This window comes from Sulfitobacter sp. HGT1 (assembly GCF_013282155.1).
GTDB lineage: Bacteria > Pseudomonadota > Alphaproteobacteria > Rhodobacterales > Rhodobacteraceae > Sulfitobacter.
The window spans coordinates 1-57,028 of the sequence record NZ_BLWI01000004.1 but is presented as its reverse complement, the minus strand read 5'-3'; the positions used below and the strand labels follow the sequence as shown (position 1 = coordinate 57,028).

Below are 57,028 nucleotides of genomic sequence, written 5' to 3'. Positions count from 1 at the left end.
AAGATCGCGGTCAAAATCGGTGGACCATCCAGCGACATACCAGGCATTTCTGACAAAGGACACGGGCGACTCCTTGCGTTAACTATCCTCATGAAGGACCAAAAACTTGTTAGCTGTCAAACAATACTTCTGATCCGTTCTGTTGTGGACCCCAGTTAAAATCCATGGAATGATAATGCACAAGAAATATGCAGTTGCAGCAAAATACTGGACGGTACATTGAACGAAGCGGCGGATTCACAAAACCAGACGGCCTCCTACGAGCTGGAAGATCAGGTGGGTTTCAAGCTGCGTCTGGCCAACCAGCGACATCTTGAGATTTTCAATCGCCGGATGCCCGACATCACGCCGACGCAATTTGCAGTATTGGCGAAACTGCGCAACGAGGTCAAAATCAGCCAGAACCAGTTGGGCCGTTTGGTGGGCATGGATGCGGCAACGACCAAAGGCGTGGTCGACCGTCTGCGCAAAAAGGGGCTGGTGAAAAGCTGCCCGTCCGAGACCGACATGCGCCGGCTTGAGATTTCATTGACCGAAGCGGGCATCGCCTTTGCCGCAGATGCTGTGACCACCGCCCACGAGATTTCTGCCGAAACCGTCGGCAACCTGACCCCCCGCGAGGTTGACCGGTTGCTGACGTTGCTCGACAAACTTTAGGGGTTAGCGCAGGCCGTCTTTGCCTTCCGCATCCGAATGGGTCAGCCCGCCCACCCGTGGCAACGGGCGCCCGCTGTCAGTCACCGCAACCGCGACCATGATTTCACCGGCGCGTGGCGCATCGTTCAGGCGGACTTCGATCCCGTCGAAATGGCTGCGCACGTAAGCGGCATCCTTGTGCCCCAAAGGCACGTCCAGCACCTGCCCCGGCCCGCCCATTTTTTTCGACGATGGCACCAGTGCCGCACCTTTTTCCACCGCGACACGCAGCGGCGCACCCAGTTTCGGGTGCAGGATGGCGGCGGCATGTTCCAGCTCTCCGCCCTCCCCGACCATGGCCGCTTTGCCATAGCTTTCGGCCTGCGCGGGTGTGATCCCAAGTGCGGCGATGCATTTGTCGCCCAGCAAACCGCCCAGCTCTGCGCCAATGTCCATTAGGGGCGTTAGATCCTCGGTATAAGAGCCTGCAAAAGGGTTCTTGATCACGGCCACGGCAACGGCCTTGCGTGTGGGCGGCGAAATGGTTTGACCAATCTCGCGGTGGGTTTCTTCGACCCAAACGGCGATTTTACGGATTTCAGCGCTCATCTCAGGCCATCCTCCCCTTTGATGTCCTTGGCATCCAGGCCCCCTGCCCGGTTGTGCACCCGCGATCCTGTGGTCATCACAAGGATCACCGCCATTTCATTGGCACGGGGGCTGTCGTTCAGCCCCACTTCGATTGAATCGAAATGGCTGCGCACATAGGACGCGTCGACATGGGTGACAGGCACATCAAGGCGCACGCCAGCCGCCCCGACCTTTTTCGTAGAGGGCACGATTGCCTTGGCCCCGCCCAATACACCCCGCATCGCATAGCCGCCCGGCGCATGCCACAGCGCGCCATGTTCCAACTCTCCGCCCACGCCGACGATTGACCCTTTGCCGTAGCCTTCGATCTGGTCCGCCTCAACGCCGAGAGCAGCCAGCAGCTTTTGCGCCATCTCAAGCCCCAGCGGTTTGAGGTCTTCCATAAAGGGCTGGATGTCTTCGACATAAGACCCTGCATAGGGGTTTTCGATCACGGCCATCACATAGCCGCGTTTCAGCGGCGTGTTGGCGCGGGGGCCGCCTTCGTGAAAGATTTCCTCGATACTGGTGACCATCTTGCGGATTATGACGTCAGGCATTTTGCGGGTCTTTCGTTAGGTGTTTCATTTGTTCGGGCAGTCCGGTGGTTCGGCTTTGACCTTGTAAGAACATCGCCGCCCCGTCGATCAGCCGTGCATCGCGCATCATGTTGGCCGCAGTTTCACCGCGTTGCAGGGCGCGCGCAACATCTGATTGCGACAGGCGTCCAACATGGGTGACAACGGGGGTGTTTCCCAGATCGCTATCGTCTTGCAGGCTGAAGGCGGGGGCGCGTTTTATGGCGGGGTGATCGGGCAGATCAACGGCATTGCCGAGCTTGGTGGCGGCCGCATCGGCACCACAGGCAGAGCGCGCCAGGACGGTCACGGCATCGGCAATCCCTAGGCTAAGGCTGCGACCGCGTTGCCCGCTGGTGGCGATCCCGCGCATGGGATCGGTGCTGGCAATCGTGACCGTGCCAAGGTTCTGGCCGTCGGGCGATGCAATGGCAATCTTGAACGTGGCCTCATCGGTTAGATGCAGTGCAATGTCGCCACCGTTGTTCACATAAGCGCGTGTCAGGTCCGCGGCGTTGACCATGGCTGCCAGCACCTCTTGGGCGACGGCACCGGCGACGCAGATCATTGGCGTGGTCAGCCCGTCGGCATGGGGCAGTGCTGCGCGGTACATGCGGCGGGCGATCTTGCCTTCGGGCTTGGTACTGACAGGTTGGCGCAGCAGCGGCAGTTCGGCCGTCAATTCGCTCAAAACAGTCTCGAACCTGGCAAAAGCCGCACGAAAGGCCGTATCGCGCGCACCATCCGCCCCGATGATCAGGTCGATCGGCCCGTGTGACAAATGCAACCTGTTGCCGGGCAAAAGGGCGGCTTGGGCGTTCATTTATCGCCTTTCGCCCAGCCATAGTTTTCGCGATCATTCGGGTCGGATTGCAGGGCCAGTTGCGCGACACGGCGGACGTCACGGGTGACGACTTCCGCGACTGGCTGGATATGCTCCATATGCCCGCCAAGGGTGCCGTAATCTTCGCGGCGCAGGGTGAATTCGATGGGGGCGACCAGCGCGGGCGTTGGCACATATCCGAATGAATTCGTCGGCATGTCCATCACGTCAACCATCACCGTGATCCCACCGCCGGGCCAGACGTATGCCTCGGCCCCGCCACAAGACACATGGGTCAGGGATTCCTTGACCGACCGGGTCAGGCGCACGGGGTTTTCGGTAACACCGGCCCGCAAAGACCCGCCAGCACCGCCCATGAACAGCACCGAACACAGCGACGGTTCGCAGTTTTCCGCGATCCGTTCTGCGACGACCAGCAGTTCCGGCGTGATCTCGGCGGGTTGCGGAACCAGATCGTCGTCAAGGATGAAATACGCCCATTGTTCGCCTGTGGTCGAGATCATCAACAGCCGCAGTCCGGGCCACGCGCGCTTGGGGTCCGCGGGGCGCAGGATGGTCAGCGGGTCTTCGACATCGGTGCCGCCCCAACCGGTGCCGGGGTCAGCGACCTGAAAATACCGTCCGGGGGTCGAGCGGCGCCCGTTGATGCGGATGCCCGACGGGGTCATGTCCAGCCCCTTGCCCGCCTCGTGTTCGCTAAGGACTCCGGTAATGTGGTCGTCAACAACAACGACTTCGTCCACATGGCCATGCCATTGTTTGGCGAACATGCCGATGGTGGCAGACCCGCAGCCGACGCGCATAAGTTTCTCGGGGGTACCGTTGATGACGGGGGCCTTGCCTGCCTCGACGATCATGTGCACGCCGCCGTCAATCGTCATCTCGACGGCCTCGCGATTGCACAGACGCAACAGCGCATCGCAGGTCACGCGGCCTTCTTTCTTGGAGCCCCCCGTAAGATGTTCAACACCGCCTAGGGACAGCATTTTCGACCCGTATTCAGAGGTCATCACATGGCCGATTGCCTCGCCATCCACCCGCACCACGGCACGTTCGTCGCCGATATGGCGGTCGGTGTCGATTTTCACTTTGACGCCGCAGTACGAAAATATGCCCTCGGTCACGACGGTGACCATATCGACGCCTTCGACCTCTTGGCTGACGATAAAGGGGGCTGGTTTATAGTCGGGGTATGTCGTGCCGGCCCCAACGGCAGTCACGAAATCGCGCCCGCCCTGAATGACGTCGCCATCCCAATCCTGTGCATTGTTGCCTTGGTCAAGGAAAGCCACAGCCTTGGCCCCGGACTGGATGACAGTCAGCGGGTCAAGCCGGACCAGTTCGCCCGCATGATTGGCATAGCGGTCACAGGCACCGGATTTACCTTCGGCAATAAAGCACATGACGGGGCATGCATCGCAGCGGATTTTTTCGGGCTTTTGGTCGCGCAGGTCATCAGGCATGTCCGGCCTCCTTTAGGGCGGCGCGCAGGCGCGTGGGGGTTGCGGGGGCGTGGGTCACTTTTGCGCCTGTCGCGTGATAGATCGCGTTGAATATCGCAGGTGCGGTGGGGATCAACACATGTTCGCCCAGACCCTTGGCACCATAAGGGCCGTGGGCATCTGCGATTTCCAATATCAGGGTCTGTATCGGGGGAATATCGCCAATCGTGGGGATCAGATAGTCGTGCAGGTTCTCGGTCCGGCCGGGGATATATTCTTCCATCAGCGCCATGCCCAGACCTTGGGCGATGCCGCCTTGCACTTGCCCTTCAACCAGCAGCGGGTTGATCGCGCGGCCCACGTCATGGGCGGCAACAAAACGCAGGGGTTTGCACAGGCCAAGGACGATATCGACCTCGACCACTACCAGATGTGCGGCGTATCCGAATTGCGCATAGGGGACGCCCTGCCCGTTTTCATCCAGCGGTTTGATCGGCGGATCATAGGTTTCCTGCGCCATCAACACATAGCCTTCGGCGTTCGGATCAAGCCGCGACAGATCAAGGGTTTGCGTGCGGCCTGCTTCGGTCACGATCACCTGCCCAGTTTCCAAGGTGATCGTGGCGTCCGGGCCTGCATTGGCCTGCCGCAAAATCTCGCTGCGCAGGGTTTCGCCCGCTTTCAGGGCGGCATTGCCCGACACAAACGTCTGGCGCGAGGCCGATGTTTTGCCCGCGTCTGGCGTGATGTCGGTGTCGGCACCCAGCAGGGTCACCCCGTCAATCGACACGCCAAGCGCCTTGGCAAAAATCTGTGGAATGACCGTGTTAGAGCCTTGTCCGATGTCCAACGCCCCTTGATGCAACACCACCGCGCCATCGGCACGCAAGCCCGCCTTGATCGTAGAGGGGTTGGGCAAAGATGTATTTCCGCAACCATACCAAGCGCTGGCAATGCCAACCCCGCGTTTATGCGTGGTGTTGGTTGCGTTGAATGCAGCACATTCGGATTTGGCATCTTCCCAGGCGGGGCGCAGCGCCTCAAGGCAGGCTTTGATGCCGACGCCTTGGTCAAACACCTGGCCGCAGACGGTCGGAACATGATCTTCCAGCGCGTTCTTCAGGCGGAAATCCAGCGGGTCTATCCCCAGCTTTTCAGCCAGCAGATCAAAAACGGTTTCCTGCGCGATAGCGGACTGCGGCACGCCAAAGCCGCGAAATGCACCCGAAGGGGGGCAATGGGTATGCACCGCACGGCTGCGCGCGCGGTAATCGTCGATCCGGTAGGGACCAGAGGCATGGACCGGCACGCGGTTCGCCACGGTCGGCCCCCAACTGGCATAGGCACCGGTGTTGAAATCACCGTCAAAACGCAACCCGGACAAGGTGCCATCGGCCTTTGCACCGACCTTGATCTTGATCTGGGCGGGGTGGCGTTTGGTGGTCGATTGCATGGTTTCATTGCGTGAATAGGTCATGCGCACGGGTTTGCCGGTTTTCATCGCAGCAAGTGCAATAAAGGGCTGCAAGGAAACGTCGATTTTCGACCCGAACCCGCCGCCGACCGCTGTCGGGACAATACGGATATCGGCCATCGGCATGTTCATGATGGCGGCCAGAGTTTCGCGGTCCATCCCCGGTGCTTGGGTGCAGGCATGGACATGCAGGCGGCCATCCACCATCTCGGCAAAGCCTGCCTCCGGCTCGATATAGCCATGTTCGACAAAGCTGGTTTTATAGTTTGCCTCGACCGTAACATCCGCAGCCTCAAGCGCCGCATCTGCATCGCCGCATTGCACAAAACCGCCGCACATGATGTTGCCTTTGCGGTCGTCAAACAGCAGCGGGGCATCGGGGGCGATGGCGTCATCAATGTCGGACAAGGTGGTTTGCGGGGTCCACTCCACCGGAAAGCTTGCCAGATCCAGCGCGGCGATGGTGCCTGCGTCGCCCACCACGCATGCAACCGCTTCGCCACGGAAACGGATATGGCTGACAGCAAAGACGGGCTGGTCAATGAAGCTGGGGATAACGCCGAAAGCATTCAGGCCGGGCACGTCCTTGGCTGTCAAAACAGTCTCTATTCCACTGTATTTAGCCTGCCATGCCTCAAGATCGCCAAAGGTGAAACTGGCCGAGGGATAGGGCGAACGGATCACGCGGGCGACCAGCGCACCGGCAGGGGCAACATCATCGCCAAATTTCTCGGACCCGTCCACCTTGGCCAGCCCGTCGAACCGGCGGGCGTTATGGCCAAGTTCGGTCGGGGCTTTGATCAGTTGATCGGCGGCATGAGCACCCACGACGGCGTCGATAATTTTGCGATAGCCGGTACAGCGACACAAAACACCGCCAAGCGCGTCTTGAACCTGCGCATCGGTCGGTTGTGGCTCCGCACGCAGCAGGGCGACGGCTGACACCATCATGCCGGGCGTGCAAATTCCGCATTGGGCGGCTTGGTGGTGCTGAAAGCTTTCCATTAACGCCTGCGCGTCTGGGTCGGCTTTGACCAGTCCGGCAAGCGTCTCGACCTTGCGGCCCGTTGCCTGTTGCGTGGCCATCAGACAGGCGCAAACGGGCGCGCCGTCGACCAACACTGTGCACGCGCCGCAATCGCCCGCGTTGCAGCCGATCTTGACGTCTTTGCGGTCCAGACGTTCGCGCAGGGAATGGGATAGACGTTCGCCCGGTGTCGGTTCAACCTGCACGATTTCCCCGTTCAGCGTGAATGACGTGATGCGTGTGGCGGCAGATTTGTCCATCAGGCGGTTCCTTCCAAGGCAAGGGCGATGGCGCGGCGGATCACCTGCGTTGCTGCGGTCTGGCGATAATCGGCGCTGGCGCGGACGTCTGTGATGGGGGTCAGCCCGCGGATCAGATCACCCGTCACGGCGTTTTGCAGATCACCGGGCGGTAGGCCGCGCAATGCATCCTCAAGCGTGGTCAACCGCTGCGCAACAGGGGAGGCCGCACCGATGGCGATGCGGATATCAGAGACTAATCCGCGCTCAACCCGCAAAACCACGGCAACCATGCAGATCGAGATGACCAGATATTTGCGGGCCCCAAGTTTCACAAAGCTGCCCATGGACCCGTTAGGCAGGTCTGGAATGTGGATCGCTGTCAGAATTTCATCGGCGGCACGGTCAGTCTTGCGCACACCTTGCAAGAACGCGTGCAAAGGCATCTGGCGCGTGCCGTGGGGCGAGGTCAGTTCGACCCCGGCATCCAGCGTCAACAACGGCGGCACCCCGTCAGCGGCGGGGGAGGCGTTGCACAAGTTGCCCGCGATTGTACCGGTGTTCTGGATTTGCACCGACCCGACTTCGCGGGCGGCCAGTTTCAGCCCGTTAAAGGCAGGCGGCAGATCGGCCTTGATGATGTCCGTCCAGGTTGTTGCGGCCCCGATCCGCCAGCCTGTGTCTGTGCGCGAGACGCCGCGCAAGTCAGTCAGTCGTGAGATATCAATCAGCGTTCCGTCGAAATGACGATCACCTTGCGCAGGAAACCAGTCTGTCCCCCCGGCGATGATCGACGCGGGCCCCGCGGTCAAAGCCGTCAGCGCATCCTCAAGCGTGGTCGCGGTGATATAGCTCATGGGGTGTGTGCTCCTGACTGGCGGAAATATTGTTGGTGTACGAATAAGAATTCGATGTGGCGGTTTCTGTCAAATCAATTCGCGGCCGCGCTATCCGACAAAAGCCTTTTCGACCACAAAAGTGGCGGGGCGGTTGTTGGCCCCTTCCTCAAGGCCGAACCCTTCAAGCGCTGCTTTAGTGTCGGCCAGCATTTCCATCGACCCACAGATCATCCCCCGATCGGTTTCGGGATTGATCGCAGGCACGCCCAGATCGGCAAAGATTTTGCCCGACGCCATCAGATCGGTCTGCCGGCCCATGCGCGGCCAATCCTCTCGGGTCAGTGTGTCGTACAGGGTTAAACGCTGTGCAAACTCTCCGATCAGCGGGTCCGCCTTAAGGCTTTCAACCAACTCGCGTGAATAGGTCAACTCCCCTGCGGTGCGGCAGGTGTGGCACAGGATCAGGTCGTCGAATTTTTCGTAGGTTTCCGGATCGCGGATGATCGACGCAAAAGGCGCAACCCCGGTGCCGGTGGCGAACATCCACAACCGTTTGCCGGGCAGCAGCGCGTCATTCACCAATGTGCCCGTGGGCTTGCGCCGCATCAACACCGTATCGCCCGCCTGAAGCTTTTGCAGATGTTCGGTAAGCGGGCCGTCGGGCACCTTGATCGAATAAAATTCAACTTCTTCGTCCCAGGATGGCGATGCGACGGAATAGGCCCTGAACACGGGCTTTTCGGCATTCGGCAGGCCGATCATCACAAACTCACCTGACCGGAAACGAAAGCTGTCAGGCCGTGTGATGCGAAAACGGAACAGGCTGTCAGTGTAATGCTGCACCTGCGTCACGGTTTGGGCAAAGACCCCTGCGGGGATCGGAAACGGAGTGTCGATTGGTGCTGCGCTGTCCATGCGGAATCCTTTTCAACGGTTGGATATATTGTTTGTATACATATGAAAAACTGTCAAGCGTTTCATCTTGATCCGTTTGAATTTTCTGTTAGCGTTCAAATGAAACCAGATGCTTGAAAGGCGAACCCATGTCTGACACCCCCGCAAAGCTTGTGATCCGAAATATTGGCATGATCCTGTCTGGCAAGATGGAGGAACCCATTTTTGACGGGGATTGCCTGATCGCGATTGATGGCAAGATCTCCGAATGGGGCGCGGAAAAGGACATGGATTGCGAAGGGGCGACAACCTTGATCGACGCCCATGGCGCAACCCTTGCGCCCGGATTGATCGACAGCCACGTGCATCCGGTGGTGGGCGATTACACCCCGCGCCAACAGCAGTTGGGCTGGATCGATTCGACCCTGCATGGCGGTGTAACCACGCTGATTTCGGCGGGCGAGGTGCATATGCCGGGGCGGCCCAACGATCCGGTTGGCACCGTCGCGATGGCGATTGCGGCGCAGCGCTGGTACGAAAACTTCCGGCCTTCGGGCGTCAAGGTGCACGCGGGCGCGCCCCTGCTGCAACAAGGGCTGGAGGAACATCATTTCCGCCAGATGGGCGAAGCCGGTGTCACGCTGATCGGCGAGGTCGGCCTTGGCACGGTCAAGGACGGCAAGACCGCGAACGAGATGGTCGGCTGGGCGCGTAAATACGGTATGCAAAGCACGATCCACACCGGCGGCCCGTCGATCCCCGGATCGGGGTTGATCGACGCGGATATGGTGCTGGAAACCGGCACCGATGTGGTGGGCCACATCAACGGCGGGCATACTGCCCTGCCCGACGATCAGATCATTTGCATCTGCGAAGGCTGCAAGGCCGCCCTTGAGATTGTGCATAACGGCAATGAACGCGCCGCTTTGCTGACGCTGAACACCGCGCGTGAATTGGGCAAGCTGGACCAGCTGATCTTGGGCACTGATGGGCCTGCGGGGTCTGGTGTGCAGCCGCTTGGGATTATGCGAATGGTGGCGCTGCTGTCGTCGCTGGGCGATATCCCGGCCGAGATTGCGTTCTGCTTTGCCAATGGCAACACGGCGCGGCAGCGCAAGCTGGACACCGGATTGATCGAGGCAGGCAAAGCCGCTGATTTTGTGATTATGGATCAGGCGCAACATGCGCCGGGCAAGAACCTGCTGGAATCGGTGCAACAGGGCAACCTGCCCGGTGTCGGCATGATGGTGATTGATGGCATCGTGCGCAGCCAGCGCAGCCGGAATACGCCGCCGGCCACGCGTCTGCCCGAGCTGGTGACAGGAACGGTAGGGGCGTAAGCGCCCCTAGCTTGCCCCCAGCAACCGCATCGCGTTTTCCTTGAGAATTAGCGGGCGGACTTCATCTTTGATCGCGATTTTCTCGAAATCGGCCAACCAGCGTTCGGGCGAGATCATAGGCCAGTCCGATCCGAACAGCATCTTTTTCTTGAGGATCGAATTGGCGTAGCGCACCAGAATGTCAGGGAAGTATTTCGGCGACCAACCGGACATGTCGATATAAACGTTGGGCTTGTGCTGCGCGACCGACAGCGCCTCTTCCTGCCAGGGAAAGCTGGGATGCGCGAGGATGATTTTCAGATCTGGGAAATCAACGGCGACATCATCCATATACATCGGGTTCGAATATTTCAGCCGCATGCCGTTGCCGCCGGGCATCCCTGATCCGACACCGGTTTGCCCTGTGTGAAACAGCGCAATGCCACCTTCTTCGGCGATGGCTTCGTACAGGGGATAGGCGATGCGGTCATTGGGGAAGAAACCCTGCATCGTGGGGTGAAACTTGAACCCCTTGATGCCGAAATCCTTGATCAGGCGCCGCGCCTCGCGCACGCCCATCTTGCCCTTCCAGGGGTCGATTGACGCAAAGGGGATCAGCACATCGTCATTTTCTGCGGCGATGGCGGCGACTTCCTCGTTCTTATAGCGGCGGTATCCGGTCTCGCGTTCGGCATCGACGGGAAAGATCACGGCGGCGATGTTTTGTTCGCGGTAATGTGCGGCGGTTTCCTGCACCGTCGGGGGGTGCTTCCAAGGGGCACCGAAATAGCTGGCCATGGTGGATTGCAGATCATCGTATCCGTCATCCGAATGACAGCCACAGGGTTCTTCGGCATGGGTGTGAAAATCAATGGCGCGAATTTTATCAAAGTCGATCATTGCAGCCCCTCTTGGGTTTAAACTTTGCGCAAGTTTGGTACAAAATATATTGCTATTCAATAGAACAATTGTTCTATTCACCTAAATCGCACCCTCAAGGATGATGCCGCCATGACCAAAGCCGTTGCCAACCCCGATGTTCTGAATGTTGACCTGCAAGGGAACATCGCGGTCCTGACCATGACGCGCCCCGATAAACGCAATGCGATGAATGATGATTTGCTGGGCGCGCTCAAGGCATTTTTCATGGACCCGCCGAAAGAGGCCCGCGCCGTGGTGCTGACCGGAACCGCCGGGCACTATTGCTCGGGGCTGGATCTTAGCGAACATGTCAAACGCTCGACCGAAGAAACTTTGTACCATTCGCGCAACTGGCATGGTGTGATGGATATGATCCAGTTTGGCGGCTTGCCTGTGGTGTCCGCGATATTTGGCGCGGCGATTGGTGGCGGGCTTGAACTGGCAACATCGACCCATGTGCGGATTGCCGAACCGTCCACGATCTTTCAACTGCCCGAAGGGCGGCGCGGCATCTTTGTGGGAGGCGGTGCGACCGTGCGTGTGGGCCGTATTCTTGGTGCCGACCGGATGACCGAAATGATGCTGACAGGCCGCAAGTTCAATTCCGAGGAAGGCGTTCAACTGGGTCTGGCGCATTATGCCGTGGGCGAAGGGGAATCGCTGGCGATGGCAATGGATCTGGCGGGCAAGATTGCGCGCAATGCGCCGATGTCGAATTACATGATGATCAACTCGATCAGCCGGATCGACGATATGTCAAAAGCCGACGGGCTTTATGTCGAAAGCCTGAGCGCGGCAGTCTCGCAATCGGGGCCGGACGCTGACGAAGGATTGCGTGCATTTCTGGAAAAACGTGCGCCTAAATTCCGCTAGCAAATTACCAAAATGTCGCGCAACCTGCGGCATCATATAAGCAGCACAAAGCTGCATCATCAACTCTGGGAGGAAACGATGAATAGACGTTCTTTGATTAAAACCGTGGCAGCGGGTGTTTTCGCAAGCGGCATGTTTGCAGGCACGACAGCATCTGCCGAAACAACCACATTGCGGTTGCACCAGTTCTTGCCACCCGTGGCAACAGTGCCAAAGCACATCCTGAAACCATGGGGCGAACGTGTTGAAGCGGCTTCAAACGGCAGCCTGAAAATCGAACATTTCGATGGCATGGCCCTTGGTGGCCGTCCGCCCGAATTGATGGATCAGGCGATTGACGGCGTTGTTGATATGTCGATGACCGTTGTGGGTTATACCCCGGGCCGCTATCCCAAGACCGAAGTGTTCGAACTGCCCTTTATGATGACCGATCCGGTCGCCACATCGAAAGCGTTCTGGCAGCTGGTCGAAGATGATTTGCAGGCTGGTGAATACAAGGACCTGAAGGTTCTGGGCGCATGGGTGCACGGCCCCGGTGTGATCCACACCAAGGAACCCGTCACCAAGCTGGAAGACCTTGCTGGCAAAAAACTGCGCGGCCCGACACGGGTGATCAACGACATGCTGTCCGAACTGGGTGCAACCCCTGTTGGTCTGCCCCTGCCCGGTATCCCCGAAGCGCTGTCCAAAGGCGTGGTCGAAGGCACCGTGATCCCGTGGGAAGTGACCCCGTCGATCCGTCTGGCCGAGCTGGTGAACAACCACACCGAATTTACCGGACCTGAATCGCTTTATACCGCGACGATCGTGCTGGTGATGAACAAGGACAAGTACGAGTCCCTGAGCGCCGAGCAAAAAGCAGCGATCGACCAAGAATCCGGTGCTGCGCTCAGCGAATTCGCAGCGCAGGTCATGCTTGATTATGATGCCCCCGGTCGTCAGATCGCGGTCGACAACGGCAACAACATCATCGAACTGGATGCCGCAGAAGTGGCGCGCTTTAAGGAAGCAGCACAGCCTGTGATCCAGCGTTGGGTGGCCGAGGCCGAAGGCAAAGGCTTTGACGGTCAGGCATTGATTGATCAAGCCAAGGCGTTGATCGAAGAAAAATCAAAAATGTAATACTGTCGGGGCGGCTTGCAAACGGTCGCCCCGAACCTCACGGCTTGGTTATTTCCGCACTCAATTGCCGACGAGTTTCAGCAAAATCGCATGAAGGCTTTCGCGTTCCGCGCTGCTGAGATTGGCAAATATACGATCCTCGTGCGCGATGATCGCCGCATGTACCTTTTCCAAAACCTGCTGGCCCTTCAGCGTTGCACGCAGGGCGTAGGCGCGCCTGTCTGTTAAGGCGCGTTCCCGGCGGATCAGATCCAGACCTTCCAATTCGTCCACGATAACAACCATCCCGGACCGTTCAATGGACAGTGCGGCAGCCACATCGCTTTGATTGATGTCAGGGTTGGCAATGACCACCGAAAGCACCGACATGCTGCGCTGGCTGAGGTCGAACCCCAACAGCAGTTCGCGCAGATCGCGCTGAATGGTGACCCAGCTGCGCTTGATCAGATATCCGGTGAAATCGGGCAAAATACTGTTGCAGATCGCAGCCGACAAATCGTCAGTTTGGGCGATGGCCGTCGAAGAGTCTGCTTGTTTTGTCATTATTTGCCCCGTTATGTTCTGACACCGAACAGTATTCCGAACCTATGATTTTTAGCAAGTCCTATGGTGGGGCTTGTTTGTAGCGCCCCTGCCATTGCATGATCCGATTGCACCGACATTACCCAAGGATATTTATGTCAAGATTGCCGCCCCCTGCCCTGCGTCACGTCACCGACCTAACCGTGACGCTTGACTCGATCCGTCACATGAACCACGGGCGTGCCGGGCTTCGGCGGATTATCCCGATTGTTGGGGGCACTGCGAAAGGGCCTGCGATAAACGGTAAAATCCTGAACGTTGGGGCCGATTGGCAAACCCAATTTGCCAGCGGATTGACCGAACTTGATACCCGCTATGCGATTGAAACCGATGACGGGGCGACCATCGAGATCAAGAACTACGGCTACCGCCACGGGCCTGCCGAGGTGCTGGATGCGCTGGTGCGCGGCGAAGAAGTGTCGCCGGACGCCTATTACATGCGCACCCATGCGCGGCTCGAGACCGGCGATGACCGCTATGGCTGGGTGAACCACACATTGTTTGTCGGAAATGGCGCGCGTCTGAACGGGCTGGTACAAATGTCGCTCTTTGCGATTGACTGAAATTCGCGGCCGAATCCCGGAATGACGTAAAGAAGTGCTTTCATTCCGGGGGCAAGCATGTTCAATTTTCCCTCGTATTGCGCAAATGCAAGGCATGGGGCGGGGCTGAACCGCGTCAAATCCTGCCAAATGTCAGTTTGCGGAACTTCGTTCCGTTATGCGGTATTGGCAGATTGGATTTTAACGCTTAGGCTACGCAAATCAGAGTCGCGGACAATCGTGGAGGAGTGTCCGCACAGGCTCGTTTAGGGAGGGGTTCATATGTCCGGGAAATCGGAAGCACTGCCAATGTCGGGTGGCCGTTCATGACGGCGATGACCATGGAAGAGGCCATTCGCCACACAGTTCAGACCAATCCGGTTTTCGAAGTCGTCGAGGCAGATGTACGCGGCGTCACATACCGTACGTTCAAGAATATTCCCGGCACAGTCGCCGCATTGATGCTGGCCAGTCGCGAACAGCACGACAATGGTGCCGCCGAATTCCTGGTCTATCAGGACGAACGCTGGACCTATGATGAATTCTGCGCGCAGGTGCATCGCCTGTCCCACGCCCTACGCGATACGTTGGGCATCCAAAAAGGGGATCGCGTTGGTATTGCCATGCGCAACTATCCCGAACTGTTGATGCTGACGCTGGCCATTGCATCCGCTGGTGCGGTGGTGGTGTTCGTGAACGCGTGGTGGACCACAGAAGAACTGGATTATGCCCTGCAAGACAGTGGCGCGAAGACGATCTTTGCCGATGGTCCACGACTTGAACGGCTTTTGCCGCTCCAAGGCAGCCTTGGCCTGCGTTTGATCGGTGTGCGTGACGGCGAGGGGATGACCGATCATTCCCTGACCGCGCTGGCCGCCGAAATGCCCGATACGCCCATCGACGGGATCACAATTGATACCGATGATGATTTCGCCGTGATGTATTCGTCTGGCAGCACCGGCAAACCCAAAGGCGTGGTGCAGACCCACCGCAGCGCCGTCAGTGCGGTGTTCAGCTGGCTTATTCAGGCGGTCGCTGCCCCCTTGGTCAACCCGCCACAACCCGGCGATCCCGAACCGCCGCGCCCTTCCGGTTTGGTCGTCACACCTTTGTTCCATGTGACAGCAACCCATCCTTTGTTCCTGCTCAGCCTGCCCGCCGGGGCCAAAATATCTTTGCTGCATAAATGGGATGCCGAGGAAGCGGTGCGCGTGATCAACCGTGAAAAAGTCACGCGTTTTCTGGGTGTTCCGACCCAATCAGCTGATCTGCTGGAGGCCGCAAAACGGATGGGGGAGACCCTGCCGACGCTGACATGGTTGGGGGCTGGTGGTGCCAAACGCCCCGCCGCGCAAGTTGCGCAGTTGCAAGGGCAGTTTCCTGCCGCTGAAATTGCAACAGGCTGGGGCATGACCGAAACCAACGCCCTTGGGATCGGCATGGTCGGCGAGGAATATAACAAACGTCCCAATGCCGCCGGCAAACTGCACCCGCCGCTGCAAGATGTGCGGTTTCTGGATGATAACGGCAATGATGTACCCGTTGGCCAGCTGGGTGAAATTACCGTCAAAAGCCCCGCCAATATGCGCTGTTATCTGAACAAGCCCGAAGCAACTGCCGAAACCATGCAAGACGGCTGGCTGCGCACCGGTGATCTGGGCGTAATCGACGAAGAAGGGTTCATTACCATTCTGGACCGCAAGAAAAACATCATCATCCGCGGCGGCGAAAACATTGCCTGTCTGGATGTCGAAGGGGCGCTGCACACGCATCCCGACGTGATCGAGGCTTGTGCCTTTTCCGTGCCAGACGAACGGCTGGGCGAAGTCGTGGGTGCCGCGATCCAGATGCGCGACGGCAAAAAGATGAGCTGTGAAGACATGGCCGACCATCTGGACGGCCACCTCGCGAAATTCAAAATACCGCAACATTTGTGGTGCCAGGACGGGCCTTTGATCCGTGGTGCCACTGACAAGATTGACCGCCGTGCGATCCGCGCCGCGTGTCTGAACCTATAGGCCCCATGGGTCTTTGCTGAAAGGAAGACAGATGAACCACCCCACAGACGAAGAAATCGGTGCCTATATTGGTGCGGCTGGCAAAGCAGCTTGGGAGGTTCCTGACCTGCCAGCGGATACGAAACTGCGCGAGATCAAATCCGTTGGCATCATCGGTGCCGGCACGATGGGCGGCGGCATCGCGATGAACTTTGCCACGGCGGGCATTCCTGTGACCATCGTTGAAACCACCCAAGAGGCGCTGGATCGCGGGCTGAAAGTCGTGCGCGGCAACTATCAGCGCAGCAGCGACAAGGGCCGTTTCCCGCAAGACGAAGTCGAAGCGCGCATGGACCGTTTCAACGGCCAGCTCGAAATCTCTGCCCTTGCCGATTGCGATCTGGTGATCGAAGCCGTGTTCGAAAACATGGAGCTGAAGCGCAAGATTTTCACCGAACTTGACCGCGTGATGAAGCCGGGTGCCATTCTGGCAACCAATACATCCGCGCTGAACATCGACGAAATCGCCGCGATGACCAAGCGGCCCGAAGATGTGATCGGGTTGCACTTCTTCTCGCCCGCCAACGTGATGAAACTGCTGGAAATCGTGCGCGCGAAACATACGGCTGATGATGTCGTCGCGACGTCGATGGATCTGGCGAAAAAGATTAACAAGATCGCGGCACTGGTTGGTGTGTGCCCTGGTTTTGTGGGCAACCGCATTCTGTTCGCGCGCCAAATTCAGGCGAATAAACTGCTGGCCAAGGGTTTGATGCCTTGGGATGTGGATGCCGCGTTGAATGCCTTTGGCTTTAAAATGGGGCCGTTCCAGATGTCAGACCTTGCCGGTCTGGATATCGGTTGGTCCAAAGGGGCCAAGACCGACAACCCGATTCGCGATGCGCTGTGCGAAATGGACCGTCGCGGCCAGAAGACCAAAGCCGGTTTCTACGACTATGACGAAACCCGCCGCCCGATCCCGTCGGACGTGGTGGCTCGCGTGATCAAGGACATTACCGGTGCTGAAGCATCGTCAATGTCAGCGGATGAAATCATCGAAAGCTGCATCTATCCAATGATCAACGAGGCCGTCAAAATTCTCGAGGAAAACAAGGCGCAGCGCCCGTCCGACATCGATGTGGTCTGGCTGAACGGCTATGGCTGGCCCGCCGACAAGGGTGGTCCGATGTTCTATGGTGACATGGTCGGTGCGCAGGCCGTGCTGGACGTGATGGAACGTCTGGGTGCCGAAGACCCCGCCTTTGCCCCCGCGCGACTGCTGCGTGATCTGGCGAAAAGCGGCGGCAAATTCACCGAGATTGATACCGGAGGGCTGAAAACATGAGCTATGAATTCATCAAGACCGAGAAAAAGGGTCATATCCTGATCGTCACCATGAACCGGCCCGAAGTGTACAACGCCGTTCATGCCGAAATGCATCAGGAAATGAGCGATTGCTGGGATGCTTTTGCCGCAGACCAGGATCTGTGGGTCGCGGTGCTGACCGGTGCGGGCGACAAGGCGTTTACCGCAGGCAATGACCTCAAGGCCACGGCATCGGGCGGGTCCAAGAAAACACTGGCCTCGACGGGTTTTGCCGGTTTGTCCTCGCGGTTTGATCTGGAAAAGCCGATCATCGCTGCTGTGAACGGGTTCGCCATGGGTGGCGGGTTTGAAACCGCGCTGTCTTGCGACATTATCCTTGCCGCCGATACGGCCAAGTTTGCCTTGCCCGAAGTCAAAGTGGGCTTTTTCGCATCTGCCTCGGGTGTGCAGCGTTTGTCGCGCTACATCGGGCGCCTTGCCGCGCAAGAACTGATGCTGACGGGCCGCACCATCGACGCTGCCGAAGCGCTGAAACTGGGGTGTTGTAACGAAGTGGTGCCCGCCGACCAGTTGATGACCCGTGCGATGGAACTGGCGGAACAGCTTTGCTCTGTCTCGCCGTCGTCGGTCAAAGCGACCAAGCGGATTTTGAACAGCATGAACGTGGCCGAAGGCCTGCCTGAAAGCCTTGAGTACAGCCGTGTCGTCCAAGGCGAACTGGCACAGACCGAAGATTTCAAAGAAGGCGTTCAAGCCTTTGTCGAGAAGCGTAAGCCCAACTGGGTCAATAAATAATAACCGAAATTAACAGCCGGGAGGCACCGAATGTCACATAACGAAGCAATGGCCGGAATGAACAATCTGGAAATGTCTGAAAAGGCCAAGCCGCTTTTGGCAGCCGTGATCAAACATATCCGCGAAAACGTCGATCCGATTACAGATGAATATTTCCGCCTTGGCGAAGGCCGTGCCGATCGCTGGTCCTATGGGCCAGGTCAGCTTGAACTGCTGGAAACCGCCAAGAAAAAAGCGCGCGAAAGCGGGCTGTGGAACTTCTTTTTGCCCAATGCCGAAACCGGCGAAGGTTTGTCGAACCTCGACTACGCCTATATCGCGGCCGAGCTTGGCAAAAGCCCGCTGGCAGCTGAATCGCTGAACTGCTCTGCGCCCGACACCGGCAACATGGAAGTGTTGGAACGCATCGGTACGCAAGAACAGAAAGACATGTGGCTCAAGCCGCTTCTGGCAGGCGAAATCCGGTCGGCCTTTGCGATGACCGAACCCGATATGGCGTCCTCGGATGCCAAGAATATCTCCACCTCGGCTGTTCTTGAGAATGGCGAGTGGGTGATCAACGGCGAGAAGTATTACATCTCCGGTGCCGGTGATCCGCGTTGTAAGATCATGATTACAATGGTGAAAACATCGCCTAACGCCGAACCCTTCCGCCAGCAGTCGCAGATCCTTGTGCCTGTCGACACACCCGGTGTTGAAATCGTAGGCCCGATGCATGTTTTCGGCCATGATGATGCGCCACACGGGCATATGCACATCAAATTCACCAATGTCCGCGTCCCCGAAGCGAATATTCTATGGGGCGAAGGCAAGGGTTTTGAAATCTCTCAAGTGCGTCTTGGACCTGGCCGTATCCACCACTGTATGCGGTCCATCGGTGCGGCAGAAAAGGCGTTGGATCTGATGATCGAACGCGGTCTGAGCCGTGAGGCATTTGGCAAAAAGATCATCGACCTTGGCAAGAACATGGAAACCATTTCCCGCGCCAAGATTGAAATCGAAGCCATGCGTTTGATGGTTCTCAAAGCGGCCAAGGCGATGGACGTGCTGGGCAACAAAGAAGCCCGCATCTGGGTCAGCATGATCAAAGCGATGGTGCCAGAAAAAGTATGCGACATCATCGATCAGGCCATGCAGGTTCACGGCGCCACAGGTATTTCGCAATGGTCCCCACTGTCTGGCATGTACACCGCGCAGCGCACCCTGCGCTATGCAGATGGCCCTGATGAAGTGCACCACCACGTGATCGCGCGCGCAGAGGTCAAGGATTACAAAGAATCCAACCTGCGCACATCCCGCGCCCGCGAAGAAATCGCAACAGGTCGGACACGGGGCGGCGTATGAGCCTGTTTGACCTGACCGGAAAGGTGGCGCTGTTAACCGGTGCCTCCAAAGGCATGGGGCTGGCGATGGCCAAGGCCCTTGCCGAACAAGGGGCGACTGTTGTCATTTCGGCGCGCAAGCAGGATCAGCTTGATGCTGCTGCCGCTGAAATCAACGCGCTTGGCAAAGGCCAAGCATTCGGCGTGGCCTGCAACGTGGGCTACAAGGATCAGCTGCAAGCCTTGGTCGATGAAACCCACAAAGTTGCGGGCAAGATCGACATCGTGATCGGCAATGCCGGCGTGAACCCCTATTACGGGCCAACGTCGGAAATCCCTGACGATGCCTATCAGAAAACCATGAACGCCAATGTGCAGTCCAACCTGTGGCTGGCGCAGATGGTTGCCCCTGACATGGTCGAAAAAGGCGCGGGATCGATGGCGTTTACGTCCTCCATCGGGGCGTTCAAACCGTCCGTGATGCTGGGCACCTATGGCATGTCCAAGCTGGCCTTGATCGGGCTGGTGCGCAACCTTGCGGCTGAGTTCGGTCCGAAAGGCATCCGCTTTAATGCTATTTGTCCCGGCCTTGTTCGCACCGAATTTGCGCGCGAACTGTGGGACAATCCCGAAGTCGAAGAGCGCATCAAAAACGACATCCCGCTGCGCCGTTTGGGTGAGCCTGATGATTTCGCGGGCCTTGCCGTATTCCTGGCCTCTGATGCCAGCCGCTACATGACCGGTCAGGCGCTGACCGTGTGTGGCGGATCGAACATGTGGACGTGAGGGGCTGATATGGAACTCAAAGACAAGATTATCGTCGTCACCGGTGCGGCAAGTGGTATCGGCAAGGCGATGGCCATTCGGTTTGCTGCCGAAGGCGCCAAGAAAGTCGTTTGCGTCGATCTGAACAAGGACGGCGCGCAAGAGGTTGCTGATGGCATCGGCGGCGTCGCGTTTGGCGTTAATGTTGGCGTCGAGCAAGAGATCGCGGATATGATTGAAGCGGTCGAAGCTGATATTGGCCCGATTGATTTGTTCTGCTCTAACGCGGGGATTTTGACGGCTGGCGGCATGGAAGTATCCAACGACGATTGGCAGCGGATTTGGGATATCAACGTGATGTCTCATGTCTGGGCCGCACGTCATCTGGTGCCCCGCATGACCGAACGCGGGGGCGGCTATCTGTTGAACACCGCGTCGGCGGCAGGCTTGCTGAACCAGGTCGGCTGCGCGCCTTATGGCGTGACCAAGCATGCGGCGGTTGCCTTGGCCGAATGGCTGGCGATGACCCATGGTGATGACGGGATCAAGGTTTCGGTGCTGTGCCCACAAGCGGTGCGCAGCGAAATGACCCGTGGCCACGAGGAATCTGTTGCGGCTCTGGATGGCATGCTAGAGCCTGAACCCGTCGCAGAAGCCTGTGTAGAAACCATCCGGAACGAGACGTTCCTTGTGCTCCCTCACCCGCAGGTGTTGGACTATATGCGCAAGAAAACCGACAATTATGATCGTTGGATTGGCGGGATGCGCAAGCTGAACCGTCAGTTTGGTGACATCCGCAACCCCAAGAAAGCATCCTCATGATCGGGTACACAACAGTTGGCACTGCCGACATGGAACGCGCCAAAAAATTCTATTGCGATCTGTTCGAAAGCAAAGGTGCCAAAGTGCTGGTGGATGCAGGGCGCATCGCCATGATCGGCACAGGCCGTGGCACACCGATGATTGCGGTTTGCGAGCCTTACAACAAAGAGGCCCCCACCCCCGGCAACGGTGTGATGGTGGCCTTCACGGCCGAGACGAAGCCCGAAGTGGATGAAATCTATGCCCGCGCGATTGAACTGGGGGCGACCTGTGACGGCGCTCCGGGTCAGCGCGTGCCCGACCGTTTCTACGGCGCATATGTCCGCGACCATGATGGCAACAAGCTGTGCTTTTTCAAGTTCGCTTAACCTAAAACGCTGCCGTCCGCTTTATGCGGGCGGCAGATCATAGACGCGGCGCGCTGTGCCGGAAAACAGCGCCGTCTTTTCGCCTTCCGTCTGATTGGCTGACATCTTCTTGAACGCGTTCCAGATCACCGGATAGCTGACAGCGGTGCGGTCCACCGGAAAGTTGCTTTCAAACATGCAACGGCTTGGCCCGAATACTTCCAACATATGCGCATACCATTTGCCCTGCACCTCGACGATTTCATCCGAGGAAGGCGGCGTATCGCGGTGCATATAGCCATAACCATTGTCCGGCATGCACAGCCCGCCCAGCTTGGCCATCACGTTGGGGCATTCAGCCAGTTCGGCCATGTGATCCTTCCACACCTTGAAAATCTCGTCACGCTTGCCCTCGAACCGGCCAACACCCAGCGGAGTACCAAAGTGGTCAAGGATCAGCGTCGTGCCAGGAACCGCGCGGGCCAGATCAAGAAATTCCTGATGCTGATGGTGGTAATGCCAACTGTCCAGCGTTAGCCCGCGTTCGCCCAGTATCGCCGCCCCGCGTCTGAAGTCCGGGTCACCATATTGGTTCGGCACCCCGCGCCCCGGAATGGCAAGGGTTGCGGGTTCGGGATCGCGGGCACCGGAATTGCGGATGCCTTTGAACAAGCCCTGTCCCGCTTCGGCGTGCGCATCCAGCGCTTCGTGCAGCAGCGCGGGGTCCAGCACCAGTTCGGTTTGCCCGATGATCCCGGCGATCTTGGCTTGCCCGTCTCCAGCAGTCGCTGCCATCCGCGTGACTTCGCGTGTTTCAGCAACCGATTGCAGATGTGCCGGTGCCTCCAGATCCCAGTAGGACCGGCATTCGATGTACATTGTCTGCACAACATTATGCCCCGATCCGGTATCCCGCCACAGCGCGTCCATCTCGTAAACTGCCGGGTTTTCATCGGTGCCGTGCCGCCACAGGTGATGATGCGGATCGACGATTTCGCGGTCAGGGTCGATGATGGGTTCATCCACCAACCCCAGCCAATCGTCACGCAGTTCAATGCCCGGGTGCCACCCCGGATAGCGGCCACCGGACTGGGTCATCAGGTCTCTTTCTTCTTGTAGGGACGCATCAGGCCTTCCTGGGCCGTACTTGCCGCCAGTTGGCCATTTTGGTTGTAAATCAGCCCGCGGTTAAACCCACGTGCCCCGCCCGTGAACGGCGCATCAAGTTCGTAAAGATGCCAGTCTGAAAAATCGATGGGCGCATGAAACCACATGGCATGGTCAAGGCTGGCGGTCATCACCTTGCCCTGAAACCACGTCAGCCCGTGCGGGCGCAGCGACGACCCCAGCAGGTTCATATCGGACGCATAGGCCAGCAGACATTGCTGCATGATCGGCGATTGCCCCTTGGCTGCTTCCATCCGGAACCAAAGATAGTTCTTGTCGGTGGTTTTTTCAGGCTCGAACAGATCGCGCGGATCGACTTCGCGGATTTCGATCGGGCGTTCGCGCAGGAAATCATCGCGGTATTCTTCGGGGATCTTGTTGATATACGGCTCGCGCAGGTCGGGGCGGTCCAGCCAATGTTCGGGGCCTTTCACATCCGGCATTGCGTGTTGGTAATCCCAGCCCTCTTCTTGCACATGAAAAGAGGCGGACAGGTTGAAAATCTGCTTCCCGTGCTGGATCGCGACAACCCGTCGGGTGGTGAAACTGCCGCCGTCGCGGGCGCGGTCGACCTGATAGATCACCGGAATGGACGGATCACCGGGGCGGATGAAATAGGCGTGCAGCGAATGGCACATCCGGTCGGGTACGGTGCGATAGGCGGCCATCAACGCCTGTGCGATGACATGGCCGCCAAAGATGCGTGTCGTGGTTTCGCCGCCCGACCCGATGCCGCGAAACAGGTCGACCTCAAGCTGTTCGATGTCGAGAAGTTCAAGCAATTGGTGGGCGGCATCTGTCATGGATTAGTCCTTTTGGGCCGCCCGCTTTGCGGCATAGGCGATGTAGAAATCAAAGCTGTCCGGATTGGCCATTGAATCGCGGTTCACGACCTTTTCGGGATCTTGGCCAAGCAACAGCTTTTTCACCGGAACCTCAAGCTTTTTGCCCGAAAGGGTGCGCGGTATTTCCGCGACCTCGATGATTTCGTTGGGGATAAAGCGGGCCGACACGTTCTTGCGGATAGCTGCGTTGATCTTGTCTTTGAGCGCATCATCCACCGCCACGCCCTTTGCGGGAACCACAAACAACGGCATGAAGCTTTCGCGCCCGAGAAATTCGAGGTCAACGACAAGGCTGTCCATCACATCGTCAAGACCTTCGACCGCTTGATAGATTTCAGCACTGCCAAGACGCAGGCCCTTGCGGTTGATCGTGGCGTCCGACCGGCCATAGATGACGGATCCGCCTTCTTCGTTAATCTCGATCCAGTCGCCGTGACGCCAGACACCGGGATAGGTGTCGAAATAGCTGTCGTGCAACCGGCTGCCATCGTCATCGCCCCAGAAAAACAGCGGCATCGACGGCAGCGGTTCGGTGCAGACCAATTCGCCGACAACGCCGGTCAATTCAGTGCCGTCTTCGTCAAAGGCGCGCACGGCATTGCCAAGCGCGCGGCACTGCATTTCCCCTGCGCGCACGGGCATGCCGGGGTGCCCCAACACGAAAGCCCCGGCCAGATCGGTGCCGCCGGAAATCGGGGCAAGCCACACATCGGCTTTGACGTCGCGGTAAATCCAGTCATAGGCGTCAGAGCTAAGCGGCGATCCTGTCGACCCCAGCGATTTCAGCGCGCTTAGGTCGACTTCCTCTCGCGGTTTGATGCCTGCCTTCATGCAGCCGCTGAAAAACGCGGCACCTGCGCCAAAGAAATCCAGCTTTTCATCCGCAACAAATCGCCAGATCACCCCCATGTCGGGATGGTTCGGTGCCCCGTCGAACATCGCGACAGTGGTACCCTGGCCAAGGGCGGTGAACTGCGAATTCCACATGATCCAGCCCGAAGACGTCAGCCAGCAATAGCGCCCGCCGCGTTTGAAATCATGGTGCAGCGATTGCTTGGACGATTCCAGAATGATGCCGCCATGCCCATGCACGATGGGTTTTGGGTTGCCCGTGGTCCCCGACGAATAAACGATCCAAAGCGGATGATCGAAGGGCACTTGGGTCGAGGAATATTCCGCCTTGTCATGCAACAACTCATCCCACGCGATATGGCCTGCGGGCAGGTCACCGACAAAAGGCACGGTGATACATTGAACAAGGCTCGGCAGTTCTGCCTCGATGCCTGCCAGAATTTCGCGGCGGTCGATGGTTTTGCCCGCGTGAATATAACCGTCTTGAGCGATCAGCACTTTGGGTTCGATCTGTTTGAACCGGTCCAGAATGGCGACGTGGCCCATATCAGGCGCGCACAGAGACCAGATTGCGCCAATACTGGCCGTTGCCAGAAAGGCGATCATCGCGGTTTCGGTATTGGGCAGCACAGCAACCACGCGGTCGCCTTTTTCGACGCCCATGCCGCGCAAACGCGCAGCAACACTGGCGACTTGCGCGCGCAGGTCCGACCATGACAGCACCTTGCGACCAAAGGTTTCGGATTGCACGATCAGCGCGTCCCCGTCGGGTTGGCTGTCCACGTGCTTCATAATCTGATCGGTGAAGTTCAACATGGCACCGGGGCACCATTCGGCACCGGGCATCTGGCGTTTTGCCAATACTTTGGTGCATGGCACGCTGGCCTTTACGTCGAAAAATTCCCAGATCGCGCCCCAGAAAGCATCCAGATCATCCACACTCCACCGCCACATGGCGTTGTAATCCGCAAAGGTCAGGTTGTGTTTTTCCTTCAGGAAACGCTCGAACGCGGCCATCGTCGATGCGGCATAGCGTTCTGGCGTTGGGGTCCAAAGGATATCGTTCATGTCATCGCTCCGTGAATAAGGGCCTTGAGCTGTGGCCGCGCAGGATAGGAACTGGACGGGGCAAGCTGGGTAAAGAATACAACGGATAGATCCAGCACCGGATCAACCCAAAAGAAGGTGGAAGCCATGCCGCCCCAGCTGAAGTCACCCACGCTTGACGGGACACGCACGCGGCCGGGGTTCATCACAACAGCGCCGCCAAGGCCAAAGCCCATGCCTTCCATCGGTTGTTCGGCAAAGCTGGCCGGACCCATCGACGCGATGTCGCCGGGCAGGTGGTTGCGCATCATGAAATCCAGCGTTTTTGGCGAAATCAGCCCAGCCCCGCCGGTGCGCAGCATTTCGGTAAACTTGAGGTAATCATCAATGGTGCCGACCAAACCGCCCCCGCCCGAATGCATTTCGGCATTCAGGAAAGGCGATTTTTCGGGCCGGTCCACACAGCGCAACGTGGGTTCAGACGGTTTCGCCTCGTTCAGCGCATAGGCACTGCCTGCCAGCGGGGTATAAAGCGCGGCAAAGCGATCTTGGGCACCTTTGGGAACGGAAAATCGGGTTTCGTCCATGCCCAATGGCCCAAGGATTTCGTCGACAAAAAACTGCTCAAGCGTTTTGCCTGAAACAACCTCGACCACACGGCCCAGCACATCGATGCTGACCGAATATTCCCAACGGCTGCCGGGCTGGAAGGCAAGCGGCAGGGCGGCAACACGGTCGGTCATTTCCGCCAGTGACCCCTGATCAGCGCGAAACAGGATGTCGTGTTCATCCATCGCCTTGGCCAGCACACCGGGGTTGAACGGATAGCTAAGCCCCGACGTATGGGTCAGCAGGTGGTGCAAGGTCGGCGTCTGGCAGGGTTCGGTCTGGCCAATGCGCGTGGCGCGGGGGATCAGGCATTCCATCTTGGCAAAGGCGGGAATGAAATCCGACACAGGGGCATCCAGATGGAAAAGCCCGCGTTCTGCCAGCATCATGATCGCGACCGACGTGATGGGTTTGGTCATCGAATAGATGCGCGCAATCGTGTCGCGCTCAAAGGGTTTGCCGGCTTCCACGTCGCGCTGGCCGGTCGCGTTGAAATACACTTCGCGGCCCGCTTGCGCCACCAATACAGAACACCCCGCAAAACGGTTGTGATCCACATAGCTTTGCATCCAGTCGCCGATACGGCCCAGCCGATTGCTATCGAAACCCATAAAAAATCCCCCTAAGACGCATCAGCGCCTCAGGAGGATGAGGCCGCCAGAAGCGACGTTTTTCTAACCGGCAGAAGCGATCCGAAGATCAGACTTCGAGCCATTCCTTGCGCACATCATCACGTGCTTTCAATTCGGCAGGCGTGCCTTCGAACACAACCTGACCGTGGCCCATGACATAAACACGATCCGCAATATCCATCGCGATGGACAGCTTTTGTTCGACCAGCAATGTTGAAATACCGCGGTTTGCGATTTCTTTCAGCACTTCGGCGACCTTTTGAACCATCTGCGGGGAAAGCCCCTCGGTTGGTTCGTCAATCATCACCAGATCGGGGTCGCCCATCAGCGTGCGGCACATGGTCAGCATCTGCTGTTCGCCACCCGACAGAACCGACGCTTCGACATCGGCGCGGCGGTCAAGGTTTTCAAACATTTCGAACATGGCCTGCATCGACCAACGGCCCGCGCCATCCTTTTGGCCCGGTTTGAGGCCCAGCGTCAGGTTCTGCCGCGTGGTCAGACCGGGAAAGATATCGCGGTTCTCAGGCACATATCCGATGCCCATGTTGGCAATTTGAAACGCCTTCTTGCCGGCGATTTCCTGACCCTGAAACTTGACCGATCCGTGCGGTTCGACTTCGCCCATGATGGCCTTGCAAGTGGTGGAACGCCCCACCCCGTTGCGGCCCAAAAGGGCGACGATCTCGCCCTCGTTTACATTCAGATTCACACCCTGAAGGATGTGAGATTTGCCATAATAGGCATGCATATCGGTGACTTCGAGCATCATTAGTGTTCTGCCTCCAATGCAGCGCCAAGGTAGGCTTCTTGAACGCGTGCGTCGGCGCGCACGTCTGCGGGTTTTCCTGTGGCGATGATTTCGCCATAGACCAGCACCGAAATGCGGTCGGCCAGACCAAAGACCACGCCCATGTCATGTTCAACCATGATCAGGGTTTTACCAGCCGTCACCTTGAGGATCAGGTCGGTGATGTAATCGGTCTCGGTGTTGCTCATCCCTGCTGTGGGTTCATCCAGCATGATGACATCAGCGCCACCGGCAATGGTAATCCCGATTTCAAGCGCGCGCTGTTCGGCATAGGACAACGTGCCAGCCGGAAGATTGCGCCGCTCCAGCAGGTTGATCTGGTCCAAAATGGCCTCGGCACCTTCGGTCAGATCGCGCTTGCTGTTGACCAGATGCCAAAAGCTGTACTTGTACCCCTGCGACCAAAGCAAGGCACAGCGCACGTTTTCAAACACGGTCATCGCCGGAAAGATGTTGGTGATCTGGAAAGACCGGCTCAGGCCTTTGCGGTTGATCTGGAAGGGTTCCAGCCCTGCCAGATTTTCACCATGCAGCTTTACCGTACCTGCCGTCGGCGCAAACCGTGCGGTGATCAGGTTGAACAGTGTCGATTTACCGGCCCCGTTCGGGCCGATGATGGCGTGGCGTTCGGCTTTTCCGATGCTCAGGTCAATGCCGCGAATGATCTCGGCCTTGCCAAAGCTTTTCTTGAGGCCGATTAGTTCAAGGGCTGGTGTGCTCATGACGCGCCTCCTGCTGTGTTTGCTTCGTTCCACGCTTCTTTCAGGCTAGGTGCTGTGACCTTGGCGATGCCAAGACCGATCACCGTGATCGCAATCGCAATGACCCAAGGTAGGACATCGTGGCTGTTGAAGGTTGTCCAAAAGAGCGTCATTTCATCGTCACCTGTTGCGGCATGGCGGAAATGGAATGTCATTTCGACCAAAGCTGCCAGACCCAACACGCCAATTGCACCGGGCAACAACGTCTTGAGGTAGGGCATGACAAGACCGCTGGACTTGCCCAGTTTGAAGGCAGGGACGTGCATCATGATCAATCCGGCCAGGCCACCCGGAAAGAACATCACTGTCGCAACAAACAAGACACCCGCATAAAACGCCCATAGCTCAGTCGAAAGGCTAAGAACCGTCTGCAGAAGGGTAAAGGCAATCGCTCCAATGATCGGCCCAAAGAAGAAGCCAACGCCGCCCAAGAAAGTCACCAGAAGGATCACGCCGGAAGACGTGGTGTTCAGGTTTTCTTCGGTCAGGATTTCATAGTTGATCGCGAAAAGCCCGCCCGCTATGCCGCAGAAAAAGCCCGATGCGATAAAGCTGTAGTAGCGGACCCACCGCGAGGAATAGCCAAGGAATTCAGCGCGCTCGGGGTTGTCGCGCACCGCGTTCGCCATGCGGCCAACCGGCGTGCGGCTCCAAAGATACATAAGCACGGCGGAGATCACGAGCCATGCGATGGTGAGGTAATACACTTCGATCTGCTGCAGGAATTCAACGCCAAAGAAGGGCTGCGCATAGGTTCGGTCGCCGCTGATCCCTTCTTCGCCACCGAAAAAGGCAACGATGATAACGGAACAAGCCGCGATCAGTTCACCGACCCCCAGAGAGATCATGGCGAATACCGTACCGGCAGACCGCGTCGAGAACGAGCCGACGATCATCGCCAGGCCCATGCCGAACAAGCCGCCAAAGATTGGCAGGATGACCAATGGAATGGATTCAAAGAAATCCGACATGTTCATGATGTGCATACAGGCGAAGCCGCCCACACCCGCATAAACCGCATGACCAAAGGACAGCATGCCCCCCTGCCCCAACAGCATGTTATAGGCCAGCGCGAACACGATTGTGATCGACATCTGGTTCATAATTGTGAGCGCGGAATTGTTGGTGAAAACCGCCGGCAGGAACACCAGAACCAAAATGGCAATCAGCCAGGGGGCCAACGTCATTGTCATGGAACCAGCGCGCATTCTTTGCGCCGGTTTCGATGGATCAGTGGTAATCTGCTCTTTATAGCGCGCGCCTTCTGGAACGTCGTGTTTAGGGTCTGATACTGTCATGACTGGCGCTTTCCGAAAAGACCTGCTGGGCGGAAGATAAGGATCAGCACCATCAGGATATAGGGTAGAATATCAGCGATCTGCGGGCTTGTGAGGCTCCAGAAATCGCGAAAGACGCTGTCGCTCAGGTTTTCAGGTGTTGAAATCCCGATGGCGTTCAGCACGTCTTCCATTTCGATGTTATAGGATTTGGCAAAGGTCGTGATCCAACCGATCAGCAGGGATGCAACCAAAGCGCCCCAAAGGGACCCAAGTCCGCCGATCACAATTGTCACAAACACGATAGACCCAAGCACAAAAGCCATGCCGGGGAAGGTGCCAAGGACAGGGCCGGCAATAACGCCAGCCAATCCGGCAAGTGCCGTCCCGACGCCAAACACACCCATAAAGATCAATGGAACGTTATGGCCCAATGCCTCGACTGTGCGAGGATAGCTTAGCGCGGCCTGAATGATCATACCAACGCGGGTCTTGGTCAGAATATACAGCAGACCAATAAAGATCGCGACCGAGATGAAGATCATAAAGATTTTATACGCAGGGATGGAGTTGCCAGAGATGGCGAAGGCGGTGAAGTTCAACACTTCGGGTACCGAATAAGCCATCTGGTTCTTGCCCCAGATGAATTGCACCATTTCTTCGATCAGCAAAGCCAGACCAAAGGTGAAGATCAGTTCGGGTACGTGGCCATATTGGTGAACGCGGCGCAGGCCATAGCGTTCAACACCGGCACCCAGCACACCCACCACAATTGGCGCTATCAAAAGCCCCATCCAGAAACCAAGCGCTAGGCTGATCTGGTAAGCGAAGTATGCGCCCAGCATGTAAAAGCTGGCATGGGCAAAGTTCAAAACACCCATCATCGAGAAAATTAGGGTCAGACCGGCGGAGAGCATGAACAACAGCAATCCAGTTACCAGCCCGTCGATCAGATTGACGAGAATGAGGTCCATTAGGCCCCTCCAGTAGAGTGGTGGTGAATATCAGAGAAAATCGGCCCGCCAGGGTCTTCCCGACGGGCCGTCAAAACGCGGGTTAAGGGCGCTTCATTTCGCAGGTTGTTGGGCTGTCCATCGATGCCATTTCAACTGTCGATTCTGTCAGAACACCGAAGCCGGAGTTGTCATAATCAAAGTCGAGGCCTTCGTTCGTGTGAACACCAACATGCATGTCCTGGATCGCTTGGTGATCCTGTGGGCGCATAAAGATCTTGCCGCCCCACATGCTGTCATACTCCATACCTTCCAGCTTGCTCGCAACCGCTACAACGTCAGTTGCGGTGCCCGCTTCGGTGATCGCTTCGGCCAGCATGCCGATAACGTTGAAGATACGGCTTTGGTCGATGTTGCCTTCAGGGTATTTCGCCTCGAACGCTTCATATGTCGCACGTGCTTCATCGGTTGCGATCGGGTTGATCCCACCTTGGGAAATCAAACGGATGCGACCCTTGCCGCTTTCGCCGAATGCACCCGTGATACCGGAACCAGCTGCGTAGTAGGTGTAGATCGGGCCGGTAAAGCCGTTTTCGATGACTGACTTACCCAGACCCAGCATGTCTGCGCCCCAGTTACCGGTGATAACCGCATCGGCACCCGAGGATACGATTTTGCGGGCGTAAGGCGTGAAGTCCTTAACCTTGCCGATTGGGTGCAGTTCGTCGCCAACGATTTCGATGTCGGGGCGCTTTTCACCGAGCATCTTGTTTGCAGCAGCGGCAACGGCCTTACCAAAGGAATAGTCCTGACCGATCAGGTATACTTTTTTGATGCCTTCGTCTTGCGCGATAACATCGGTCAATGCGTCCATTTTGATGTCGGCGTTGGCGTCAAAACGGAAATGCCAGAAGTTACACTTTTCGTTTGTCAGGGCCGGGTCAACAGCGGCGTAGTTCAGGAACAGAACACGGCTGTCGGGGTTGCGTTTGTTGTGCTTGTCGACGGCTTCGGTCAGCGCGTTCGCAACACCCGAGGAGTTACCCTGTGCAATATAGCGAATGCCCTGGTCGATCGCGACCTGAAGCTGGATCAGCGATTCTTTCGGGCTGATTTTGTTATCAAATGCAACGATTTCCATTTGGTCGCCGCCGAGCAGACCGCCTTTCGCGTTGACCATATAGTCAGCAGCGAATTCGAACTGGTGCAGACCATTTGTGCCGGTGCTTGCAAACGGGCCGGACAGTGGGTCGATAAATGCAATTTTGATGTTTTCGGCAAAGGCTGCGCTTGCGCCCAAGACCAAAGAAAGCGCAGAAACCGCGCCCAGTTTAGTGATATTTTTCATTTTAATCCTCCCAAGGACGGCCCGGCGCTTTGATGCGATTTTTTTGAATGCCAAGCCTTGGCCGAAGCCTTGCATAATGGCCTCCATTGTCAAGCGCCTCTGTTCAAAAGTTGCGGCAAACGGGGCCAAGTTATGTCATATGTTGCGCTGCCTTTCTCGTGCCCAAGATCTGCGCAATTTTGGACGCTCCGCCCAATTTCAAAGCAATATACCCGCTAACATCTTGTAACTTATGTGATTTTCAGAAAGTCCAAAATTTGCATATTTGCATCCAAAATAGACGGCATCCTGACAATTGTCCGGCAGGATTGATCCAGCAATTTTTTTTGCCCTTACGTCACTTTTTTGCAGGTGTGCAGATTGATTGTCGTGGAATCCGGTATGTGGTTCGCAATGCGACACAAAACCCGCCGCAAGAGAGGCCCCGACGCGTTGTAAATTGATTCTGAACAGTAATTGTTCTGCAAAGGTCCGGGGGTCAGTACCGGATGCTGATGGCTTCCGCCGCTTTGATCAGACGTTTCGCATAGACTGTCTCAAGCTGCTTTTTCTTGACGTGAAATGCCGGGCCGCCAATGTTCAGGCCGTAAACAATCGATCCGTTTGGCGAAAACACGGGCACCGCGATGCCATTCACATCAGGCCGCCAGTCCCCATAGCTGGAACAGAACCCTTTTTCCGCAAACTCCGTCACAGCAGCGGCATAGCTTGCCCGCCCGCGCGCCTCTAATTCGGGATCAGTCTGCGCAGCGATCGCAAAGGACCGCTCGCGCATGACGTCGTCCATGCCGACCATGATGGCCCGCCCGATGGCGGAATCAAACAATGGCAAACGGGACCCGACCCGCATTTGCAGCGCCACGTCCTCGCGGGACCGCTTGGTACAGACATAGACCACATCCAGCCGGTACGGCTCTCCTATGGCGACGGTGATATAGGAATTCGGGCCGTCGCGCAGCGCCTTCATTTCTTCGCCAGCACGGTCGCCGATTTCCATGCTGGTCAACACACCAAAACCTAATTGCAGGACCCCCGCGCCCAAACGGTAGGTGCCCGTACGCGGATCAACGACAAGATAGTCAAGCTCGCACAGCGTATGGGTCAGCCGTGATACCGTCGCCTTTGGCAGCCCCGTTCGTTCTGAGAAATCGGTGTTCGTCAGGGCCGATTCATTGGCACGAAAACACCGCAAAACGTCAAGCCCACGCGCCAAAGCCGTGACAAAGTTTCTATCCTTTGCCTCTGACGGGTCGGTCGCGAACTCGTGGTTTGCCATCTTATTTGCTATCCAATGCTTTCAAACCGTTGGCCGCAAAGACCGGCACATAGGCCCCGACCTTCATCGCGCGTTCGGGGTTCGACGCGTTACCATCCAGCGCGCGCTTTAGCACACCCTGAATGATCGCCGCCATGCGGAAGAAACAAAACGCCAGATAGAAGCCAAAGTTATCAATGTCTTTCAGGCCACGGCGCTCGCAATATTTTGCGATAAACTCTTCATCCGTCGGCACGCCAAGCGTTTTGCGATCCGCGCCGCCGAAACCGCGGCCTTCGGGGCCTGCGGGCATCTGCCATTGCATGATAACGGCGGCCAGATCGGCGTAAGGGTGGCCGATCGTCGACAGCTCCCAATCCAGCACGGCCAGACATTTCGTGCCGTTCTTTTCAAACATCATGTTGTCGATACGGTAATCGCCATGCACCAGCGTGCGCTGGCCGTCATCCGCCGGAATGCTGGCGGTCAGACGCTCAATCAGCTCGTTCATTGCGGGCTGGTCTTCGGTTTCGGACGCGCGGTACTGTTTGGTCCAGCGCCCGACCTGACGTTCGTAATAATTGCCGGGAGGGCCGTAATCCGCCAGCCCGACTGCATTGATATCGACCTCGTGCAGGGCCGCCAGCACGCGGTTCATTTCATCCATGATCCCGGCGCGGGTTTCGTTGGTTTCGCCCGGCATCCGCGGGTCCATGAAATTTCGCCCGTCAACATGGTCCATGATATAAAACGCCGACCCGATCACATCGTCGTCTTCGCACAGCAAATGCATCTTTGACACCGGCACATCTGTGTCTTGCAAGGCCTTTTGCACACGGAATTCACGGTCGACCGCATGGGCGGATTTCAGCAAAACCCCTGGCGGTTTGCGGCGCAGCACAAAGTTGCGGCTGGGTGTTTTCAAAAGGAAAGTCGGGTTCGACTGGCCGGCCTGAAATTTGCTCACCTCAAGCGGGCCTTCAAACCCGTCCAGGTGTTTTTCCAGATAGGCAGTGACCTTTGGAATATCGAGCGTTTGCGTGTCCGTACTCATGAGTTCATCCCTTAACTATAGGTCAACATGCCAGCGGCGTCGCCGGACATCATATGCGGTGTTGCGTTGAATTCATGCAGAAAAAACGCGGTGTTGGTGAAAACAAATTTGGTGATCGACGTGTTCTTGATCTGGAGGTTCAGGGTCATCATCATCTTGTCCGGCGCGCTCAGTGATGCCGCTGTCAATTGCCCGATCACCCCGCCAGAGCTAACAGCCAGCACGCGGTCGGCCCCAACGGCACAAGCGGCAAGACGCGCAGCCTCGACACGGCCGGTAAAGGTGCCCCAGCTTTCCGACGGGTTTTCGATCTCATCGGCCTGCCATTGAAAAACCGTCTCGCGCAGGGTGCGAAAATGAACCTTGCGGTCGCCTTTAACCAGCTCAGGTACATCGCCTTTGTAGCGGGCATTCAGCAAGTCCTGAAAGTCGTATTCATTGAACCCTGCGTGTTCTTCGCCCGCCTCGAAACCCATCGAGGCAAGCGTTTCTTTTTGGCGGGTCAGGGTGCCGGTGATCGTACGATCCGGCACCCATCCCATGTCACGAAGGGCCTGACCAACCGCCGCAGATTGCCGGTGCCCGAGATCCGACAACTTGTCATAGTTGTCAGCCCCGAAAGACGCCTGCCCGTGGCGGATGACCAAAAGCTCTCCCATGATTGCTTACAGAACCTCGAACAGGCCAGCAGCACCCATGCCGCCGCCGACACACATGGTGCAGACAACGTATTTGGCACCGCGACGCTTGCCTTCGATCAGCGCGTGGCCAACCATGCGTGCGCCCGACATGCCGTAAGGGTGACCGATGGAAATCGCGCCGCCGTTCACGTTCAGCAATTCGTCAGGAATGCCCAACACGTCACGCGACTGGATCACCTGAACCGCGAAGGCTTCGTTCAATTCCCACAGACCGATGTCTTCGATCTTGAGGCCATGGGCTTTCAACAGCGGTGGCACGGCATAGATCGGGCCGATACCCATTTCGTCGGGCTCACAGCCGGCGGCCATCACACCCATGTAACGGCCCAAAGGCTGCAGGCCCATTTTCTCGGCCTTTTTGGCTTCCATGATCACGGTCGCCGATGCGCCATCGCTCAACTGGGATGCGTTACCAGCGGTGATGAACTTGCCTTCTTTGATGTGAATACCGTCGGAATGCACGGGCTTGAGGCCGGCAAGGCTTTCAGCGGATGTGCCGGGGCGGTTGCCCTCGTCTTTTTCCAGCGTGACTTCGTGCTCGGAAATCTCTTTGGTTTCTTTGTTCTGAACCAGCATCTTGGAGGTCAGAGGCACGATCTCGTCGTCGAACTTGCCTGCTTCCTGGGCCAGGTGGGTCAGTTCTTGCGAACGGGCTGCATATTCGTCCTGACGCTCGCGGCTGACGTTGTACCGTTCGGCCACGGTCTCGGCTGTTTCGAGCATGGTCATGTACAGTTCGGGCTTGTGCTCTTTGATCCAGCTGTCGGCTTTCACGCGCATTTCAGGTGTTTGCACCATCGAAATGCTTTCGACACCGCCGCCAATGACAACATCCATGCCGTCGGTGATAACCTGCTTGGCCGCCGTCGCAATCGCCATCATGCCAGAGGCACATTGACGGTCCAGCGACATGCCCGCAACGGTCACGGGCAGACCCGCACGGATCGCCGCCTGACGCGCGATGTTACCACCGGAGTGGCCTTGCTGAAGCGCGGCACCGATGATGCAATCCTGAATTTCAGACATGTCTACGCCAGCACGTTTCACCGCGTGGGCGATGGCATGACCTGCCAGTTCCTGAGGTGTCGTGTTGTTGAACGCACCGCGATAGGCTTTGCCAATCGGGGTACGGGCCGTTGATACGATTACTGCGTCACGCATGGTGATCTCCCTTTAAAATTTAGTTTCTTAGCCCCAATCCAGATCAAGACCTTGAGCCTTGGCTGCATTCAGAGCGTATTTCTTGGTTTGGCTAAAGGCATCGGTCAGCTCTTGCTGGCCTGCCGCGTCGGTAATTTTGTCAAAAGCTGCGGCAACACCTTCGGGGGTATTGTCATCGCCGGTCAAGGTCACGCCTTCGGTTTCATAGACACGCGTTTGGGCAAAGCTGCCCGCACCCGCACCCAGGATCACCCGGCTGGGGCCGTCTTCGCTGACCAGATACAGCAAGCCGGGTGTGATGGTTTCGGGGGCCAGCAACTCCTGCGCCTGTTCGGGCAGCAGATCGGCGGTCATCCGTGTTGCAGCCGTGGGGGCCAGCGTGTTGACGCGGATGTTGTCGCGCGCGCCTTCCAGATGCAGCACGTTCATCAACCCCATCATCGCCGCCTTGGCCGCGCCATAGTTGGACTGGCCAAAGTTGCCATAAAGGCCCGACGCCGACGAGGTCAGCACGATGCGACCGTATTTCTGTTGGCGCATGATCGGCCAGCACGCGTGGGTGACATTGGCAGAACCGATCAGGTGCACATCGACGACCTTACGGAAATCCGACATCTCCATCTTGGAGAACGTCTTGTCGCGCAAGATACCGGCGTTGTTGACCACGATATCAATGCGGCCCCATGCCTCCATGACCTTTGCGACCATATCGGCGACGCCTGCCTCGTCCGACACATCGCAACCGTGTGCCATCGCCTCGCCACCCGCATCGCGGATTTCCTGCGCAACGGCTTCGGCGGCGGTGGATGATGCCCCCTGCCCGTCTGTTGTTACGCCAAGGTCGTTAACCATAACGCGGGCACCACGCGCGGCCAGCCCCAAGGCGTGGCTGCGGCCAAGACCGGTACCAGCGCCTGTTACAATCGCCACGCGGTTATCAAATCGGATGTCCATCATAGCCCCTTAATGCAATGCTTGTTCAAAGATGTTCGGCCCGCTCATCACATTGATGCCGCCGCTCACCGGAATGACAGCGCCCGTAACATAGGCCCCGCCGATCCCACAAAGAAACAGCATACAGCCCGCGATGTCAGTATCCGTACCCACGCGACGCAGCGGCACATCTTCGCCGACCTTGCTGCGCATGTCTTCGTCATGGGTGGCAAAGGCGGTCATGCGCGACACAAACGGACCCGGTGCCAAGGCGTTGACGGTGATCGCATCACCCGCCAGTTCCTTTGCCAAAATCTTGCTCAGGTGGATCACGGCGGCCTTGGACGCGGAATAGCTATAGGCCCCATCGCCCATCTCGCGTTCACCCATGACCGAGCCCACATTCACAACCCGTGCAGGGTCTTCGATGGTCGCGTGTTTCTTGAGCATGGGCAGCAGTTTTTGCGTCAGGTCGAACAGACCCGCGACATTCACCGCCATCACCTTTTCCCATGCCTTGAACGGGAAATCCCCCAAGGGCGCACCCCATGTAATGCCCGCGTTATTCATCAGGATATCAAGGCGATCCGTGCGCGCCTTTACCGCCTCGACCATGGCATCGACCCCCGCTTCGGTGCCGACATCGCCGGCAAAACCGATGGCTTTACCGCTGGCACCCATCGCGTTCAGCTCTGCGGCGACGGCCTCGCAGGCGTCCCCCTTGCGGCTGGCGATCAAGACAGTCGCACCCGCACGGATCAGCGCTTCGGCAGCCATGCGGCCAATACCTGTGGCCCCGCCGGTAATAAGGGCGGTTTTGCCTTCAAGGCCGAAAAGTGTATTGATATCCATAGTTTAAAATCCTCTGTGCTTGGCGACTTGGGCCGCGTGATAGCCGTAATCGCCGAGCCATTCGGCACCCACACGGGCGCGTTTCATGTAAAATCCGATGTCATAGGCGTCGGTCATGCCGATACCGCCATGCATCTGGACACCTTCCTGAACCGCCAGCTGCGCTGTCGAAGTCGCCCGCGCCTTGGCCAGTGAAACGGCCATCGTCGCGTTATCAGGGTCTTCGTCCAGCATGCGACCTGCGTTCAGGATCGCCGATGCCGTCACCTCGATCTCGCACCACAGATGGGCGGCGCGGTGCTGCAAGGCCTGAAAATTGCCAATGACAGTGCCAAATTGCTTGCGCTCTTTCAGGTAAGCGACCGTCATCCCGAAGGCACCGGCAGACAGGCCCGCCATTTCAGCAGCAAGTGCTGCCTGACCTGCTTCAAGCGCAGGCTTCAACACGCTCATCGCGCTATCGACCTGACCTAGCACATCCTCGCCCGTGGCTTCGACGTTATCAAAATCAATGCGCGCGGAATCCCGTGCGTCGATCATGTTTTGCGCGGTGCGATTGATGCCTGCGCGGTCGGCGGGGATATCGAACAGGGTCAAACCATCATCGGTTTTAGCCAGCACCAGCAAACGATCTGCCAGCGCCCCATCCACGACAAATGTTTTCTTACCACTCAGCCGGAAGCCGTTGCCCTCGCGCGTGGCCACCATCGACGCAGCTTCGGGGTTGAACTTGGGCGTCTCGTCAACGGCAAGCGCATAGGTCACGTCACCCGTCGCAATCGCAGCCAAAGCTTTCTCCGCCCGTGCATCGCTGACATTGCGCAGCGCAGTCGCGGCGATCACGGCGGTCGACAGAAACGGGCTGACGACCAGGGTCTTGCCCATTTCATGTGCCAGCACACCCGCAGCGGCATGGCCCATATCGGAACCGCCAGCAGATTCAGGCACCAATACGCCGGCCCAGCCCATATCGGCCATTTCTTTCCACATCTTCGCATCGTGGGTTTTGCCCGCATCGCGCAGGTCACGGAACGCTTTGACGGGGGCGGATTTGTCCAGAAAACCCCGCGCGGCATCCGCCAGCATGGTTTCGTCTTCGGTCATTACCAGATTTGCCATAATTTATGCCCCCAGCCCAAGTACGCGACGCGACACGATGCTCAGCATCACCTCGGATGTGCCGCCTTCGATAGAATTCGCTTTGGTGCGCAGCCAATCGGCTGGCCGATTGCCCAAAGGCCCGTCCCATTCCAACGCGTCGGACCCGCCCGCAGCCATCAGCAATTCGTGGCGCTGTTTGTTCAGCTCGGTGCCCATGTATTTCAGCATCGCAGATGCATCACCCGCACCGGTTCCTGCTTCGGCCTGATCCTTATAGCGCTCGAGTGTCAGCCCAATCGCCAGCGCATCCACCTCGCAGCGCATCGCGTCGGCGCGCAGGGTGGTCTCCATTTCCTGACCTTCGCCAAGGGATTCGTTCAAAACCGCCCCCAAAGCACGCCCGCCAGACAGGCCTTGGCCGCCGCCGGAAATCATCTCGCGTTCATGGGTCAGCAGGTATTTCGCCACGTCCCAACCGCGGTTTTCGGTGCCGACAATCTGGTGTTTCGGCACCTTCACATCGGTAAAGAATGTTTCGCAGAACACGGACGCGCCCGAGATCAGCTTGATCGGGCGTGTTTCAACGCCCGCCTCTTCCATATTGATCAACAGGAACGAAATGCCCTTGTGCTTGGGCGCTTCGCGGTCGGTGCGGATCAGCGCGAAAATCCAGTCTGCCTTGTCCGCGTATGAAGTCCAGATTTTCTGGCCGTTCACCAACCAGTGGTCGCCCTTGTCTTCGCCGCGGGTCTGGACGCTGGCCAGATCGGACCCTGCACCCGGCTCGGAATAGCCTTGGCACCAGCGGATTTCACCGCGTGCAATCGGGGGCAGATAATGCAGTTTTTGTTCGTGCGATCCGAAATGCAACAAGGCTGGCCCAAGCATCCAGATGCCAAAGCTGTCCAAAGGACTGCGGGCACCGATGCGGTTCATTTCCTCTTTGAAAATCTTTTCCTGCGGACGCGTCAGCCCGGCACCGCCATATTCAACCGGCCACGTGGGCACGGTGTAACCTTTGGATGCAGCGCGTTCCATCCAGTCGCGTTGTGCGTCGGATTCGAACTCGAAATTCTTGCCACCCCAACAAATGGATGCTTCACTGGCTTCGCCACCGCGCATTTCGGCCGGGCAATTTGCCTCGAGCCAATCGCGTAGTTCAATGCGGAAACCCTCCAGTTCCTGATTGGACTGCATCGTCTTCTCCCCCCTCGTTTTTGCGGATAACAATTCCGCACTGCAAAATTGCATTTCGAAATTCGATTGACAAGACAGTTTCTGAACGCGCCTATTGTTTGCAAATTCTTGAGGAGGAATGTCGAAATGAAAGCCATGCTAAGCACCGCACCAGGCGGCCCCGAAACCCTTGAACTGACCGAGCTGCCACAGCCCGAACCGAAGAAAGGCGAGGTCCGTATTCGTGTGCGCGCTGCCGGCCTGAATTTCCCTGACACGTTGATAATTCAGGATCTTTACCAGATGAAACCGCCGCGCCCCTTTGCCCCCGGTGGCGAAGTTGCAGGTGATGTTGACGCCATCGGCGAAGGTGTCAAAAACCTTGCTGTCGGCGACCGTGTGCTGGCGATGAGCGGCTTTGGCGGCTTTGCCACCGAGATGTGTATCGACGCCGGACGGGTCATGAAAATCCCTGATGCGATGCCATATGACGAAGCGTCATGTTTGGTGCTGACCTATGGTACCTCGCATCACGCGTTGAAAAACCGCGCTGAAATCAAGGCTGGCGAATCCCTGCTGATCCTTGGTGCGGCGGGTGGCGTGGGTGCTGCTGCGATCGAGTTGGGCAAAGCTGCCGGTGCAAAAGTCATCGCCGCCGTATCGTCCGAGGAAAAGGCGCAGTTCTGTCGCGATCTGGGTGCGGATGAAACAATCGTCTACAGCCGCGATATGGACGACCGTGCCGCGCAAAAAGAGTTCTCGAACCAGATCAAACAGCTTGCGGGCGGTGACGGTGTTGATGTCGTCTATGATGCCGTCGGTGGTGCCTACGCCGAACCAGCCGTGCGTGCGCTTGCATGGAAAGGCCGCTATCTGGTCGTTGGCTTCCCGGCAGGCATCCCGAAGATTCCGCTGAACCTGACCTTGCTGAAAGGCTGCCAGATCGTTGGCGTGTTCTGGGGTGCGCATACCCTGCGTGAACCAAAGGCCCATGCGGAAAACATGGCTGATCTGTACCGGATGTATGCCGAGGGTAAGATCAAGCCACGTATCTCAGCCCGTTTCCCGCTGGAAAAGGCTGCTGACGCGTTGACCCTCATGCAGGATCGCAAGGTTCTTGGCAAAGTCGTGCTCGACGTTGCTTGAGCCCAGAAGGACCCTGAAATGACAAACAAACAAATCGTAATTGCCGAGCTGCCAACCGACGCGTTGACGCTTGCGCATTTCAAAGAAGCCACAGCCGATATGCCCACCGCTGGCGACGGTCAGGTTGTGCTGAAAGTCATCCTGATGTCCATCGACGCGGCCAACCGATCGTGGATGAAGGGGGCCACGTACCGTGCAGCCGTGAATGCAGGGGACGCCATGCCCACCTACGCGATCTGCGAAGTGACCGAGACCAAGTCGGACCGTCTGGCGGTTGGCGATATCGTCGCAGCCGAAGCAACCTGGTCGAACTACGTCGTGGCTGACGCGCGCAGCTGCGAAAAGCTGCCCAAGGTGCCGGAACTGTCCAACCTGATGTCCGTCTATGGCATCGCGGGCAAGACGGCGTTTCACGGGTTGATTTCAGTGGGCCAGCCGATTGCAGGGGAAACCGTGCTGGTATCGGCAGCGGCAGGGTCGGTCGGCGGCTATGTCGGGCAAATCGCGAAGGCGCTTGGCTGTCGCGTGGTCGGCATCGCGGGCGGAGCGGATAAATGCGCATGGGTCAAAGATGAATTGGGCTTTGACGACTGCATTGATTACCGCGCGCCGGGCATGTCCAAAGCGTTGCGGGCTGCCTGCCCTGATGGCGTCGATGTGTATTTCGACAACGTCGGCGGCAAAGTGTTGGAAGCCGCATTGTTCAGCATGAACGAAAAAGGCCGCATCGTTTGCTGTGGCGCCATCAGCCAGTACGACACCGAAACCCCCACCGGCCCGCGCAATCTGCCCGGCCTTGTGGTGGTAAAACGTCTGCGCATGGAAGGCTTTATCGTCATGGATTGGGCTCACAATGATGCAAAGGCGCTGCGCGCACTGCAAACATGGGTGGCGAATGGCCAGATCAAAGTGACCGAAGACATCGTTGAGGGGCTTGAGAATGCCCCCCAAGCATTGATCGGGCTGTTGGCCGGCGACAACAAAGGCAAGCGCATGGTGCGCGTTGCCGCAGATCCATCCTGAAGGAGCATGTAAGATGTCAGCACTCAAAGACGCCGTGGCGCATAGTGAATCCCTGATCGGAACCGAAGTCGGCGTATCCAACTGGATCACCGTTGATCAGGAGATGATCGACCAGTTCGCCAAAACGACACACGATCTGCAATGGATTCACATTGATCCGGAACGCGCCGCCGCCGAAACGCCTTTTGGCGGGACGATCGCCCACGGTTTTCTGACGCTGTCACTGGCAAGCCGCTTTGCCTATGACTGTTTTGACATGATGCCGGGTCAGGTCATGGGCATTAACTATGGCATGAACAAACTGCGGTTCTTGAAACCTGTCGTCGCGGGTTCACGGCTTCGCGGGCGGTTCACCTTGCAAAAGGTCACGGCCCGGAATGCGACGGATCTTCTGCGCGAAAACCTATTAACGGTCGAGATTGAAGGCGAAAAAACCCCTGCCTTGATCGCTGAATGGCTTGGGCTTGCCGTCTTTAAAGACTAAATCCTATCGCGTTTTCAATCAAAGGCCGTCCGGTGCCGGGCGGCCTTTGATTTCAAGGGCATGCAGGTCTGCGCGCCTATTTGTCCGGGGCCGCGCAAGGTGCGGCTTTGGTAACCATCGGGCCACATTGACCGCGTGTTTCAGCAGGTACCGGCGTGGCCGCAACGGGGCCTAATCTGCGATACACCGCAAACGCAATACAGGCCATGATACCCATGATCGGGATCAAAACCCCCATTGCCACAACAGCATTTCCCATCAACGCGCCCAATGTCCCCATCAGCAGCCCTGACCCCATCTGGATAAAGCCCAGCATCGATGCCGCCGCCCCCGCAGTACGACCAAAAGGTGCCAGCGCGGCTGTGGACATGGCTGGCATCACAAAGGCAATCCCAAAGGAATAAATCCCGACCGGAATCATCACATGCAGGAAGCTGGCCGGCCAGATCAGCAGCGTCGAAGACCCGATACTGCCCACCGCAACAAAGAAAAGACCCGGCCCGACCAAGCGATTTGCGCCGTGCTTGACCATCAGCTTGCGACACAAAAGCGAGGCGGCAAAAAAACTGCCCGATTGCGCCAGCATCGCCACACCGAACTGCGAAGAGGATAGCCCGACTTCGTTCATCAAGATAAACGGCAGGAACGTCGCCTGGGCATAAACGGCACCCAATGCACCTCCCATGACCAGTGCTGCGGTCAGAAAATGCCGGTTGGTCAGTAGCATTGTATAGGTCCGCCCAAGCACCGCGAAATTAAGTCTGCTCCGGTCAGCGACGACAGTTTCCTTCAATCCAAAAATGACGACAGCAATCAACCCGACACCGAATAGCGTCATCAGCAAAAAGATCGACCGCCAGCCGAACAGCGGCAACATCAGCCCGCCAATCGTGGGTGCCAAAGCCGGGCCTATCGCCAGAATGATGCCGATCAGGTTCATGATCCGCGACGACTGGTCATCAGTGAACAGGTCGCGCACTAAGGCCCGCGAAATGGCAACGCCAACCGATGCCCCGATCCCCTGAACGAAACGCGCGCCCATCAACACCTCTACCGACGGGGACAGCATCGCGACGAGACTTGCAATACAATATAGCGACATGAAAGCGATTGTTACGGGCCGCCTGCCCAAGGCGTCAGAAAGCGGCCCCGCGACCAGTTGCGCACAGGCAAAACCACCAAAATACAAGGTCAGCGTCAGCTTTATAACCGATTCAGTAGACCCAAAGTGCTGTACCAGCTCTGTCATGGCAGGCGTGTAAAGGGCCATCGAAACGGGGCCGATTGCCACCAGCATTGCGCCGATGATGCTCACTCTGCGTTCAGTCATCAGCGGGGTGGTCATCTTGCGTCTTCTGTTTTGGCGGCCGCGACGCGTGGGCCATCGATATTGGCGCGCAGCTTGCGTGCGGTTTCGACGAAAGCGGCCCAGTCATCAGGGCACAGACCCGTGGAAATCGTTTGTTCAGTCCGCTCCCCCGCCTGTGCAATCTGCTCCAGTATACCGCCTGCCTTTTCCGTGAGCGTCACGATCTTGGCCCTGCGATCTTTGGGGTCGGCTTCCCGTGCGATCAGCCCTTCGGCCTCAAGGCGGTCAAGAAACCCGGTCAGGCTCATCGGGGTCATGCCAAGGCTTTCTGCCAAAAGATGTTGTCGCGTCGGACCGCTGCGGGCCATGTGCGCGATCACGCGCGCCTCTGCTGCGGTAACAGTCAATTCCGCCGCTTCAATTTCGCGGGCAAAGACGCTCCGCGTGATCCGGGCGATATCGTTAAACAAAAAGCCGAAACTGTCTGGGTCGATCGTTCTGCGCATCCGTGCTCCATCGCTTCTTTATAAGCTAGCCTTATTATATCCAAGAGTTAGCACGTATAGACCCACTGTCAAATTCTATCGTTTTACGTAGCCCAAAGTTTTATCCCCTACTCACTTTGAAACAGGTGCGATGCGTGGAAGTGCGCCCCGCCGATAGAAAATTAGAAGGAAAGCTGGGGTGATTTGGTGTGTCTGGCCAGAATTGCGGTTCGATCGCCAGACCGGCAAACTTCCCATAGGCCCGCCCCTCGTGGCCTTTGAACGCACCGGTATCAATATGTGCTCCATTGTAGATTTGCACACCGGGCTGGTCGGTTTGAACGTCTAGCGTGATCCCCGATGCCTCAAGGCGGCAGGCGGTTTGCAGTGCCATCGTGGGTACATCCAGACAAAAGTTGTGATCCAGCACCGGGCCAATCCCATGCGGGCTGGTGTAATCGAATGCCGTGCCTTTTACGGTTTTGGGTTCACCCAAAGGGATTTGATCAGCATCCACGGGCAGATAGCGGTCAGCCAGCACCGTCAGGCTGTGATCTGACAGGTTGGAGCGCCCGGACAGGTTCCAATACCCGTGAAACGCCGGGCTAAAATAGGTATCCCTGTCCGACTGGCCTTTGATCTCGATCTCCAGCGCACCCGAAGCGTCCAGACGGTAGGTGGCCGTCACCACTTGATTCCCCGGAAAACCACCAAGCCCATCCGGGTGGTTTAGCGTAAGCTCGCATTCGGCTTCCGAGACCTTGGTGAATGTCCAGTTATGGCCGTCAAAACCCGCACATCCGGAGTGCAAAGTCGTGCGCCCGTTTTCGTTAGTATCCAAATGATTTATTTCACCGTTCACGCGCATCTGCCCATTGGCGATCCGGTTTGCGACGGGCCCGACAATCGCCCCAAAATATCGCATTGGTCCAAGGTATGCGGCAAGGGTTTCGCCCCCCAGAACAAGGCTGTGATCAACCCCCGCGACTCGGTAGTCCTGAAGCGTCGCGCCCCATGACAGAATTCGGGCACGCGCTCCGCCCGCCCGCAGTTCACAGACAAAAACCTGCTCGCCGTTAGGGCTAACATCAAAGGGTTTGGTCACATTTGCATCCACTTTTATTGCCTTTCAACGCGGTTTCCCCTGCAGTTGCACTCAGAAACATCACGATAAAAATTGATTCTTGCCCATCTTTTGACACCTTTCCCTTCCAAGTTGTTGTCAAGTTCAACGAGCATCTGTTGTCTTGTTGATTAATATTTGGTGGGACTAGATAAATGAAAATTCTTGCGGTTGATGACGATCCGATCATCCTTGAACTGCTTGCGCATTTCATCGATACGTTGACGGATCACAAGGTGGTTTTAGCCTCTTGTGCGGATGAAGCAATTGATGTGATTCAAGCGAATGCCCGTTCACCATTCGATTGCTTTTTGCTTGATATTCAGATGCCGGGAACTGACGGCATCACGCTTGCGGGCAAGATTCGCGCGATGGAACCCTACACCGACACCCCCATTCTTATGCTCACAGCCATGTCTGAAAAGGTCTACATCGATGCTGCCTTTACCGCCGGGGCAACAGATTATGTCACCAAACCGTTCGAGATGTCCGAGCTAAAGGCACGCCTGTCGCTCGTTGAACGTGCCTTTGATCGTCGCAAGGCCAGCACTGGAAAAATATTTGCGACCCAAGCAGTAAGCCCAGAATATAACAAGGTCACGCCGCCGATCAATCTGCATGAGCCAGTGGCCATTTACGATGTCGACAACCTGATTGATTTCATGGCGCTCGAAAACTACATCCAGCAGCTTAGCCGCAACGATTTGTTTGGCTCCACCGCCTTTGCGTTTACAATCCGTAAAATCGAAGAGTTTCACCGAACAATGTCGCCGTTTGAATTCTATTCGGTACTGGTCGACATGGGTGAAATCATTTCCGATACACTTGGCGGCAGTCAGTTCCTGATGGCATATGCAGGGAACGGTACTTTCATCTGCATCACCGAAAGTGGCTGGTGCCCCGATACCAGAGCCCTTGCAAATAGCATCAACCTTACTGCGGCCAAGACTGAATTATTTGACAATCAAGGTCAGCGAATTGAGCCCCGGGTTTGCGCAGGGGAAGCAATCAAATTGATCTGGAAAACCAGCGCATCGGTTATGGATGCAATATCAGCGGCACATGCGTCGGCTGAATCGGCCAGCGCTGCGTATCAGAAAAACCAGAACAATGTTTGGCAGATTGGACTTACAGCATGATCCATCAGAAACTTGAATTACCCGGTATCGAACGCATCCGCACACGTTTCCTTGAGTTATTAAGAGAACGTCAAGTTTCCATTGCCGAACACGCGCTGACCGCATGGGAAAGCGATGAGCTTGAGAAGATTAACGGAAGCCTGGCCAGTGCGCGGACATTGCTCCACCAAATCGCAGGTACCGCAGGGTCGCTTGGCTTTGAAGAGCTGGGCCAGGAAGCGCGCACGGTGGAAACAGAAATTGATGACCATTTAAACGGGGCCGATGCAGATCTGGCGATCTGTCCCGGCGCGTTGATTTATCACATGAGCGATTTTGTCCAGCTTTGCCAGACTTTGACCGCCGCACAGCCCGAAACTGCGCAGTCGGCCTAGTTTAAAACACAGCTTTGATCTGATCACCCAGCGTGATTGGATCAAAAGGCTTGCTGATCACAGTAACCGCACCGATCTGGCGCAATTCGTCCAACTCGTTTGCTTGGGCACGTGCTGTCATAAAGATCGCTGGTATATCCGCAAATGCTGGCAGTTCCCGAAGTTTTTCCAGCGTTTCACGACCGGTCATTCCCGGCATCATCATATCCAGCAGCAGTACATCGGGCGTAAAATCATTCGCATGTGAAAGCGCATCTTCGCCGCATTTGCGTTGAACGACTTCGAAACCGCCTGCCATCTCAAGCGATAGCTCAACGATTTCACGGATCGCTTCATCATCCTCTACGTGAAGAAGTTTGATCATACCTGCCCCTTGTAAAGACTATACTTCTGCCTGATGCAGAAACTGTCCGCTAGACCAACCCTTGATTCTAGTTTGGGTTGATTAGCTTGCTTTCTGAGAAAAATCCATAACACTTTCGATGATGTAGTCCATATCTGCCTGAGCTTTGATGATATGGACACTGATCCGATCATCTTTTTCCCGCACACCATCGGATGATAGGCTGACAAGCCGCGCATCTGGTTGTTGCTGAACGATTTCCTTAAGCAACACCGCCGCGTCCCCGTCTGGTAAGGTCCAGTCCAGAATGATGACATCCCAAGGGCCACCATCCGACAACATCGCTCTGACATCCTTTAGGCGGGTGACGTTTTGCACGTCCGCATAGGGCTTCAGACCCGCGTGGATCACTTCGGCAAAATCTTCATCGTCTTCGAGATGCAAAACCTTGAGCCGCTCATTTTTCTTAGTCCGCAGCTGTTTGATTGCAGGAGGTGCCGGTTTCCGTGAGGGTTCTACGATCTGGCAAGTAAACCAGAATACGGTCGGTCCATCCGGCTTGCTTTCAAATCCGATGTCGCCACCCTGACGCCATACGATCTGGCGGCTGATATTCAGACCCAGCCCTGTACCGCCATTGGCACGTGTGTCTGATCCGTCGGCTTGCGAAAAACGCTGGAAAATGCGCCCTTTAAACGATTCAGGCACCCCTTTCCCAATGTTCTGGACATAGACAATCGCGACCTTGTCCAGCTTTTCGACAGTGATCTTCACCTCTGTACCATCATAAGAATACTTGCATGCATTCGAAATCAGGTTTGCCATTACCTGCATCATGCGCCCCGAATCTGCGATAACGTGCAGCTCTTCCTCGGGAAGCTCGACAACTAACGTCGATTTGTGGGTCACGGCGAATGGCAGCATTTCGTTGTGTGACGATCGTATCAATTCCCCAAGGTCGACCTCGACCATGTTAAAGCTGATCTCGCCCGACGAAATCTTTTCGAGGTCCAGAATATCATTCACAATGTCGGTCAGGCGGTTCGAGTTTGACCGGGCAATCTCGATCAGGCGAAGCGAGGAAGCCGGCAGTTTGTCACGTGCGGCTACCTCGATCAGGCCAAGCGCCCCCTTGATCGAGGTCAGCGGTGTGCGCAATTCATGGCTAACCGTAGAGATAAATTCGCTCTTGATCTGGTCGATCTTCTTTTTATCCGTTATATCAATAACTTGAGCGATAAACACATAAGATCCGGCATTCTTGTCAAACGTCCAGGTAACGTTAAAGAAACCCCAGCGATGCCCCCCGTCTTTGTGAAGTATCCGGAACTCCCCGCGAAAAATATCTTGGATGCCAGACTTCATCGTCTCCTGAACCGCATCAATCAATCCGCCCATCTCGTTCTCTGGGATGACCTTGCTCAGGTTGAAATCCTTCAGCATCTCATCCCGGGAATACCCAGTCAGATCGCACATGGCCGAATTCACGCCAATAAAATATCCGCCATTGTTGAGCGTCGCCATACCAACGGGGGCGGCCTCTTGCACGGTACGGAACCTTTGTTCGCTGGCCTCCAGCGCATTGCGCGCATGGCGCAGATCGGTCACGTCGATTTGCGTACCGACCATGCGCGCTGCTTTGCCATCGGCATCACGCTCAACGACCACAGCATCCGATTTCATCCAACGCCAGCTGTCCCCAAACCCCATCCGGTATTCCGAGATCGACCGGTCTGTCTCTCCGTTGATGCATTTCCGGTCTACCTCGAACAAAATCGGAAGGTCATCCGGATGAATCCGGTTCATAAAGATGCCCTGCGGATCCTCGGCGTCTTGATCAACGCCCATGATATCCCGCCACGTATGCGACACCACCGATGTACCGGTCTTCAGGTTTATTTCGAACACGCCGATCTGAGAGCCAGACAGCGCCGCATCAAACCGCTGTTTTGTTACGGCCAGTTCGTCCACCACCTCAACGTTGGCAGTTACATCGCGAACAATCACTGTTGTGCGACGTTTTCCATTCAAGGTGACCCAGCGGTTTGTCTGAAGATCAAGATACAGTTCACGCCCCTCAAGGGTATGACCCAATGCATTATAGCCTTTTTGCATCTCGCTTTTTGGTATTTCAGTGACGAAATTCTTGAGTGGCAGTCCGCTTAGACCTTCGCGCTCGCCGCCAAAGCAGGTCGTTGCGGCATGATTTGCGAACAAGATTTTCAAATCTTCATCGAGGATAATCACAGCAACGACCGTATTTTCCACGAGCGACCTGTTTTCTTCTTCTCGCGCACTGATCTGTTTGCCCCGTAGTGCTGCGATCTCGGCCAGGCTTTCATTGCGGGCCCGTAACGCACGCATCGCAAATGCCAACATGACGGATAACAACAGCCCGCCCAACAAGATGAAATACGGTCCACGCAAGTTGAACGACGTGTCAAAAAACTTCGTGCTTTGGTATTCAAGCGTCCAAGGTCGGCCAAATATCTCCAAAGAATATTTCGCAACCTGAGTACCTTGTGAATCAGGCTCCTGCTCGGTGGCATAAATTAATGTGTCCGGGTTAGCCGCGTTCCCGTCATAGACTTGAAAGTCGAAATAATTCTCCAATCCCGGGCTCAGATTTCCCATCAAATTACGCCCGATAAAGGGCGCATAAACCCAGCCGCGCAATTCTTCATCCCTAAAATACGGCTTCAGAATAAGGAAACCGGGCTGTGCGGTCTCATCTTGCACCAACAAAATCCGGGGCGTGATCTGCGGCAAACCCGTTTCGCGGGCACGATTGGCGGCTTCACGGCGGCCTTCCTCGAAACTGATATCCAACCCGACAGCTTGGGCGTTAATATCAACCGGCGCGATATATTTGATCAGGTATTTTACGTCGCTGTCGGTTTCGGGATGCGCCGAAAAATCAGGCGTCCCGTCCGCACGCATCTTCGCGACAAATTCCGCGACTTCGTCTTTTGGAACCGGCTCGATAAAACCGATGCCGTTAATACCAGGTAGTGAATTTTTTATATCAATGGTGCTGGCAAAGATTTCAAAATCATCTGACTCGATATTTTCTGATGCATGCAGCATCCCCGCAGCGCCATTCAGGCTTTGCAGGTAAATATCCAATCGGGTCTTCAGCGCCTGAAGCCCGTCTTCTGTCAGCCGCTGAAATTCAGCATGTGCCGCGACTTGGCCGATGCGTCGACTTTCTGCGAACACTCCCAAAGTCACGAAAATGCAAAATACAACAAGAAGGATATCGAGACGCTTGAACAACCAACAAATCCATTCAAAATCATGCCCATGCCTGCCGCACTTAAGGCTCGGGATAGGAGAAACACCAAATTCGTTTATAGGTTGTGTTTTTTTCTCAAACAACCAAAAAGCCTCCTTGCCCGCAGGGATTGTGGCGAAAGGCGAAACAATTTTACTTATTGCGTTTCGTCCCAGTTTTGCGTGCTTTTGGGAAAGACCAGCATGGCGCGGAAATCATTAACGTTCGTCAGGGTCGGCCCGGTAACGATCTGACCGCCCGCCGTTTTGAAAAACCGATGGGCATCATTCCTCGCCAGCGCCAATTCCGGGTCAACATCCGCCTCTTTGGCCTTGCGTAACGTGGCAGGCCCGATGCACGCCCCGGCCACTTCGTCTGCACCATCGACCCCGTCCGTATCACAGGCCAGCGCCCAAATATCTGCAGCACCGCCCAAGGCCAACGCCAGGGCAAGGCAATATTCGGCGTTTGGCCCGCCGATCCCGTCCCCGCGCCGTGTGACCGTCAACTCTCCGCCTGACAACATCAACACGGGTTGGTCACCCGGTTTCATGGCTGCTTGCGTGGCAAGGGCAAGCTTTGCGTGTTCGGTTGCAACATCACGGGCCTCCCCTTCTAGGTCATTGCCCAAACGGACAACCTGCAAATCCAAGGACTGGGCAAGCGTTTCGGCCGCATCCAACGATTGCTTTGGGGCCGCGTAAATCTGGTTGGTCACCCGTGACAGTCGCAGATCATCCGGCTTAATCACCTGTGATCCCTTTGACAGGGCCGCACTGACAGAGGCAGGTACAACGATCTTCCAACGGTCCAGAATGGCCTGCGCATCCGCAACCGTGCTTGCATCCCCGACGGTCGGCCCCGACCCGATCATCGCCATATCGTCGCCCGGCACATCGGAAATCATCAGCGCCAGCATTGCAGCCGGATAAGCCGCCGCCGCCAGTTGCCCGCCTTTGACCTGCGACAGGTGTTTGCGCACCACATTCATTTGCTGGATCGGCGCACCAGACGCCAACAGCCCTTGGTTCACCGCCTGCTTTTCGGCAAGGGTGATATCGCCCAAGGGTGCCACCAGCAACGCCGACGCGCCGCCAGAAATCAGCGCAAGCACGAAATCGTCCTCGCCCAATCCATCCAGCAAGGCCAGCATCCTTTGGGTCGCGACGACCCCTGCCTGATCGGGCACAGGGTGCGCCGCCTCGACGATCTCAATTCCCTGACAAGGCCGGGCATAGCCGTAGCGGGTAATGACCAGACCCTCGCAAGGGCCCCATTCGGCCTCCACGGCCTCGGCCATGCGCGCGCTGGCCTTGCCCGCCCCGATGACAACAACCCGACCTGCGGGTCGTGCAGGCAAGAACCGTGCCAGACTTTGCATGGGATCAGCCACTTCGACAGCGGTGTCGAACAAACTGCGCAGCAGCGCCTCAGGGTCGGGAAGGGTCATAAAACGTCTCTAAACTTGCTTAAAAGCCGACAGCGCAGCCGTCTTTGCGATGGTCTGATCCAGCCACATATCCATCACCCTGCCGCGCGATCAGTTGCGCACCGCCAAACCCAAAGGCGTTGTCGGGTGCCTCGCGGGTGATTTTGTGGCCCATGGCTTCCAATGCGGCAACTGTCTCATCCGGCATGGTGCTTTCAACGGCCACCTCCAGCCCCGTCACGAAACGCCAGCGTGGCGCGTCACTAGCGGCTTGGGGTGATTGACCGTGCACCATCATCCGCGTGACCATTTGCACATGACCCTGCGCCTGCATCGGGCCACCCATGACGCCAAAGCTCATCAACGGTGCGCCCTCTTGCATCACAAAACCCGGAATGATCGTTTGGAAGGGCCGTTTGCCGGGACCGATCTGGTTTGCATGACCGGGTGTCGTCACAAACCCTGCGCCACGGTTTTGCAGGCTGATCCCTGTATCAGGCACAACAACACCCGATCCGAACCCCATATAGTTCGACTGGATCAACGACACCATCATACCCGACGCATCTGCCGCTGTGATATAGACAGTGCCACCATGTTTCGGCGCGCCCTCAACTGCCATTTTCGCCTTGTTAGGGTCAATTTCCGCGGCCCGCCGCGCCAGATACGCGGGGTTCAACATCTCGCTTGGCGTGACATCCATATGCGCGGGGTCGGCAACAAAAGCCTCGGCATCGGCGAGGCCAAGCTTGATGGCTTCGATCTGCAAATGCAGCGCCTGCGGGCTGTCGGGAGCATGGCTTGCCAGATCGAAATGATCCAGAATCCCAAGTGCTGCCAGCGCCGCGATCCCCTGCCCGTTTGGCGGAATTTCATGCAAGGCAACGCCTGCGTAATCCTGATGCAAGGTGCCGCACCAATCGACGCTGTGATCCGCCATATCGGACATCGACAAAGCAGACCCGTGCCGCGCGGCATCTGCCACAATCTTCTCGGCCAGTTCGCCGGTATAAAACGCCGCGCCCTTGGTCTGGGCAATCAGCCGCAGCGATTTCGCCTGCGCGGGGTTTCGGAAAATCTCACCCGCCTTGGGCGCGCGGCCACCGGGCAAAAAGCAGTCTGCAAAACCGGGCTGCTGGCCCAATGTCTTGCCCGCCATTTCCCACAGCCGCGCGATGATCGGCGACACGGGAAACCCGTTTTCAGCATAGTCTATTGCAGGGCCAAACAGGGTCTCGAACGGCAACGCGCCAAAACGATCCGACAGCGCAACCCAGGCCGAAACAGCCCCCGGCACCGTGACGCTGCCCCAGCCGCGCTCTGTTACTTCGGTCGCGGTCAATCCGGCGGGTGATCTGCCCGACGCATTCAAACCATGCAGCGCATCCCCGTCCCACAGAATTGCAAAACCATCGCTGCCAAGGCCATTCCCGGAAGGTTCAACAACAGTCAGCGCAATCGCCGCAGCTAGGGCCGCATCAACAGCATTCCCGCCTTTATACAGCATGGAAAGCCCGGCTTGGGCTGCCAAAGGTTGCGATGTTGCAACAACATTGCGGGCCAGCAAAGGACCACGGCGAATATCATAAGGAGTGTCATAATTCATGCCCTATCCTGCGACCGGAACTGACCAAGACGCAAGTGGATAAGTGGCATAAATCTCCCGCCTAAATATTGGGCACATTTCATCACACGAAATCACATCCCAAGGAGTGTTTTGCAAATGTCCCTTGTGGTTCCTGAAATGCGCCGTAACGTTGATATATGGAAAAAAACAAACAATTTTTTGACGAAATGATTGCAGGGCCGGATACGGTCACGGCCCCTTATGCTGGCTATAGCAAATGGTTCGAGGAGCAAGACCCGGCCCATCTGACGCGCAAATCGCAAGAGGCCGAAACCTTCTTTCGCCGCAGCGGGATCACCTTTAACGTCTATGGTCAGGCCGAAGCCCAAGAACGGTTGATCCCCTTCGATCTGGTGCCACGCATCATCGCGGAACGCGAATGGGCAAAGCTGTCAAAAGGCATTGCGCAGCGGGTCACCGCAATCAACGCCTTTATTCACGACGTCTATAACCGCCAAGAGATCTTGCGCGCGGGCGTCGTGCCCTATGAACTCGTTGCCAAAAACGAGGCGTTCTTGCCGCAGATGATGGGCTTCAGCCCCCCCGGCAAGGTCTATACCCACATTGTCGGCACCGATATCGTGCGCACCGGACCAGACGAGTTTTTCGTGCTCGAGGACAACGCCCGCACCCCGTCTGGCGTGTCTTATATGCTGGAAAACCGCGAAACGATGCTGCAAATGTTCCCTGAACTTTTCAGCCGCGTGCGGGTCAAGCCGGTCAGCACATACCCTGACAGCCTCCACCGCGCCTTGTGCGACAGTGCCCCGCCTGCTTGTACCGGCAAGCCGCGTGTCGCCGTTTTGACGCCGGGCATTCATAACTCGGCCTATTTCGAACATTCATTCCTTGCCGATCAAATGGGCGTTGAACTGGTCGAAGGCCATGATCTGCGCGTCGTCGATGGCCGGATCGCCATGCGCACGACGCTGGGGTATGAACCTGTTGATGTGCTGTACCGCCGGATCGACGACGAATATCTTGATCCGCTGAACTTTAACCCGGAAAGCATGTTGGGCGTGCCCGGCATCATGGATATCTACCGTGCAGGCGGCATCACGATTGCCAACGCACCCGGTGCCGGTATTGCCGATGACAAGGCGATCTACTCCTACATGCCCGAAATCATCGAATTCTACACCGGCGAAAAGGCAATCCTGAAGAACGTCGAAACCTATCGCTGCGCCGAACCCGATGCGTTGAAATATACGCTCGATAACCTCAAGGATCTGGTGGTCAAAGAGGTGCACGGCTCAGGCGGCTATGGCATGTTGGTTGGCCCTGCCGCCAGCAAACAAGAGCTTGAGGACTTTGCCGCAAAACTGCGCGCGCGCCCCAGCAACTATATCGCACAACCGACGCTATCGCTTTCGACCGTGCCGATCTTTACCGATGGCGGGCTTGCCCCGCGCCACGTTGATCTGCGGCCCTATGTGCTGGTGTCCCCCAAGGGGATCGAAATTACACCGGGCGGGCTGACGCGGGTGGCGTTGCAAGAAGGGTCGCTGGTGGTCAACTCAAGCCAGGGCGGCGGGACCAAAGACACTTGGGTTTTGGAGGAGTAGCACAATGCTAGGCAAAACCGCAGGGGGTCTGTATTGGATGTTCCGGCTGCTGGAACGCGGCGAAAACACCGCACGCATGGTCGAAGCCGGCTTTCGCATGGCGCTTACCCGATCCACCGACAGTGAATCCGAATGGAAATCTGTTGTCACGACATCCGGTGTGCGCACGGGATATGACCAAGTTTACGATCACTATGCCGCCCGCGAAGTCATCGATTATCTGCTGCGCGACACGCGCAACCCGTCCAGTGTCCTGTCGGTCAGCAAAGCAGCCCGTGATAACGCGCGTCTGGTGCGGACCGCGCTGACCACCGAAGTCTGGGAGGCCGTGAACGAAAACTGGATGGTCCTGACCGAATTGTTGCAGACCCCCGTGCAGGAAAAGGATTTGCCCGCTGCCCTTGCCACCATTCGCCAGCATTCGGCACTGGTGCGGGGGGCCTTGCACGGTACGATGCTGCGCAATGATATCTACGATTTTTCACGCATCGGAACGTTTATTGAACGGGCCGACAACACCGCCCGCATTATCGACGTTAAATATTACACGCTGCTGCCATCGGTCAAATTTGTCGGGTCTTCGCTGGATAACGTGCAATGGGAAACCGTGTTGCGGTCCGTATCTGCGCACCGGTCGTTTCGCTGGCTTAATCAAGGCGACATGACCGCCTCGGCGATTGCCGATTTTCTGATCCTTGACCGTCGCCTGCCTCGATCCTTGCTGTTCTGCGTGAGCCAGGTCGAAGACCAACTGGAAGCCCTGGCCGAAGATTACAACGTCCGTGTGCCTTGTAACGACATGGCAAAGAAACTGAAAAAAGAAATGAAATCACGTGACATCGCCACGATCTTTGAGGATGGCCTGCACGAATTCATCAGCGAGTTCATCGGCAAGAACAATGCCCTTGGATTGCAGATCGAAACCGATTTCAGGTTCAACAAATAGGCTGCCCAGATATGTTACTCCAGATCAGCCACACCACCGAATACAACTACGATCAGCCGGTGGATTATGCCTTGCAGCAGGTACGCCTGACACCCCAGGTGCTGGATTGTCAGAAAACCCTGGATTGGAAGATCACGGTCAAAGGCGGCATGATCGAAGCCTCTTATATCGATCACCACGGCAACACCGTGCATCTGATCAACGTCGATGCAGGGGGCCAGTCTATCACCATCACTGCCGCCGGTTCAGTCGAGACGACCGACACCGCAGGTATCATCCCGCTGCCCAAAAGCGGCCCGCCGCTGTGGTATTTCAGTCAGCAAACACCCCTGACCGCAGCAGGCGACGCGATTACCGAGCTTGCTGCTGAAAGCGAAAGCCACGAAAATATCCTGAACCGTCTGCACGCCTTGTCGCGCATGATCGCGGAACGGGTCAGATATGGCAAAGACGGCACCTATGTCGTGACCACCGCAGAGGAAGCGATGCAAGGTGGCACAGGCGTTTGCCAGGATCACGCACATATCTTTATTGCGGCGGCGCGCGCTGGCGGGATTCCCGCGCGCTATGTCAGCGGCTATCTGATGCTGAATGGTCAAATCGACCAAGAGGCAAGCCACGCCTGGGCCGAAGCCTATGTCGAAGGGTTGGGTTGGGTCGGCTTTGACGTATCAAATGCGCAATCCCCCGATGAACGCTATGTTCGACTGGCCGTCGGGCGCGATTACCACGACGCGGCACCTTTTTCGGGGATGCGCGTCGGCAGTGCCGCAGAAACGATGATTGTAAATCTGCAGGTCCAGCAGTAAAGCGGGCCAACAGCTTGCGGTACGTCCCAAGCGATCAATCAAACGGATATCCATACGATGACCTACTGCGTTGCACTTCGC

General features: G+C 57.0%; 54 protein-coding genes (1 of these 54 cut by a window edge). 20 read left to right on the top strand and 34 right to left on the bottom strand.

Annotated elements, in window-relative coordinates:
* Positions 1–63, bottom strand: partial view of an aromatic ring-hydroxylating dioxygenase subunit alpha gene (locus HGT1_RS04370; protein WP_176248716.1) — the 5' end (the start) only. It extends 1,005 nt beyond the left edge of the window; only the first 63 of its 1,068 coding nucleotides appear in the window; the start codon lies at positions 61–63; its stop codon lies beyond the left edge, outside the window.
* Positions 64–219: 156 nt separating this feature from the next.
* On the opposite strand from HGT1_RS04370, the gene HGT1_RS04365 reads away from it, so the two are divergent.
* On the top strand, positions 220–657 hold the full coding sequence (locus HGT1_RS04365) for a MarR family winged helix-turn-helix transcriptional regulator (protein ID WP_176248715.1): 438 nt from the start codon (positions 220–222) through the stop codon (positions 655–657).
* A gap of 3 nt (positions 658–660) precedes the next feature.
* Here HGT1_RS04365 and HGT1_RS04360 read toward each other — a convergent pair whose 3' ends face one another.
* From HGT1_RS04360 to HGT1_RS04330, 7 genes are all read right to left on the bottom strand, one after another.
* Positions 661–1,245, bottom strand: a complete 585-nt coding sequence (locus tag HGT1_RS04360) for an amino acid synthesis family protein (protein ID WP_176248714.1) — start codon at positions 1,243–1,245, stop codon at positions 661–663.
* A complete protein-coding gene (locus HGT1_RS04355) occupies positions 1,242–1,826 on the bottom strand; it encodes an amino acid synthesis family protein (protein ID WP_176248713.1) in 585 nt (194 codons plus the stop codon). The genes HGT1_RS04360 and HGT1_RS04355 overlap by 4 nt, the downstream gene beginning before the upstream one ends.
* Positions 1,819–2,667, bottom strand: a complete 849-nt coding sequence (locus tag HGT1_RS04350; RefSeq protein WP_176248712.1) for a UPF0280 family protein — start codon at positions 2,665–2,667, stop codon at positions 1,819–1,821. The genes HGT1_RS04355 and HGT1_RS04350 overlap by 8 nt, the downstream gene beginning before the upstream one ends.
* Positions 2,664–4,151, bottom strand: a complete 1,488-nt coding sequence (locus HGT1_RS04345) for a 6-hydroxynicotinate reductase (protein ID WP_176248711.1) — start codon at positions 4,149–4,151, stop codon at positions 2,664–2,666. Before HGT1_RS04345 ends, HGT1_RS04350 begins: the two co-directional genes overlap by 4 nt.
* Positions 4,144–6,891, bottom strand: a complete 2,748-nt coding sequence (locus HGT1_RS04340; RefSeq protein WP_176248710.1) for a molybdopterin cofactor-binding domain-containing protein — start codon at positions 6,889–6,891, stop codon at positions 4,144–4,146. Before HGT1_RS04340 ends, HGT1_RS04345 begins: the two co-directional genes overlap by 8 nt.
* Complete coding sequence (locus HGT1_RS04335) at positions 6,891–7,727, bottom strand: xanthine dehydrogenase family protein subunit M (RefSeq protein ID WP_176248709.1); 837 nt, start codon at positions 7,725–7,727, stop codon at positions 6,891–6,893. The genes HGT1_RS04340 and HGT1_RS04335 overlap by 1 nt, the downstream gene beginning before the upstream one ends.
* Before the next feature lie 90 nt (positions 7,728–7,817).
* Positions 7,818–8,624 (bottom strand): ferredoxin--NADP reductase, encoded by an 807-nt coding sequence (locus HGT1_RS04330; protein WP_176248708.1) that lies wholly within the window; start codon positions 8,622–8,624, stop codon positions 7,818–7,820.
* A gap of 128 nt (positions 8,625–8,752) precedes the next feature.
* Here HGT1_RS04330 and HGT1_RS04325 point away from each other — a divergent pair, with 128 nt between their 5' ends.
* Positions 8,753–9,943: an amidohydrolase family protein gene (locus HGT1_RS04325; RefSeq protein WP_176248707.1), complete on the top strand. Its 1,191-nt coding sequence runs from the start codon at positions 8,753–8,755 to the stop codon at positions 9,941–9,943.
* A gap of 6 nt (positions 9,944–9,949) precedes the next feature.
* Here the strand turns inward: HGT1_RS04325 and HGT1_RS04320 are convergent, their stop codons facing one another.
* Positions 9,950–10,822, bottom strand: a complete 873-nt coding sequence (locus HGT1_RS04320) for an amidohydrolase family protein (RefSeq protein WP_176248706.1) — start codon at positions 10,820–10,822, stop codon at positions 9,950–9,952.
* Positions 10,823–10,933: 111 nt separating this feature from the next.
* On the opposite strand from HGT1_RS04320, the gene HGT1_RS04315 reads away from it, so the two are divergent.
* Both HGT1_RS04315 and HGT1_RS04310 read left to right on the top strand, forming a co-directional pair.
* Positions 10,934–11,716 (top strand): crotonase/enoyl-CoA hydratase family protein, encoded by a 783-nt coding sequence (locus tag HGT1_RS04315; RefSeq protein ID WP_176248705.1) that lies wholly within the window; start codon positions 10,934–10,936, stop codon positions 11,714–11,716.
* Positions 11,717–11,794: 78 nt separating this feature from the next.
* Positions 11,795–12,838: a TRAP transporter substrate-binding protein gene (locus HGT1_RS04310; RefSeq protein ID WP_255200090.1), complete on the top strand. Its 1,044-nt coding sequence runs from the start codon at positions 11,795–11,797 to the stop codon at positions 12,836–12,838.
* Positions 12,839–12,898: 60 nt separating this feature from the next.
* Here HGT1_RS04310 and HGT1_RS04305 read toward each other — a convergent pair whose 3' ends face one another.
* Positions 12,899–13,381, bottom strand: coding sequence for a MarR family winged helix-turn-helix transcriptional regulator (locus HGT1_RS04305; RefSeq protein ID WP_176248703.1), 483 nt, complete (start codon positions 13,379–13,381; stop codon positions 12,899–12,901).
* A gap of 134 nt (positions 13,382–13,515) precedes the next feature.
* Between HGT1_RS04305 and HGT1_RS04300 the strand changes: the two genes are divergently transcribed.
* The 8 genes from HGT1_RS04300 to HGT1_RS04265 all read left to right on the top strand — a co-directional run bounded on the left by HGT1_RS04300 (position 13,516) and on the right by HGT1_RS04265 (position 21,357).
* A complete protein-coding gene (locus HGT1_RS04300) occupies positions 13,516–13,983 on the top strand; it encodes a DUF3237 domain-containing protein (RefSeq protein WP_176248702.1) in 468 nt (155 codons plus the stop codon).
* A 305-nt stretch (positions 13,984–14,288) separates the two neighbouring features.
* Positions 14,289–15,980, top strand: a complete 1,692-nt coding sequence (locus HGT1_RS04295) for a class I adenylate-forming enzyme family protein (protein ID WP_176248701.1) — start codon at positions 14,289–14,291, stop codon at positions 15,978–15,980.
* Between the two features lie 31 nt (positions 15,981–16,011).
* Positions 16,012–17,304: a 3-hydroxyacyl-CoA dehydrogenase gene (locus HGT1_RS04290; protein WP_176248700.1), complete on the top strand. Its 1,293-nt coding sequence runs from the start codon at positions 16,012–16,014 to the stop codon at positions 17,302–17,304.
* Positions 17,301–18,080 (top strand): enoyl-CoA hydratase-related protein, encoded by a 780-nt coding sequence (locus HGT1_RS04285; protein WP_176248699.1) that lies wholly within the window; start codon positions 17,301–17,303, stop codon positions 18,078–18,080. Before HGT1_RS04290 ends, HGT1_RS04285 begins: the two co-directional genes overlap by 4 nt.
* Positions 18,081–18,137: 57 nt before the next feature.
* Positions 18,138–19,424, top strand: a complete 1,287-nt coding sequence (locus HGT1_RS04280; protein ID WP_176248749.1) for an acyl-CoA dehydrogenase family protein — start codon at positions 18,138–18,140, stop codon at positions 19,422–19,424.
* On the top strand, positions 19,421–20,188 hold the full coding sequence (locus tag HGT1_RS04275) for an SDR family NAD(P)-dependent oxidoreductase (protein WP_176248698.1): 768 nt from the start codon (positions 19,421–19,423) through the stop codon (positions 20,186–20,188). The genes HGT1_RS04280 and HGT1_RS04275 overlap by 4 nt, the downstream gene beginning before the upstream one ends.
* A gap of 9 nt (positions 20,189–20,197) precedes the next feature.
* Positions 20,198–20,989 carry an SDR family oxidoreductase gene (locus HGT1_RS04270; protein WP_176248697.1) on the top strand — a complete coding sequence of 264 codons (792 nt, stop codon included), beginning with the start codon at positions 20,198–20,200 and terminating at the stop codon, positions 20,987–20,989.
* Entirely contained in the window at positions 20,986–21,357 is a 372-nt protein-coding gene (locus HGT1_RS04265; RefSeq protein WP_176248696.1) for a VOC family protein, read from the top strand. The genes HGT1_RS04270 and HGT1_RS04265 overlap by 4 nt, the downstream gene beginning before the upstream one ends.
* A 21-nt stretch (positions 21,358–21,378) precedes the next feature.
* Here HGT1_RS04265 and HGT1_RS04260 read toward each other — a convergent pair whose 3' ends face one another.
* From HGT1_RS04260 to HGT1_RS04180, 17 genes are all read right to left on the bottom strand, one after another.
* Positions 21,379–22,434 (bottom strand): amidohydrolase, encoded by a 1,056-nt coding sequence (locus HGT1_RS04260; RefSeq protein ID WP_176248695.1) that lies wholly within the window; start codon positions 22,432–22,434, stop codon positions 21,379–21,381.
* On the bottom strand, positions 22,434–23,306 hold the full coding sequence (locus tag HGT1_RS04255) for an acyl-CoA thioesterase II (protein WP_176248694.1): 873 nt from the start codon (positions 23,304–23,306) through the stop codon (positions 22,434–22,436). Before HGT1_RS04255 ends, HGT1_RS04260 begins: the two co-directional genes overlap by 1 nt.
* Before the next feature lie 3 nt (positions 23,307–23,309).
* A complete protein-coding gene (locus tag HGT1_RS04250; protein ID WP_176248693.1) occupies positions 23,310–25,268 on the bottom strand; it encodes an acetoacetate--CoA ligase in 1,959 nt (652 codons plus the stop codon).
* On the bottom strand, positions 25,265–26,467 hold the full coding sequence (locus HGT1_RS04245; protein WP_176248692.1) for a serine hydrolase: 1,203 nt from the start codon (positions 26,465–26,467) through the stop codon (positions 25,265–25,267). Before HGT1_RS04245 ends, HGT1_RS04250 begins: the two co-directional genes overlap by 4 nt.
* 88 nt (positions 26,468–26,555) lie before the next feature.
* Positions 26,556–27,260, bottom strand: coding sequence for an ABC transporter ATP-binding protein (locus HGT1_RS04240; RefSeq protein ID WP_217902971.1), 705 nt, complete (start codon positions 27,258–27,260; stop codon positions 26,556–26,558).
* Entirely contained in the window at positions 27,260–28,021 is a 762-nt protein-coding gene (locus HGT1_RS04235) for an ABC transporter ATP-binding protein (RefSeq protein ID WP_176248691.1), read from the bottom strand. Before HGT1_RS04235 ends, HGT1_RS04240 begins: the two co-directional genes overlap by 1 nt.
* Positions 28,018–29,358 (bottom strand): branched-chain amino acid ABC transporter permease, encoded by a 1,341-nt coding sequence (locus HGT1_RS04230; protein ID WP_176248690.1) that lies wholly within the window; start codon positions 29,356–29,358, stop codon positions 28,018–28,020. Before HGT1_RS04230 ends, HGT1_RS04235 begins: the two co-directional genes overlap by 4 nt.
* Positions 29,355–30,311: a branched-chain amino acid ABC transporter permease gene (locus HGT1_RS04225; RefSeq protein ID WP_176248689.1), complete on the bottom strand. Its 957-nt coding sequence runs from the start codon at positions 30,309–30,311 to the stop codon at positions 29,355–29,357. The genes HGT1_RS04230 and HGT1_RS04225 overlap by 4 nt, the downstream gene beginning before the upstream one ends.
* Positions 30,312–30,393: 82 nt before the next feature.
* Complete coding sequence (locus tag HGT1_RS04220; protein WP_176248688.1) at positions 30,394–31,638, bottom strand: branched-chain amino acid ABC transporter substrate-binding protein; 1,245 nt, start codon at positions 31,636–31,638, stop codon at positions 30,394–30,396.
* A 478-nt stretch (positions 31,639–32,116) separates the two neighbouring features.
* A complete protein-coding gene (locus tag HGT1_RS04215; protein ID WP_176248687.1) occupies positions 32,117–32,914 on the bottom strand; it encodes an IclR family transcriptional regulator in 798 nt (265 codons plus the stop codon).
* Position 32,915: 1 nt separating this feature from the next.
* A complete protein-coding gene (locus tag HGT1_RS04210; RefSeq protein WP_176248686.1) occupies positions 32,916–33,947 on the bottom strand; it encodes a phosphotransferase family protein in 1,032 nt (343 codons plus the stop codon).
* 11 nt (positions 33,948–33,958) lie between these two features.
* The gene (locus HGT1_RS04205; RefSeq protein ID WP_176248685.1) at positions 33,959–34,606 is read right to left on the bottom strand and encodes a histidine phosphatase family protein; all 648 of its coding nucleotides are present in this window, start codon (positions 34,604–34,606) and stop codon (positions 33,959–33,961) included.
* A gap of 6 nt (positions 34,607–34,612) precedes the next feature.
* Positions 34,613–35,809: an acetyl-CoA C-acyltransferase gene (locus HGT1_RS04200; RefSeq protein ID WP_176248684.1), complete on the bottom strand. Its 1,197-nt coding sequence runs from the start codon at positions 35,807–35,809 to the stop codon at positions 34,613–34,615.
* Positions 35,810–35,836: 27 nt separating this feature from the next.
* Positions 35,837–36,763, bottom strand: a complete 927-nt coding sequence (locus HGT1_RS04195) for an SDR family NAD(P)-dependent oxidoreductase (RefSeq protein WP_176248683.1) — start codon at positions 36,761–36,763, stop codon at positions 35,837–35,839.
* A gap of 9 nt (positions 36,764–36,772) precedes the next feature.
* The gene (locus HGT1_RS04190; protein ID WP_176248682.1) at positions 36,773–37,594 is read right to left on the bottom strand and encodes an SDR family NAD(P)-dependent oxidoreductase; all 822 of its coding nucleotides are present in this window, start codon (positions 37,592–37,594) and stop codon (positions 36,773–36,775) included.
* Between the two features lie 3 nt (positions 37,595–37,597).
* Complete coding sequence (locus HGT1_RS04185) at positions 37,598–38,713, bottom strand: acyl-CoA dehydrogenase family protein (protein WP_176248681.1); 1,116 nt, start codon at positions 38,711–38,713, stop codon at positions 37,598–37,600.
* Positions 38,714–38,716: 3 nt separating this feature from the next.
* A complete protein-coding gene (locus HGT1_RS04180; RefSeq protein ID WP_176248680.1) occupies positions 38,717–39,892 on the bottom strand; it encodes an acyl-CoA dehydrogenase family protein in 1,176 nt (391 codons plus the stop codon).
* Between the two features lie 126 nt (positions 39,893–40,018).
* On the opposite strand from HGT1_RS04180, the gene HGT1_RS04175 reads away from it, so the two are divergent.
* The 3 genes from HGT1_RS04175 to HGT1_RS04165 are packed head-to-tail and all read left to right on the top strand — an operon-like array spanning position 40,019 to position 42,524.
* Positions 40,019–41,017, top strand: a complete 999-nt coding sequence (locus HGT1_RS04175; RefSeq protein ID WP_176248679.1) for an NADPH:quinone oxidoreductase family protein — start codon at positions 40,019–40,021, stop codon at positions 41,015–41,017.
* An 18-nt stretch (positions 41,018–41,035) separates the two neighbouring features.
* Entirely contained in the window at positions 41,036–42,040 is a 1,005-nt protein-coding gene (locus HGT1_RS04170) for an NADP-dependent oxidoreductase (RefSeq protein ID WP_176248678.1), read from the top strand.
* A 13-nt stretch (positions 42,041–42,053) separates the two neighbouring features.
* Positions 42,054–42,524, top strand: a complete 471-nt coding sequence (locus HGT1_RS04165; RefSeq protein WP_176248677.1) for a MaoC family dehydratase — start codon at positions 42,054–42,056, stop codon at positions 42,522–42,524.
* A 76-nt stretch (positions 42,525–42,600) separates the two neighbouring features.
* Here HGT1_RS04165 and HGT1_RS04160 read toward each other — a convergent pair whose 3' ends face one another.
* The 3 genes from HGT1_RS04160 to HGT1_RS04150 form a co-directional block, all read right to left on the bottom strand.
* Positions 42,601–43,869: a multidrug effflux MFS transporter gene (locus HGT1_RS04160; RefSeq protein ID WP_176248676.1), complete on the bottom strand. Its 1,269-nt coding sequence runs from the start codon at positions 43,867–43,869 to the stop codon at positions 42,601–42,603.
* Complete coding sequence (locus HGT1_RS04155) at positions 43,866–44,339, bottom strand: MarR family winged helix-turn-helix transcriptional regulator (RefSeq protein ID WP_176248675.1); 474 nt, start codon at positions 44,337–44,339, stop codon at positions 43,866–43,868. Before HGT1_RS04155 ends, HGT1_RS04160 begins: the two co-directional genes overlap by 4 nt.
* Before the next feature lie 100 nt (positions 44,340–44,439).
* Complete coding sequence (locus HGT1_RS04150; RefSeq protein WP_176248674.1) at positions 44,440–45,423, bottom strand: aldose epimerase family protein; 984 nt, start codon at positions 45,421–45,423, stop codon at positions 44,440–44,442.
* A gap of 173 nt (positions 45,424–45,596) precedes the next feature.
* Between HGT1_RS04150 and HGT1_RS04145 the strand changes: the two genes are divergently transcribed.
* Together HGT1_RS04145 and HGT1_RS04140 are read left to right on the top strand one after the other, a co-directional pair.
* Positions 45,597–46,580, top strand: coding sequence for a response regulator (locus tag HGT1_RS04145; protein ID WP_176248673.1), 984 nt, complete (start codon positions 45,597–45,599; stop codon positions 46,578–46,580).
* Positions 46,577–46,954 carry an Hpt domain-containing protein gene (locus tag HGT1_RS04140; RefSeq protein WP_176248672.1) on the top strand — a complete coding sequence of 126 codons (378 nt, stop codon included), beginning with the start codon at positions 46,577–46,579 and terminating at the stop codon, positions 46,952–46,954. The genes HGT1_RS04145 and HGT1_RS04140 overlap by 4 nt, the downstream gene beginning before the upstream one ends.
* A gap of 1 nt (position 46,955) precedes the next feature.
* Here HGT1_RS04140 and HGT1_RS04135 read toward each other — a convergent pair whose 3' ends face one another.
* The 4 genes from HGT1_RS04135 to HGT1_RS04120 form a co-directional block, all read right to left on the bottom strand.
* A complete protein-coding gene (locus HGT1_RS04135) occupies positions 46,956–47,318 on the bottom strand; it encodes a response regulator (RefSeq protein ID WP_176248671.1) in 363 nt (120 codons plus the stop codon).
* Between the two features lie 81 nt (positions 47,319–47,399).
* Positions 47,400–50,675, bottom strand: coding sequence for a CHASE domain-containing protein (locus tag HGT1_RS04130; protein ID WP_255200089.1), 3,276 nt, complete (start codon positions 50,673–50,675; stop codon positions 47,400–47,402).
* Positions 50,676–50,728: 53 nt separating this feature from the next.
* Positions 50,729–52,021 carry a glycerate kinase gene (locus tag HGT1_RS04125; protein WP_176248670.1) on the bottom strand — a complete coding sequence of 431 codons (1,293 nt, stop codon included), beginning with the start codon at positions 52,019–52,021 and terminating at the stop codon, positions 50,729–50,731.
* 19 nt (positions 52,022–52,040) lie between these two features.
* A complete protein-coding gene (locus HGT1_RS04120) occupies positions 52,041–53,606 on the bottom strand; it encodes a gamma-glutamyltransferase family protein (RefSeq protein WP_176248669.1) in 1,566 nt (521 codons plus the stop codon).
* Between the two features lie 158 nt (positions 53,607–53,764).
* On the opposite strand from HGT1_RS04120, the gene HGT1_RS04115 reads away from it, so the two are divergent.
* From HGT1_RS04115 to HGT1_RS04105, 3 genes are read left to right on the top strand one after another with little or no spacing between them, the layout of a single operon-like run.
* Positions 53,765–55,192, top strand: a complete 1,428-nt coding sequence (locus tag HGT1_RS04115) for a circularly permuted type 2 ATP-grasp protein (protein WP_176248668.1) — start codon at positions 53,765–53,767, stop codon at positions 55,190–55,192.
* Positions 55,193–55,196: 4 nt separating this feature from the next.
* Positions 55,197–56,138: an alpha-E domain-containing protein gene (locus HGT1_RS04110; protein WP_176248667.1), complete on the top strand. Its 942-nt coding sequence runs from the start codon at positions 55,197–55,199 to the stop codon at positions 56,136–56,138.
* An 11-nt stretch (positions 56,139–56,149) separates the two neighbouring features.
* A complete protein-coding gene (locus HGT1_RS04105; RefSeq protein ID WP_176248666.1) occupies positions 56,150–56,947 on the top strand; it encodes a transglutaminase family protein in 798 nt (265 codons plus the stop codon).
* Positions 56,948–57,028 lie beyond the last annotated feature (81 nt).

Excerpts from the sequence above, each read along its gene's own strand:
- HGT1_RS04310 (WP_255200090.1), top strand. The coding sequence starts at position 11,795 with ATGAATAGACGTTCTTTGATTAAAACCGTGGCAGCGGGTGTTTTCGCA.
- HGT1_RS04230 (WP_176248690.1), bottom strand. The coding sequence starts at position 29,358 with ATGACAGTATCAGACCCTAAACACGACGTTCCAGAAGGCGCGCGCTAT.
- HGT1_RS04240 (WP_217902971.1), bottom strand. The coding sequence starts at position 27,260 with ATGATGCTCGAAGTCACCGATATGCATGCCTATTATGGCAAATCTCAC.
- HGT1_RS04105 (WP_176248666.1), top strand. The coding sequence starts at position 56,150 with ATGTTACTCCAGATCAGCCACACCACCGAATACAACTACGATCAGCCG.
- HGT1_RS04340 (WP_176248710.1), bottom strand. The coding sequence starts at position 6,891 with ATGGACAAATCTGCCGCCACACGCATCACGTCATTCACGCTGAACGGG.
- HGT1_RS04280 (WP_176248749.1), top strand. The coding sequence starts at position 18,138 with ATGAACAATCTGGAAATGTCTGAAAAGGCCAAGCCGCTTTTGGCAGCC.
- HGT1_RS04155 (WP_176248675.1), bottom strand. The coding sequence starts at position 44,339 with ATGCGCAGAACGATCGACCCAGACAGTTTCGGCTTTTTGTTTAACGAT.
- HGT1_RS04140 (WP_176248672.1), top strand. The coding sequence starts at position 46,577 with ATGATCCATCAGAAACTTGAATTACCCGGTATCGAACGCATCCGCACA.
- HGT1_RS04295 (WP_176248701.1), top strand. The coding sequence starts at position 14,289 with ATGACGGCGATGACCATGGAAGAGGCCATTCGCCACACAGTTCAGACC.
- HGT1_RS04165 (WP_176248677.1), top strand. The coding sequence starts at position 42,054 with ATGTCAGCACTCAAAGACGCCGTGGCGCATAGTGAATCCCTGATCGGA.
- HGT1_RS04265 (WP_176248696.1), top strand. The coding sequence starts at position 20,986 with ATGATCGGGTACACAACAGTTGGCACTGCCGACATGGAACGCGCCAAA.
- HGT1_RS04215 (WP_176248687.1), bottom strand. The coding sequence starts at position 32,914 with ATGGCAAACCACGAGTTCGCGACCGACCCGTCAGAGGCAAAGGATAGA.
- HGT1_RS04110 (WP_176248667.1), top strand. The coding sequence starts at position 55,197 with ATGCTAGGCAAAACCGCAGGGGGTCTGTATTGGATGTTCCGGCTGCTG.
- HGT1_RS04200 (WP_176248684.1), bottom strand. The coding sequence starts at position 35,809 with ATGCGTGACGCAGTAATCGTATCAACGGCCCGTACCCCGATTGGCAAA.
- HGT1_RS04255 (WP_176248694.1), bottom strand. The coding sequence starts at position 23,306 with ATGACAGATGCCGCCCACCAATTGCTTGAACTTCTCGACATCGAACAG.
- HGT1_RS04345 (WP_176248711.1), bottom strand. The coding sequence starts at position 4,151 with ATGCCTGATGACCTGCGCGACCAAAAGCCCGAAAAAATCCGCTGCGAT.
- HGT1_RS04190 (WP_176248682.1), bottom strand. The coding sequence starts at position 37,594 with ATGGATATCAATACACTTTTCGGCCTTGAAGGCAAAACCGCCCTTATT.
- HGT1_RS04145 (WP_176248673.1), top strand. The coding sequence starts at position 45,597 with ATGAAAATTCTTGCGGTTGATGACGATCCGATCATCCTTGAACTGCTT.
- HGT1_RS04225 (WP_176248689.1), bottom strand. The coding sequence starts at position 30,311 with ATGGACCTCATTCTCGTCAATCTGATCGACGGGCTGGTAACTGGATTG.
- HGT1_RS04185 (WP_176248681.1), bottom strand. The coding sequence starts at position 38,713 with ATGGCAAATCTGGTAATGACCGAAGACGAAACCATGCTGGCGGATGCC.
- HGT1_RS04320 (WP_176248706.1), bottom strand. The coding sequence starts at position 10,822 with ATGATCGACTTTGATAAAATTCGCGCCATTGATTTTCACACCCATGCC.
- HGT1_RS04250 (WP_176248693.1), bottom strand. The coding sequence starts at position 25,268 with ATGAACGATATCCTTTGGACCCCAACGCCAGAACGCTATGCCGCATCG.
- HGT1_RS04315 (WP_176248705.1), top strand. The coding sequence starts at position 10,934 with ATGACCAAAGCCGTTGCCAACCCCGATGTTCTGAATGTTGACCTGCAA.
- HGT1_RS04350 (WP_176248712.1), bottom strand. The coding sequence starts at position 2,667 with ATGAACGCCCAAGCCGCCCTTTTGCCCGGCAACAGGTTGCATTTGTCA.
- HGT1_RS04125 (WP_176248670.1), bottom strand. The coding sequence starts at position 52,021 with ATGACCCTTCCCGACCCTGAGGCGCTGCTGCGCAGTTTGTTCGACACC.
- HGT1_RS04330 (WP_176248708.1), bottom strand. The coding sequence starts at position 8,624 with ATGGACAGCGCAGCACCAATCGACACTCCGTTTCCGATCCCCGCAGGG.
- HGT1_RS04170 (WP_176248678.1), top strand. The coding sequence starts at position 41,036 with ATGACAAACAAACAAATCGTAATTGCCGAGCTGCCAACCGACGCGTTG.
- HGT1_RS04205 (WP_176248685.1), bottom strand. The coding sequence starts at position 34,606 with ATGGGAGAGCTTTTGGTCATCCGCCACGGGCAGGCGTCTTTCGGGGCT.
- HGT1_RS04220 (WP_176248688.1), bottom strand. The coding sequence starts at position 31,638 with ATGAAAAATATCACTAAACTGGGCGCGGTTTCTGCGCTTTCTTTGGTC.
- HGT1_RS04195 (WP_176248683.1), bottom strand. The coding sequence starts at position 36,763 with ATGGACATCCGATTTGATAACCGCGTGGCGATTGTAACAGGCGCTGGT.
- HGT1_RS04235 (WP_176248691.1), bottom strand. The coding sequence starts at position 28,021 with ATGAGCACACCAGCCCTTGAACTAATCGGCCTCAAGAAAAGCTTTGGC.
- HGT1_RS04325 (WP_176248707.1), top strand. The coding sequence starts at position 8,753 with ATGTCTGACACCCCCGCAAAGCTTGTGATCCGAAATATTGGCATGATC.
- HGT1_RS04210 (WP_176248686.1), bottom strand. The coding sequence starts at position 33,947 with ATGAGTACGGACACGCAAACGCTCGATATTCCAAAGGTCACTGCCTAT.
- HGT1_RS04175 (WP_176248679.1), top strand. The coding sequence starts at position 40,019 with ATGAAAGCCATGCTAAGCACCGCACCAGGCGGCCCCGAAACCCTTGAA.
- HGT1_RS04160 (WP_176248676.1), bottom strand. The coding sequence starts at position 43,869 with ATGACCACCCCGCTGATGACTGAACGCAGAGTGAGCATCATCGGCGCA.
- HGT1_RS04290 (WP_176248700.1), top strand. The coding sequence starts at position 16,012 with ATGAACCACCCCACAGACGAAGAAATCGGTGCCTATATTGGTGCGGCT.
- HGT1_RS04275 (WP_176248698.1), top strand. The coding sequence starts at position 19,421 with ATGAGCCTGTTTGACCTGACCGGAAAGGTGGCGCTGTTAACCGGTGCC.
- HGT1_RS04360 (WP_176248714.1), bottom strand. The coding sequence starts at position 1,245 with ATGAGCGCTGAAATCCGTAAAATCGCCGTTTGGGTCGAAGAAACCCAC.
- HGT1_RS04245 (WP_176248692.1), bottom strand. The coding sequence starts at position 26,467 with ATGGGTTTCGATAGCAATCGGCTGGGCCGTATCGGCGACTGGATGCAA.
- HGT1_RS04180 (WP_176248680.1), bottom strand. The coding sequence starts at position 39,892 with ATGCAGTCCAATCAGGAACTGGAGGGTTTCCGCATTGAACTACGCGAT.
- HGT1_RS04135 (WP_176248671.1), bottom strand. The coding sequence starts at position 47,318 with ATGATCAAACTTCTTCACGTAGAGGATGATGAAGCGATCCGTGAAATC.
- HGT1_RS04270 (WP_176248697.1), top strand. The coding sequence starts at position 20,198 with ATGGAACTCAAAGACAAGATTATCGTCGTCACCGGTGCGGCAAGTGGT.
- HGT1_RS04305 (WP_176248703.1), bottom strand. The coding sequence starts at position 13,381 with ATGACAAAACAAGCAGACTCTTCGACGGCCATCGCCCAAACTGACGAT.
- HGT1_RS04120 (WP_176248669.1), bottom strand. The coding sequence starts at position 53,606 with ATGAATTATGACACTCCTTATGATATTCGCCGTGGTCCTTTGCTGGCC.
- HGT1_RS04115 (WP_176248668.1), top strand. The coding sequence starts at position 53,765 with ATGGAAAAAAACAAACAATTTTTTGACGAAATGATTGCAGGGCCGGAT.
- HGT1_RS04285 (WP_176248699.1), top strand. The coding sequence starts at position 17,301 with ATGAGCTATGAATTCATCAAGACCGAGAAAAAGGGTCATATCCTGATC.
- HGT1_RS04335 (WP_176248709.1), bottom strand. The coding sequence starts at position 7,727 with ATGAGCTATATCACCGCGACCACGCTTGAGGATGCGCTGACGGCTTTG.
- HGT1_RS04355 (WP_176248713.1), bottom strand. The coding sequence starts at position 1,826 with ATGCCTGACGTCATAATCCGCAAGATGGTCACCAGTATCGAGGAAATC.
- HGT1_RS04260 (WP_176248695.1), bottom strand. The coding sequence starts at position 22,434 with ATGACCCAGTCCGGTGGCCGCTATCCGGGGTGGCACCCGGGCATTGAA.
- HGT1_RS04300 (WP_176248702.1), top strand. The coding sequence starts at position 13,516 with ATGTCAAGATTGCCGCCCCCTGCCCTGCGTCACGTCACCGACCTAACC.